The organism is Clostridium sp. YIM B02506 (genome assembly GCF_022324845.1).
Taxonomy (GTDB): domain Bacteria; phylum Bacillota; class Clostridia; order Clostridiales; family Clostridiaceae; genus Clostridium_T; species Clostridium_T intestinale.
The window spans coordinates 1-57671 of sequence record NZ_JAKGTG010000018.1 but is presented as its reverse complement, the minus strand read 5'-3'; the positions used below and the strand labels follow the sequence as shown (position 1 = coordinate 57671).

General features: G+C 30.4%; 49 protein-coding genes, 1 riboswitch and 1 other annotated feature (1 of these 51 running past the window's edge). Of the genes, 43 read left to right on the top strand and 6 right to left on the bottom strand.

Annotated features, from left to right (window positions below):
• The 26 genes from L1S49_RS14105 to L1S49_RS13980 all read left to right on the top strand — a co-directional run.
• Nucleotides 1–1242, top strand: the 3' portion of a protein-coding gene (locus tag L1S49_RS14105) for a PAS domain-containing sensor histidine kinase (protein WP_238905583.1). It extends 399 nt beyond the left edge of the window; 1242 of the gene's 1641 nt are visible here — the last part of the coding sequence; its start codon lies off the left edge, out of view; it ends in the stop codon at nt 1240–1242.
• Nucleotides 1243–1320: 78 nt separating this feature from the next.
• Nucleotides 1321–2223 carry a D-alanine--D-alanine ligase gene (locus L1S49_RS14100; RefSeq protein ID WP_238905575.1) on the top strand — a complete coding sequence of 301 codons (903 nt, stop codon included), beginning with the start codon at nt 1321–1323 and terminating at the stop codon, nt 2221–2223.
• A gap of 140 nt (nt 2224–2363) precedes the next feature.
• Entirely contained in the window at nt 2364–3083 is a 720-nt protein-coding gene (locus tag L1S49_RS14095) for a response regulator transcription factor (RefSeq protein WP_073020818.1), read from the top strand.
• Nucleotides 3073–4557, top strand: a complete 1485-nt coding sequence (locus L1S49_RS14090) for a HAMP domain-containing sensor histidine kinase (RefSeq protein WP_238905572.1) — start codon at nt 3073–3075, stop codon at nt 4555–4557. The genes L1S49_RS14095 and L1S49_RS14090 overlap by 11 nt, the downstream gene beginning before the upstream one ends.
• A 63-nt stretch (nt 4558–4620) precedes the next feature.
• Complete coding sequence (locus tag L1S49_RS14085; RefSeq protein ID WP_238905570.1) at nt 4621–5628, top strand: glycoside hydrolase family 25 protein; 1008 nt, start codon at nt 4621–4623, stop codon at nt 5626–5628.
• Nucleotides 5629–5765: 137 nt separating this feature from the next.
• Nucleotides 5766–7235, top strand: coding sequence for a VanW family protein (locus L1S49_RS14080; protein WP_238905566.1), 1470 nt, complete (start codon nt 5766–5768; stop codon nt 7233–7235).
• 227 nt (nt 7236–7462) lie between these two features.
• The gene (locus tag L1S49_RS14075; RefSeq protein ID WP_238905564.1) at nt 7463–8299 is read left to right on the top strand and encodes a Cof-type HAD-IIB family hydrolase; all 837 of its coding nucleotides are present in this window, start codon (nt 7463–7465) and stop codon (nt 8297–8299) included.
• 37 nt (nt 8300–8336) lie between these two features.
• A complete protein-coding gene (splB, locus tag L1S49_RS14070) occupies nt 8337–9341 on the top strand; it encodes a spore photoproduct lyase (RefSeq protein WP_238905563.1) in 1005 nt (334 codons plus the stop codon).
• 112 nt (nt 9342–9453) lie between these two features.
• On the top strand, nt 9454–9915 hold the full coding sequence (locus L1S49_RS14065) for a tRNA (cytidine(34)-2'-O)-methyltransferase (protein ID WP_238905554.1): 462 nt from the start codon (nt 9454–9456) through the stop codon (nt 9913–9915).
• A 70-nt stretch (nt 9916–9985) separates the two neighbouring features.
• Entirely contained in the window at nt 9986–10834 is an 849-nt protein-coding gene (locus L1S49_RS14060) for a DegV family protein (protein ID WP_238905552.1), read from the top strand.
• Nucleotides 10835–10944: 110 nt separating this feature from the next.
• On the top strand, nt 10945–11991 hold the full coding sequence (locus tag L1S49_RS14055) for a BMP family ABC transporter substrate-binding protein (protein ID WP_238905550.1): 1047 nt from the start codon (nt 10945–10947) through the stop codon (nt 11989–11991).
• A 137-nt stretch (nt 11992–12128) separates the two neighbouring features.
• Nucleotides 12129–13496 carry an RNA polymerase factor sigma-54 gene (rpoN, locus tag L1S49_RS14050; protein WP_238905632.1) on the top strand — a complete coding sequence of 456 codons (1368 nt, stop codon included), beginning with the start codon at nt 12129–12131 and terminating at the stop codon, nt 13494–13496.
• Between the two features lie 181 nt (nt 13497–13677).
• On the top strand, nt 13678–14712 hold the full coding sequence (locus L1S49_RS14045; RefSeq protein ID WP_238905548.1) for a sugar-binding domain-containing protein: 1035 nt from the start codon (nt 13678–13680) through the stop codon (nt 14710–14712).
• Between the two features lie 89 nt (nt 14713–14801).
• Nucleotides 14802–15818, top strand: coding sequence for a type I glyceraldehyde-3-phosphate dehydrogenase (gap, locus tag L1S49_RS14040; RefSeq protein ID WP_238905546.1), 1017 nt, complete (start codon nt 14802–14804; stop codon nt 15816–15818).
• Nucleotides 15819–15927: 109 nt separating this feature from the next.
• The gene (locus tag L1S49_RS14035) at nt 15928–17109 is read left to right on the top strand and encodes a phosphoglycerate kinase (RefSeq protein WP_238905543.1); all 1182 of its coding nucleotides are present in this window, start codon (nt 15928–15930) and stop codon (nt 17107–17109) included.
• Between the two features lie 23 nt (nt 17110–17132).
• Nucleotides 17133–17879: a triose-phosphate isomerase gene (gene tpiA, locus L1S49_RS14030; protein WP_073020844.1), complete on the top strand. Its 747-nt coding sequence runs from the start codon at nt 17133–17135 to the stop codon at nt 17877–17879.
• 153 nt (nt 17880–18032) lie between these two features.
• Nucleotides 18033–19568, top strand: a complete 1536-nt coding sequence (gpmI, locus tag L1S49_RS14025; RefSeq protein WP_238905541.1) for a 2,3-bisphosphoglycerate-independent phosphoglycerate mutase — start codon at nt 18033–18035, stop codon at nt 19566–19568.
• Nucleotides 19569–20596: 1028 nt separating this feature from the next.
• Entirely contained in the window at nt 20597–20806 is a 210-nt protein-coding gene (locus L1S49_RS14020) for a FeoA family protein (RefSeq protein ID WP_021803039.1), read from the top strand.
• Nucleotides 20807–20842: 36 nt separating this feature from the next.
• Nucleotides 20843–21064 carry a FeoA family protein gene (locus L1S49_RS14015; RefSeq protein WP_021803038.1) on the top strand — a complete coding sequence of 74 codons (222 nt, stop codon included), beginning with the start codon at nt 20843–20845 and terminating at the stop codon, nt 21062–21064.
• A gap of 59 nt (nt 21065–21123) precedes the next feature.
• Nucleotides 21124–23274, top strand: coding sequence for a ferrous iron transport protein B (feoB, locus tag L1S49_RS14010; RefSeq protein WP_238905540.1), 2151 nt, complete (start codon nt 21124–21126; stop codon nt 23272–23274).
• Nucleotide 23275: 1 nt separating this feature from the next.
• A complete protein-coding gene (locus L1S49_RS14005; RefSeq protein WP_021803036.1) occupies nt 23276–23413 on the top strand; it encodes a FeoB-associated Cys-rich membrane protein in 138 nt (45 codons plus the stop codon).
• 97 nt (nt 23414–23510) lie between these two features.
• Nucleotides 23511–23996, top strand: coding sequence for a GNAT family N-acetyltransferase (locus L1S49_RS14000; protein ID WP_238905538.1), 486 nt, complete (start codon nt 23511–23513; stop codon nt 23994–23996).
• A 30-nt stretch (nt 23997–24026) separates the two neighbouring features.
• Nucleotides 24027–24632, top strand: coding sequence for a protein kinase (locus L1S49_RS13995; protein WP_238905534.1), 606 nt, complete (start codon nt 24027–24029; stop codon nt 24630–24632).
• 298 nt (nt 24633–24930) lie between these two features.
• Nucleotides 24931–26223, top strand: coding sequence for a phosphopyruvate hydratase (gene eno / locus L1S49_RS13990; protein WP_073020852.1), 1293 nt, complete (start codon nt 24931–24933; stop codon nt 26221–26223).
• A 135-nt stretch (nt 26224–26358) separates the two neighbouring features.
• Nucleotides 26359–26589: a preprotein translocase subunit SecG gene (gene secG / locus L1S49_RS13985; protein ID WP_238905532.1), complete on the top strand. Its 231-nt coding sequence runs from the start codon at nt 26359–26361 to the stop codon at nt 26587–26589.
• A gap of 80 nt (nt 26590–26669) precedes the next feature.
• Complete coding sequence (locus tag L1S49_RS13980) at nt 26670–28376, top strand: methyl-accepting chemotaxis protein (protein ID WP_238905530.1); 1707 nt, start codon at nt 26670–26672, stop codon at nt 28374–28376.
• Nucleotides 28377–28424: 48 nt separating this feature from the next.
• On the opposite strand, the gene metA is transcribed toward L1S49_RS13980, so the two are convergent.
• The 4 genes from metA to uvsE form a co-directional block, all read right to left on the bottom strand.
• Entirely contained in the window at nt 28425–29342 is a 918-nt protein-coding gene (gene metA / locus L1S49_RS13975; protein ID WP_073020858.1) for a homoserine O-succinyltransferase, read from the bottom strand.
• 94 nt (nt 29343–29436) lie between these two features.
• Nucleotides 29437–30792, bottom strand: a complete 1356-nt coding sequence (locus tag L1S49_RS13970) for a PFL family protein (RefSeq protein ID WP_238905528.1) — start codon at nt 30790–30792, stop codon at nt 29437–29439.
• 14 nt (nt 30793–30806) lie between these two features.
• Entirely contained in the window at nt 30807–31076 is a 270-nt protein-coding gene (locus tag L1S49_RS13965) for an ACT domain-containing protein (RefSeq protein WP_073020863.1), read from the bottom strand.
• A 49-nt stretch (nt 31077–31125) separates the two neighbouring features.
• Nucleotides 31126–31287: a binding site (T-box leader), on the bottom strand.
• A 124-nt stretch (nt 31288–31411) separates the two neighbouring features.
• Nucleotides 31412–32659: a UV DNA damage repair endonuclease UvsE gene (gene uvsE, locus L1S49_RS13960; RefSeq protein WP_238905526.1), complete on the bottom strand. Its 1248-nt coding sequence runs from the start codon at nt 32657–32659 to the stop codon at nt 31412–31414.
• A gap of 123 nt (nt 32660–32782) precedes the next feature.
• On the opposite strand from uvsE, the gene msrA reads away from it, so the two are divergent.
• The 9 genes from msrA to recJ all read left to right on the top strand — a co-directional run bounded on the left by msrA (nt 32783) and on the right by recJ (nt 45469).
• A complete protein-coding gene (gene msrA, locus L1S49_RS13955; protein ID WP_238905521.1) occupies nt 32783–33259 on the top strand; it encodes a peptide-methionine (S)-S-oxide reductase MsrA in 477 nt (158 codons plus the stop codon).
• Between the two features lie 63 nt (nt 33260–33322).
• A complete protein-coding gene (gdhA, locus tag L1S49_RS13950) occupies nt 33323–34669 on the top strand; it encodes an NADP-specific glutamate dehydrogenase (protein ID WP_238905520.1) in 1347 nt (448 codons plus the stop codon).
• Between the two features lie 150 nt (nt 34670–34819).
• Complete coding sequence (locus tag L1S49_RS13945; protein WP_275299605.1) at nt 34820–35086, top strand: DUF1294 domain-containing protein; 267 nt, start codon at nt 34820–34822, stop codon at nt 35084–35086.
• 268 nt (nt 35087–35354) lie between these two features.
• Entirely contained in the window at nt 35355–36746 is a 1392-nt protein-coding gene (locus L1S49_RS13940) for a glycosyltransferase family 2 protein (protein WP_238905518.1), read from the top strand.
• A gap of 225 nt (nt 36747–36971) precedes the next feature.
• The gene (locus L1S49_RS13935) at nt 36972–38924 is read left to right on the top strand and encodes a DNA topoisomerase IV subunit B (RefSeq protein ID WP_238905512.1); all 1953 of its coding nucleotides are present in this window, start codon (nt 36972–36974) and stop codon (nt 38922–38924) included.
• Nucleotides 38925–38939: 15 nt separating this feature from the next.
• Nucleotides 38940–41843 carry a DNA topoisomerase IV subunit A gene (locus L1S49_RS13930; RefSeq protein ID WP_238905511.1) on the top strand — a complete coding sequence of 968 codons (2904 nt, stop codon included), beginning with the start codon at nt 38940–38942 and terminating at the stop codon, nt 41841–41843.
• Nucleotides 41844–41855: 12 nt separating this feature from the next.
• Nucleotides 41856–42419: a DJ-1 family glyoxalase III gene (locus L1S49_RS13925; protein WP_238905509.1), complete on the top strand. Its 564-nt coding sequence runs from the start codon at nt 41856–41858 to the stop codon at nt 42417–42419.
• 58 nt (nt 42420–42477) lie between these two features.
• Nucleotides 42478–43686 carry a pitrilysin family protein gene (locus L1S49_RS13920; protein WP_238905507.1) on the top strand — a complete coding sequence of 403 codons (1209 nt, stop codon included), beginning with the start codon at nt 42478–42480 and terminating at the stop codon, nt 43684–43686.
• A gap of 10 nt (nt 43687–43696) precedes the next feature.
• On the top strand, nt 43697–45469 hold the full coding sequence (recJ, locus tag L1S49_RS13915; protein WP_238905505.1) for a single-stranded-DNA-specific exonuclease RecJ: 1773 nt from the start codon (nt 43697–43699) through the stop codon (nt 45467–45469).
• A gap of 530 nt (nt 45470–45999) precedes the next feature.
• On the opposite strand, the gene L1S49_RS13910 is transcribed toward recJ, so the two are convergent.
• Nucleotides 46000–46188 carry an alpha/beta-type small acid-soluble spore protein gene (locus L1S49_RS13910; protein ID WP_238905503.1) on the bottom strand — a complete coding sequence of 63 codons (189 nt, stop codon included), beginning with the start codon at nt 46186–46188 and terminating at the stop codon, nt 46000–46002.
• Nucleotides 46189–46361: 173 nt separating this feature from the next.
• On the opposite strand from L1S49_RS13910, the gene L1S49_RS13905 reads away from it, so the two are divergent.
• The 5 genes from L1S49_RS13905 to L1S49_RS13885 all read left to right on the top strand — a co-directional run bounded on the left by L1S49_RS13905 (nt 46362) and on the right by L1S49_RS13885 (nt 53729).
• Nucleotides 46362–47435: an undecaprenyldiphospho-muramoylpentapeptide beta-N-acetylglucosaminyltransferase gene (locus L1S49_RS13905; protein WP_238905630.1), complete on the top strand. Its 1074-nt coding sequence runs from the start codon at nt 46362–46364 to the stop codon at nt 47433–47435.
• A gap of 354 nt (nt 47436–47789) precedes the next feature.
• Entirely contained in the window at nt 47790–48218 is a 429-nt protein-coding gene (locus L1S49_RS13900; RefSeq protein WP_238905502.1) for a flavodoxin, read from the top strand.
• An 86-nt stretch (nt 48219–48304) separates the two neighbouring features.
• A complete protein-coding gene (nifJ, locus tag L1S49_RS13895; RefSeq protein ID WP_238905500.1) occupies nt 48305–51814 on the top strand; it encodes a pyruvate:ferredoxin (flavodoxin) oxidoreductase in 3510 nt (1169 codons plus the stop codon).
• Between the two features lie 300 nt (nt 51815–52114).
• On the top strand, nt 52115–52738 hold the full coding sequence (locus L1S49_RS13890) for a DUF47 family protein (protein ID WP_181602719.1): 624 nt from the start codon (nt 52115–52117) through the stop codon (nt 52736–52738).
• Nucleotides 52731–53729 (top strand): inorganic phosphate transporter, encoded by a 999-nt coding sequence (locus L1S49_RS13885; RefSeq protein WP_238905498.1) that lies wholly within the window; start codon nt 52731–52733, stop codon nt 53727–53729. The genes L1S49_RS13890 and L1S49_RS13885 overlap by 8 nt, the downstream gene beginning before the upstream one ends.
• 51 nt (nt 53730–53780) lie before the next feature.
• Here the strand turns inward: L1S49_RS13885 and L1S49_RS13880 are convergent, their stop codons facing one another.
• Nucleotides 53781–54269, bottom strand: a complete 489-nt coding sequence (locus tag L1S49_RS13880) for a hypothetical protein (protein WP_238905497.1) — start codon at nt 54267–54269, stop codon at nt 53781–53783.
• Between the two features lie 140 nt (nt 54270–54409).
• Between L1S49_RS13880 and L1S49_RS13875 the strand changes: the two genes are divergently transcribed.
• The 3 genes from L1S49_RS13875 to L1S49_RS13865 all read left to right on the top strand — a co-directional run bounded on the left by L1S49_RS13875 (nt 54410) and on the right by L1S49_RS13865 (nt 57069).
• Entirely contained in the window at nt 54410–55006 is a 597-nt protein-coding gene (locus L1S49_RS13875) for a DJ-1/PfpI family protein (RefSeq protein WP_343073981.1), read from the top strand.
• Between the two features lie 110 nt (nt 55007–55116).
• Entirely contained in the window at nt 55117–56280 is a 1164-nt protein-coding gene (gene fabV, locus L1S49_RS13870) for an enoyl-ACP reductase FabV (protein ID WP_238905493.1), read from the top strand.
• Nucleotides 56281–56327: 47 nt separating this feature from the next.
• A riboswitch (purine riboswitch) is annotated at nt 56328–56429 on the top strand.
• A gap of 67 nt (nt 56430–56496) precedes the next feature.
• Nucleotides 56497–57069, top strand: coding sequence for a xanthine phosphoribosyltransferase (locus tag L1S49_RS13865; RefSeq protein ID WP_021803010.1), 573 nt, complete (start codon nt 56497–56499; stop codon nt 57067–57069).
• The last annotated feature ends 602 nt before the right edge of the window (nt 57070–57671 follow it).

Sequence of the window (57671 nt, the reverse complement as noted above, 5' to 3'; positions counted from 1 at the left end):
AGTTTTCATAAGGAAGATCAGGATTGTTTTATAAATGAAGCTAGATATTCTAAAATCTTTAATTTATGTACGGATTTAATATATATGGTTAAAGTTGAAGGACTAGAGATTGTAGATGCAAACTTAGCAACTTGTAGGTTTTTAGAGGCTGAAAAGAAAGATGTACTAGGTAATACCCTAAGTGACGTGTTTGATAAAGAATTTATGATTAATGAGAACTTAATGGAAAGTATAAAGAAAAATAGATCTCCTCAAAGACAAGCTATATGTACAATAAAAGATGGAGAAAAAGTGTACTTTGAAATTAACTACTCTCCAATTTGTGAAGATGATGGGAATATCTCCGGAATTTTATGTTTAGCTAGAGATATAACGGAAAGAAATAAGATAGTAAAATTAGAAATGGAGAAAGAAAAAAGCAAGAGATTGTTAGATGAAATAAAACAATATGATAAAATTAAGACTGAATTTTTTGCCAATATATCTCATGAGCTAAGAACCCCAATTAATGTGATTTTTTCTGCAATTCAGGTCATGGGCATATATAAAAATAATCTTGATTATTCCAAAACTCAATTTATTAAGTATAGTAAAATGATGAAACAAAATTGCTATAGATTACTAAGAGTAGTAAATAATTTAATAGATATTACAAAAATTGATTCTGGTTACTTCAATGTTAATATAGGAAATTATGAAATAATAAAAATATTAGAAGATATTACATTAGCAGTTGTAGAACATGCTTCATATAAAGGAATAAGTATAACATTTGATACGTTCACGGAAGAAAAAATGATTGCTTGTGATCCAGATAAAATAGAGAGGATAATGTTGAATCTTTTATCCAATGCCATTAAGTTCACAGATTTTGGTGGGAATATATATATTAATATTAAAGAAAAAAAGGATGGATATATTTATATACATGTAAGAGACAATGGTAGAGGGATACCTAAGGAAAAAGTTGATGTTATTTTTGAGAGATTTCTTCAAGTAGACAAATCACTAGCAAGAGACCATGAGGGGACTGGTATAGGGCTATATTTAGTTAAGCTTTTGGTCGAGTTACAAGGTGGAAAAATAGATGTTAAATCTGAACTGAATAAAGGAAGCGAGTTTATAGTTAGATTACCAGATAGAAGAGTTAAAGATGTAAAAGAAAATTTTCATAAAAAAAATATTGAAGAAAAGTATGAAAAAATAAATATGGAGTTTTCGGACATATATGATATAAATTGATTTTAATAAACTTCAAATTGCATAATTAAAGTGATATAATAAACAAAGATTTCAGTTATTATGCGGAGGGAAAATTATATGAAAGTTGGAGTTATAATGGGGGGAGTATCTTCAGAAAGAGATATTTCTTTAAAGAGTGGTAATTCGGTAGTTGAAAATTTAGATAGAAGTAAGTATGAAGTTGTTCCAATTGTCTTAGACAGTAAGGAAGATGTTATAGATAAGGTTAAAGGAATTGATTTTGCTTTACTTGCACTTCATGGAAAATTTGGCGAAGATGGAACAATACAAGGTGTTCTTGATACCCTTGGAATTCCTTATTCAGGATGTGGACTTTTAAGCTCATCTGTTTGCATGGATAAGGATATGACTAAGAAGGTACTTAAAGCATGTGATATAAGAACTGCAAGATGGTACACTGTAATGTCAATTGATGAGATAGATTATAAGTTAATAGAAGAGTACACTTATCCTGTAGTTGTAAAACCTAATAGTGGAGGATCATCTGTAGCAACTTTTGTAGTTAATTCAAAAGATGAGATTGAAAATTGTGTAAGTGAAGCTCTTAAATGGGACAAAGAGGTAATGATAGAAGAGTACATTAATGGAGATGAAATAACTTGTCCGGTTATTGATGGAAAACTTCTACCAATAATAGCTATTAAACCTAAGTCAGCATTTTTTGATTATACATCTAAGTACACAGATGGTGGAGCAGATGAGTTTGTAATAGAGCTAGAGAAAGAACTGCATAAAGAAGTAGAGAAAATGGCGCTTGAAACTTATAAGGCTCTAAAATGCTCTGTTTACTCTAGAGTAGATATGATAATAAAAAATGGAATACCATATATTTTAGAGGTAAATACATTACCTGGAATGACTAAAAATTCATTAATTCCCAAAAGTGCAGCAGGGGTTAATATAAACTTCAGCGAGTTACTAGATATCATAATAGAAAAGTCTATTAAATTAAGAGGATAAGTTAAATTCTAAGGATAACAGAGTAAAATCTATTATCCTTTTCCTATTCTTTAGGAAAACTTAAGAATTTATTGTATATTTATAAAGATTTCAGAAGTAAAATATACACATAAGGTATATAAGGAGAGGATTTGAGATTTATGGATAAAGAAGTTGTACTTATCGTAGATGATGAAAAAGAAATACGAGATTTAGTTGAGATATATTTAAAAGGTGAAGGATATATAACTATAAAAGCAGGAGATGGGGAAGAGGCTTTAGAGATTTTAGAAAAAAACAAGGTGGATTTAATAATTTTAGACATAATGATGCCAAAATTAGATGGAATAGAAATGTGTTTGAAAGTTAGAGAAACAAGAAACATTCCTATAATTATGCTGTCAGCAAAAACACAAGATATGGATAAGATATTAGGATTAAATACAGGTGCAGATGATTATGTGTCAAAACCATTTAATCCTTTAGAGTTAATTGCTAGAGTGAAGTCTCAATTAAGGAGATTTAAAAGATTAAACCAATCAAGTAATAATTCCAATCAGTCAATCGAAGCTGACAAAACTAATATATTAGAAGTTGATGAAGTTGTTATAAACCTAGAAAGTCATCAAGTTTTTTTAGCTAATGAGGAAATAAAATTTACTCCAATAGAATTTGATATTCTTGCATTACTTTCTAAGAACAAAGGAAAAGTATTTTCTATAGAAAATATTTATGAAAGTGTTTGGAATGAGCAATTCATACAATCGGATAATACTGTAATGGTTCATATAAGAAAAATACGAGAGAAACTTGAAGAAAATCCAAGAAAACCAAAGTATATAAAAACTGTTTGGGGAGTAGGTTATAAAATTGATAAATAAGATTAAGAGATTATTTAATTGGATATTAAATCTTAAAATAATGAAACCAATAAAGATAGCTTATACAATCTTTAACAGCAAAATGGAGAAAAGCATAAGGTTTGAGTTGGTTGTTGTATTCGGAATATGTTTTTTGATAGCATTTTTTTCTTATGGTATATTAAATAAAAAACTTTCTAGAAATGTATCTTATCAGACAATAAAATATAACTATAGATATGATGAAGATTATTATAAGCGAATAGTTTCAGATCTAAAAAAGGATAATATTAATGTTGAAAATAAGGAAAAAGTTGATGATTTTCTTGATAATTATACTATGAGCAATGCAAGCTTGATCATATGTAACATAGACGGGAAGATTTATTACAAAACTAAGGATATAGTGTATGAGAGCATAAATTTAGAAAGTATATTTACGAATTCTATAGATAGCGTTAGTAGTGAAAAAGAGAAAACTTATATTTATCCGACCAAGACAAATAATGAAAATTTATTTATTATATTTCAAATTAAGGCTGAAATTGCGCAATCACCAATAAGCTATGAAGAGACTAATCCGTTTTTAGCTTTAATAGGATCAGTAATAATATTTGTGTTTGTATTTATGAGAATTACAAATAATAAAATGAAATACATAGAAGAAATATCAAAGGGATTAAAAGTTATAGCATCTGGTGATTTGAATTATAGAATAAATGAAAAGGGAAAAGATGAGCTTAAAAATTTAGCTTTAAATATTAACCATATGGCAGACGAGATAAATAGTAAAATAGAGAAAGAAAGACTAGTAGAAAAAACAAAAAATGAGCTTATTACTAATGTTTCTCATGACCTAAGAACACCACTAACTTCGATTATGGGATATTTAGGATTAGTTAAGGAAGAGAAATATAATAGTGAAGAGCAAAAAAAAGAGTACTTGAATATAGCATTTTCAAAGGCAGAAAGACTAAAGATGCTAATAGAAGATTTATTTGAATTCACTAAACTTACTAACCAAGAAATTAAACTTAATCTAACGGAAGTAAATATTGTTGAGTTTATATCACAATTAACTGATGAAATGTTACCCCTATTTGAAGAGAAAGAATTGAAAGTTATCCAATCATATCCTCAAGAAAAAGCAATGGTTCTTTTAGATAGCGATAAGATGTTAAGAGTGTTTGAAAACTTATTAACTAATGCCATAAAATATTCATACAAAGACAGTGAAGTAAAAATTTCTTTATGGATGGTTAATAAAGAGGTGTTTATTTCTGTTAAAAATAGGGGAGACCATATGGACAGAAATAAATTAAAAAATGTATTTGATAGATTCTATAGGACTGACGAGTCAAGAAACTCTAATACTGGCGGAAGCGGTTTAGGATTAGCTATAGCTAAGAATATAGTTACCATGCATAGTGGAAAAATATGGGCAGAATCATTAGGTAATAATATAACTTTTGTGGTGAAATTAAATGTGAAATAGCTGTAACTATTTTACAATGCAGATTATATTATAGTAATAAAGTAATAAATGTGGAGGCAAAAGATGCAGGATAGAAATCCTCGTAGTCTTTTTGGACTTGATATTAATGAGTATACACAAGGTGTAAACTTTCAAGTTCTGGCTAGTACAGTTGATTTTTTGTACTTAAGGTCGTCGGGATCAGCGACAGGTAGATTTAGAGTAGATTTAAAGTTTTTACAGTTTGCAAAGGGTGCAAGGGAGTTTGGAATACCAGTAGGGGCTTATCATTACGGAGTGCCATCTTATGATTTGACAACTGCTGATAATCAATGTGATGACTTTATAAATACTCTTCAACAAGGATTTGGAAATAAGGATTATGGTGATTTATTTCCAGTTTTAGATGTAGAAACGCCACAAGATGATTCAATGACCACTGCAGCAATAGTAAATTGGATAGACAGATTTAGAAAGAGATTTGAAAGTAAAACTAATCGAAGACTTATGTTTTACACAGGGTTATTTTTTATAAATATTCATGATGACTTTAAAGTTAATGGAAGATATCCATTGAGTGATATGCCGCTATGGATAGCTATGTATAAAGAAATCCCTGGAAATCCTCCTTATCCAACAGACGCTGGTGGATGGAAGAGATGGAGAATATGGCAGTGGACAGAAACCGGAACTGTAAGAGGGGCTAATCCTCCTAATGACTTAAACTGGGGACCTGATAATATAGCATACTTAATGCAACCAGCTGTGGTACAAGGATTGTTTGCAAGCATGGATAGAAATAATATATATGTTACTTGGACTAAAAACAGGGAACCTGATTTAGCAGGATATAATATTTTTATTAATGGAGAATACTATACTACAGTGGATAAAAATACTACAAGATTGGTTATTCCAAGAAGAAATTTAAAAATATCTCAAAGTGAGCCTATAGAAATATCAATACATGCTTTCGATACAGATAGAGAAATATCTAAGAGAAGGGCAAGATTTACAATAAACCCTAATCAAAGAAAAGATCTTTTGGAGGAAGACAGAATTTATTTTAATGATTCAGATTTATTTTTTTAAGAAACAAGGTTTGCCATTAGGTAAACCTTGTTTTGTTATTATTGGAATAATAAATTAAGATTTTTGTAAAACTATTTTAGTTTAATGAAAAATAAATTTGTAGTATAATGTATTGACAGGGAGAAAGGAGAGATTAAATGGAGGAAAAGAAGAAAAAGAAAAGTTCTAAAAGTAAGGCAAGAAGAAATATACTTTTTACAGTAGCCACTGTAGTTATGTTAGGAGTTTTTGCTACCTCAGCATATGCTATAGCATCTAATAATAGGGTTAAACAGTGGGAAGATAAAATCTATCCTAATATTAAAGTTAATGGAGTTGATCTTTCAGGAAAAACTAAAGAAGAAGCAGTAGAAATGCTTAAAAATAGTTTTGAAGAAAAAATAAACTCCAAGAAAATAAATGTTAAAGTAAATGATAAGATTTTTACTTTAGGATACTCAGATATTAGTCCTGAATTTAATATAGAAGAAACAATAGATAAAGCTATTTCTATAGGTAAAGGTTCTAATTTTTTCAGTAAAAAATCTTGGATTGACGGCAAACACAATGAGGACTTATCATTAGAATTTAATTATGATGAAACCAAGTTAGAACCATTTAAAACTTCAATAAAAGATAGTGTTAAAACAGGATCAAAAAATGCATCAATATCTATAAGTAATGGGAAAATATCAATTACTCCAGAAGTTGATGGTACAAAAGTAAATGAAGATGAACTTAATAATAAGTTAAAAGATGTTATAGATGGAAGTATAGATAAAGATATAGAAATAGTAGTTGCTACAGAGATAGATAAACCTGCTATTACTAAAGATGAGCTATCGAAAATAAATTCTAAGATTTCAACTGCACAGACAAATTTTTCTAGTTCAACTTCAGAAAGAGCTTCTAATGTTGAACTAGCAACAAAGTTTTGTAATGGCAAGCTTTTAATGCCAGGAGAAGTATTTAGTTACAATGAGGTTGTAGGAGAAAGAAGTGCTGCTAGAGGATTTAAAAATGCAGCTGTTTTTGTAGGAGATAGAGTTGAACAAGATGTAGGTGGTGGGATATGTCAAGTATCTACGACCTTATATAGAGCTGCTATGGAGGCAAATTTAAAATCCACAGAGAGATATAATCACTCTATGCTTCCAGGTTATTCACTTCCAGGTCTTGATGCAACTGTAGCTTGGGGACTTTTAGATTATAAATTTAAAAATTCATATGATTTTCCTGTATATATTGAATCATATACATCTAACAGAAATGTAATATTTAATATATATGGAAGTAAAGAAGGTATGGCTGGAAAGACATATAAATTAATTGCCGAGACTACAGAAACTTTACAACCTACTGTCACAACAAAAGAGGATGCAACTTTAAACGAAGGAACAACTCAATGGGAGAAGAGTCCAGTAGTAGGTTATAGAGCAAAAAGTTACTTAATAACTTATGAAAATGGAAAAGAAATAAATAGAGAAACTGTTTCAACTGACAAATATACTAAGGTTGATGGAGTAGTTATAAAAGGTACTAAAAAGGCAGTACAAAATAAAGTACCTTCAACTGAAACTCCAGCAACTCAAAATACAAGTGAACAAAATCCTAATACACAACAATAAGAATAATAAACAATAAGAATAATAAACAAAAATAATAATAAACAAAAAAATCATCGGTTTAGAGCTGATGATTTTTTTGTTTTCTAAATGAGTATAATAAATTTGCACATTAAAAATATAAAAAATATTAATTTTATAATAAATTAAGTGGATAACATATGAATTAATTATTATAATTTTAATAATGATGTAAAAAAATATGGAGTTAATTAAGGGAGGATTAAATATTGGATTATAAACTTGTATGTATAGATATGGATGGAACGCTGTTAAATAGTAATAAAAAGGTGACAGAAGAAACTAAAAAGGTATTGCTAGAAGCAAGAGATAAAGGTGTGAAAATAGCTATTTCTACAGGAAGAATATATAATAATGCAGCTTTTTATTCTAAATACATTGGATTGAATTCTCCTGTAATAGCAGCTAATGGAGCTATTATAAAAGATGTCAATGATAAAGAGATTTATAAAGGTGTAATAGGGTATGAAACTTGTAAGAAAGTCTTAGAGGTTCTAAAAAAGTATAAAATGAAACCTAATTTCCACACTCATAATTCTATTTTTTGTGGTGGAATTTTAGAAAAATTATTTATATATTTATTTATAACAAGAGGAATACCATCAGATTATAAAGTTAAATTATATTCTGTAAAAGATAATGAATGGGATAAAGTATTGCTTGATAATCAGTCTGAAATTTTAAAGTGTATAAGTATACATACTAGCAAAGAGGTTGTTAAAAAGGTAAGAGAAGAGTTAAAGCAAATTAAAGGTATAGAAGTATCAAGTTCTAATATGCTTAATATAGAAATAAATGCTGAAGGTGTTTGTAAAGGAAAAGGTGTAGAAATTTTAGGCGAGAAGTTAGGTATAAAAAAAGAAGAGATAATAGCGATTGGCGATAATGAAAATGATTTAACAATGATAGAATATGCTGGATTAGGTGTAGCAATGGGAAATGCACCTCAATTTATAAAAGATAAGGCCGATTATATAACTTCTACTAACAACCAAGAAGGTGTATCAAAAGTTATAAGAAAATTTATATTAAAAGAAAATATATAATTCAATAGTAATACATACTACTACTGAGGTGATAAAAATGTTTATTCCAAGTAGAGTAATAATAGAAGAAAAGGCTCTAGAATATAAGCTAGGCGAGGAACTACTAAATAGATTTCGTAAAGAAGAGAAAGAAATAATAATATCAAAAGGACGAGTAAGTGGAATTCCCGGTAATACTCCTAGAGAAATGTATGTAGAAGGTAAAAGCACACTGGTAGTAGGAGTAAGGAAAATATTAGATTTTCAAAGTTGTAAGCCTTCCGCTCATTATCAATTACCATTAGTAAGTGGGTGTATGGGAATGTGTGAGTATTGTTATTTAAATACTCAATTAGGTAAAAGACCATATACAAAAATTCATGTAAATTTAGATGAGATCTTTGGAAAAGCATTAAAGTATGTTGAAGACAGGAAACCAGAGGTAACAATATTTGAAGGAGCAGCAACATCTGATCCAATACCTGTAGAACAATATACTGGAGCTTTAGAGAAGGCTATAGAGTTATTTGGAAGTAACGAATACACTAAGTTTAGATTTGTAACTAAATATGGAGATGTTGACTCTTTGCTTAACCTAAAACATAATGGGAGAACTACTATAAGATTCTCAATAAATACAGATAACATTATTATAAAGTTTGAACATAAAACAAATGGAATAAATGAAAGAATAGAAGGAGCCTATAAAATTGCAAAGGCAAACTATCCGTTAGGATTTATTATAGCGCCTGTGTTTCTTTATGATAATTGGCAAGATGATTATAAAGAACTTATAAACAGAATTGGGGAATTATTTAAAGGCTATCAAGTGAATTTTGAAATAATATCTCATAGATTCACAAAAAGAGCAAAAGAAAATATTTTAAGCGTTTACCCAAAAAGCTTGCTTCCTATGGATGAAGAAATAAGAAAATTTAAATATGGACAATTTGGATATGGTAAATATGTTTATTCTAATGAAGAAATAAATAATATGAAAAGTTTCTTTTATGAAAATATTACGAAATATTTTGATGAGAAAAATATAAATTATATAATTTAGTGTTTTGACTAATATATTTCTATAGTGTAATATAAATTTAAGATGGATTAGCTTTACCATCTTATTTTCTTGAATAATAAAATTTTATTATTCAAAATGGAGGGACAAAAGAGTGAATCTTAACATAGTTTTGTATCAACCTGAAATACCGCAAAATACAGGAAATATAGCTAGAACTTGCGTACTTACTAATTCTAAATTACACTTAATAAAACCTATGGGCTTTTCTATAGATGAGAAAAGTGTAAGGCGGGCAGGATTAGACTATTGGAAAGATCTTGATTTAGAAGTGCATGAAGGTTTTGAAGACTTTATGGCTAAGTATGGACATAATACTATATATTTATCATCTACACATGCAGATAAGTATTATAATGAAATAAAGTTTCAAGCTGGAGATTTTATTATGTTTGGAAGGGAATCATCAGGGGTTCCTAAGGAGGTTCATGAAAGAGTACAAGGTATGAGAGTGCCTATGATAAATACTAGCACTAGAAGTCTTAATTTATCTAATACAGTTTGCGTAATAGCATATGAAGCATTAAAACAGTTGGACTTTCCTCAGATGAAGTAAATTTCTTTTTGGAATTATAGATATTTATTTTGTAGAGTAATATATTAAGATGAGTGAGGGAGAGTAAATTATGAATAAAATAAAAATAGTTACTGATTCGACGGCGGATTTGCCTAATAATATTATTTTAGAGAAGAGTATTGAGTCATTGCCATTATTAATAAATTTTGGGGAAGAAAGTTATTTAGATGGAACTGAAATTACTAGAAATGTTTTATTCCAAAAAATAAGAGAAGGGAATGTATTTCCTACTACAGCTCAAGTTACACCTCAAAGATTTTATGAAACATATAAGAAGTTATTAGAAGATGGTTATAAAATTATATCTATTCATTTATCTTCAGATATGAGTGGGACTTATCAATCAGCATGTATTGCAAAAGAAATGCTAGATAGTAAAGATATAGTTGTAATAGACTCTAGGAATGTTACGGCAGGACTAGGATTATTAGTTTTAAAAGCTGCAGAATTAGTTGAACAAGGATTAGAAATACAAGATATAAAAAATGAAATTGAAAGAAGAATACCTCACGTAAGAAGTTCTTTAGCTTTTGAATCTTTAGAATATCTAGTTAAAGGTGGACGTTTATCTAAAACAGCAGGGACTATAGGAAGTGTTTTAGGTATTAAACTTATATTAGAAGTTAAAGACGGTAAAATGGCTGTTAAGGATAAGGTTAGAGGAAGTAAAAAGGCAGTTAAAATAATTCTTGAAGAGTTAGAAGAATACGGATATGAGTCTGGGGAACCAGTTATGATTTTAGATGCGGAAAATAAAGAGATTTACGGAGCGCTTAAAGAGAAGCTAATAGAGAAAAATATTAATTTTGTAGAAGCTGAGGTAGGATGTACAGTTGGTATACATTCTGGACCAGGAGCTGCAGGAATATTTTTCATTCCAAGAGGAAGTATTAATTAAAGAAAAGACTACTTAGATTAAATTGACTCTAAGTAGTCTTTTCCTTAACTATGATTTAAAAATAATTTAATATTTTTCGGATAAACTAACTCTAAAGGAGGTTTGGTTTAATGAAAAATAGGCGGTTAAGTTATTTTATAATTATAATTTTGATTTCTAGTAATTTATGTTCTTGCAATATAATTGAAAATACTTTTCTTCGAAAAACTACTAAAGTAGGCTTCTTATCAGATAAGGGAGTATTTAAAGAAAATAATTTTAATGAACAATCCTATAAAGGTGTATTAGAAGCGGTTCAGGATTTTAATATAAAAAGTGTATCAGTAGAAAATGATAGTAAAGAAACCATAGAAAAAAACTTAAGAAAACTTGCTAATAAGACTGATTTAATTATAGTAACAGGAGAAGACATGAACGTGGCATTAAATAAAATCTCAAAAGACTTCTCTGACAAGATTTTTGCAATAATTGATGGGAAAAGTGACAACGAAAATGTTAAAAGTGTAAAATTTAAAGAGCAAGAAGGTGCCTTTCTTGTAGGTGTATTAGCTGGAAGACTTACAAAAAGTAATAAGGTTGGTTTTATAGGTGGAGATATGGATGATGTTTTAGAAAGGTTTTATACAGGATATGCAGCTGGAGTAAATAACGTAAATAAAATTGCCTCAGAATCTTTATTAAATGGAGAAACCGCAAGATATACAATGGATTTTAAGGATAAAGATAAAGCCTATAATATAGCTAAAGAACTTTATGAAGATGGATGCGATATAATTTTTCAAGCAGTAGGAGAAGCAGGTGAAGGCGTTTTTAAAGCTGCAATGGAAGAAAATAAATATGTTATAGGAGTAGATCAGGATCAAGCAGAAATATATAAGGAATATAGTTCAGTAATAATGTCATCTATGATAAAAAGAGTAGATAAGGCTACCTATGAAGTGTGCAAGGAAGTAGCAACTGGGACTTTTAAAAGTGGTAAAAACTACATCACAACTTTAGGGCTAAAAGATGGATATATAGATATTGCACCTTCAACAGAACAAAAGATTTCAAAAAACTTAATGAATGAAATAAATGATTATAAAAATAAGATAATAGAAGAAAAATTTATAGTACCTGAGAAGACGATACAAATTAAAGAATATTTAATAAAATAATAAAAATGAGCAAATAAATTCCATTTACTGCAAACCTTTTATTAAAATTAATAATATTGTTGTCGTAGGTTGATTTTTTATAGTAATAACAGTTAAAATAGTTAATATATAAAGGAATTAAGGGTGATGGAATGAATATGAATTTTAATATGACTCTAACACAAGAGCAAAAGCTTATTATGACACAGCAGATGCAACTTTCAATTAAGCTCTTACAGATGTCATCAAATGAATTATTAGAGTATATAAATAAAGAATTTGCAGAAAACCCAGTTATTGAAACCAATTATGAAAAGGATTTAGACGAAGTAAAAATACAGGATAGATATGATTATAAAGAAATGATAAAATACTTTGAGTCAGATAACTACGGATCCCAAAGTTATGGTAGCTATGATGAAGACGAGGTGTCACCTTTTACATTCATATCAGCTCAAAAGTCATTAAAGGACTTTTTAATTGAGCAGATTATAGACTTAAACATAGATGAATTTCATAAGAGTCTATGTATTTATATAGCAGAGAGTTTAGATAATAAAGGGTATTTAGATATTTCTACACAAGACATAAGTAAGGAATTAAAAGTTCCATTAGATACTGTTGAAAAGGCTTTAAAAACTCTACAATCTTTAGAACCAGATGGAATAGGAGCTAGAGATTTAAAAGAATGTTTAACAATACAATTAGAGAAGCAATATTTTGATGATGAAAATCTTTTTGAAATAATAGAAAATCATTTAGAAGACATTGCAGATAATAGATATAATCAAATAGCTAAAGCTTTGAATATTACGCCTAAAGAAGCTCAAGAATATGGGGACATTATAAAAGAATTAGAACCTAAACCATCAAGAGGATTTTATACAGGGGATGATGTAAAGTTTATAATTCCTGATGCTACAATAAGAAAGATTGATGGAGAATATTTTATACTTATGAATGATGACGTTTTACCTAAGTTATCAATAAATTCTATGTATAAAGAAATATTAAACAATTCTAAGGATGCATTTGCAACAGACTACGTAAAACAAAAAATAAATGGTGCAATGTTTTTGATAAAAAGTATAGAGCAAAGAAAAAGCACATTATATAGAGTTTTAGAGAAAATTTTAGAGAAGCAAATGGATTACTTTGAAAAGGGAGAAAGTTACCTAAAACCAATGACATTAAAGGAAATAGCTGAGGAATTAGGTATTCATGAATCAACAGTTAGTAGAGCTATAAAAGAAAAATTTATTTTAACATACAGAGGAACAGTTAAAATAAAAAACCTATTTACTACAGGGCTAACAGTAACAGATGGTGGAGAAGACACAAACATATTAAACATTAAAAATGAAATAAAAAGTCTTGTAGATAAAGAAAATAAAGAAAAACCTATATCTGATCAAGTTATTTGTAATGAACTTAATAACAAAGGGTATAATATATCTAGAAGAACCGTTGCAAAATACAGAGAAGAAATGGGAATTAAATCATCAAGTAAAAGAAAAAGATTTTAAAATAAATAGCAATAAAATACTATAGAGATATAATATTTTATTGCTATTTGAGTAATAATAATAATTTTTTAGAAAAATTTTCACAAAATCTCTTTCAAATTTAATTATAGTGTTTTATAATAATAGATGTGGGACATAAAAGTTTCAAGTGGGACATAGGCGTACCAAAGGAGTGTTGGAATTGCAAAACATTTTAAAGTTACTTAAAAGTATTGTCCCTGAATTAGTTGAAGTTCTAGAAAAAAGGTACAATATATTAAGAACTATATATTACTATCAGCCTATAGGGCGTAGAATTTTAGCCAACAAGCTAAATTTAAGTGAAAGAATAGTTAGGACAGAAGTGAATTTTTTAAAGGCACAAAATCTTATCCAGATAAACACTCCCGGAATGAGCGTTACAGTTGAGGGAGAAACAGTAGTGGAAGAGCTAAAAGATTTTCTCCATGAAATTAAAGGCTTAGCTGAACTAGAGGATGAGATATGTAAGATTCTTAAGCTTAAAAAAGTCATCATTGTCCCAGGTGATATAGAAGCAGATGCTTCTATAATTAAAGAATTAGGTAAAGCAGCAGCTAACTACGCAAGAGAAATAATAACAAATAAAGACGTAGTAGCCATAACTGGAGGAAGTACAATAAAGGAAGTTGTACATAACTTCCCAAAAGTAAACAATCTAAGTGATGTCTTAGTAGTTCCAGCAAGAGGTGGAATGGGTAAAAAAGTTGAAACTCAAGCTAATACCTTAGCAGCGGAACTAGCACACAAACTAAACGGAAGCTATAAAATGCTTCATATTCCAGAGAATATTAGTGGAAATGCTTTAGATACTTTACTTAAAGAAAAAGAAATAAAAGACATTATTCAAAACATTCATAAAGCTGACGTTCTTATATATGGAATAGGAATAGCAGATGAAATGGCTGAAAAAAGAGGTTTATCAGAAAAGGATAAACAAAAATTAAAATCATTAGAAGCAGTAGGCGAAGCTTTTGGATGTTACTTTAATAAAGAAGGTGAAGTAGTTTTTGTATCTAATTCTATAGGTATAAATTACGATGTTGCCAAAAAGATAAAAACTCATATTTCAGTAGCTGGTGGAAATAATAAAGTTGAAGCAATACTTGCTACAGAGAATTGTAATGAATATGGGGTATTAGTAACAGATGAAGGTGCAGCGTTAGGACTGCTTGAATATTTTAGAGCTAATGAATAATACTCACTTAGCTTAAGCAAACTTAAATGGTATAAAATATTTTTTATAAATATTTTAAATAAATCTATATCTTTTAGGAGGAAATTTCAATGGCAAATGTTAAAGTAGCAATTAATGGATTTGGTCGTATTGGACGTCTTGCGTTCAGACAAATGTTCGGAGCAGAGGGATATGATGTTGTTGCAATCAACGACTTAACTGATCCTAAAATGTTAGCACACTTATTAAAATATGACTCATCTCAAGGTAGATACGAAGGAACAGTAGAAGCTAAAGAATCTTCTATCGTTGTAAATGGAAAAGAAATCGAAATATATGCAAAAGCTGATGCTTCTACACTTCCATGGGGAGAATTAGGAGTAGACGTAGTTCTTGAATGTACTGGATTCTATGTATCTAAAGCAAAATCTCAAGCACACTTAACTGCAGGTGCTAAGAAAGTTGTTATTTCAGCTCCAGCTGGTAATGACCTTCCAACAGTTGTATACAATGTAAACCATGATATATTAACTGCAGAAGATAACATAATTTCTGCTGCTTCATGTACAACTAACTGCTTAGCTCCAATGGCTAAAGCACTTAACGAATATGCAGAAATCCAAAGTGGTATAATGTCAACAATCCACGCTTACACTGGAGACCAAATGTTATTAGATGGTCCACACAGAGGCGGAGATTTCAGACGTGCTAGAGCTGGAGCTGTAAATATAGTTCCTAACTCAACTGGTGCTGCAAAAGCAATCGGATTAGTTATTCCAGAATTAAACGGAAAATTAATCGGTTCAGCACAAAGAGTTCCAGTTCCAACTGGTTCTACAACAATCTTAATATCAGTTGTTAAAGGAAAAGATGTTACAGTTGAAGGAATTAACGCTGCTATGAAAGCTGCTACAACTGAATCTTTCGGATACACTGAAGATCAATTAGTATCTTCTGATATAATCGGAATCAAATTTGGATCATTATTTGATGCAACTCAAACAATGGTTTCAAAAATTGGAGAAGATTTATATCAAGTTCAAACAGTTGCTTGGTATGACAACGAAAATTCATACACTAGCCAAATGGTTAGAACTATAAAACATTTCGCTAACTTCTTAAAATAATTTAAGTATTTAGTTTTAAGTTTTTAAAGTTAAAAATAAGTCTGGTTTTGTAGTATAAGGCTATAAACCAGACTGTTTTAAAATAAAGAATTATTATGAGGTGAAAAGAATGAGTTTTAATAAGAAAACTATTGAAGATATCCAAGTTAAAGGTAAAAGAGTATTAGTAAGATGCGATTTTAACGTTCCACTAAAAGATGGCGTTATAACTGATGAAAATAGATTAGTTGGAGCACTACCAACAATAAAATATTTAATAGAAAATGGTGCAAAAGTTATTCTTTGCTCACATTTAGGAAAAGACGCTTCTAAATCATTAGCACCAGTTGCTGTAAGATTAAGCGAAATGTTAGGAAAAGAAGTAGTATTTGCAAGAGATGAAGAAGTAGTAGGAGAAAATGCTAAAGCTGCTGTTGCAAAAATGAATGAAGGAGACGTTGTTCTTCTTGAAAACACAAGATGCAGAAAAGAAGAAACTAAAAACGTTGAAACTTTCTCAAAAGAATTAGCTTCATTAGCTGACGTATTTGTAAATGATGCATTCGGAACTGCACATAGAGCTCACTGTTCAACTGTTGGAGTTACTGAATTTGTACCAGTTTCAGCTTGTGGATACTTAATTCAAAAAGAATTAAAATTCTTAGGAGAAACTGTAAACTCTCCAGTTAGACCTTTTGTTGCTATATTAGGTGGAGCTAAAGTTTCAGATAAGATAGCTGTTATTAACAATCTTTTAGATAAAGTTAATACATTAATAATCGGTGGAGGAATGGCATATACATTCTTAAAAGCTCAAGGATATGAAATCGGAACATCTTTAGTAGAAGTTGATAGAGTTGAATATGCTAAAGAAATGATAGATAAAGCTGCTGCTAAGGGAGTTAATCTATTATTACCAGTAGACAACGTAGTTGCAGATAAATTCTCAGCAGATGCTACACCAGTAGTAACTGAAAATCAAAATATTCCAGAAGGACATATGGGATTAGATATCGGACCTAAGACTGCAGCAATATATGCTGATGCTGTTAGAGAAGCTAAAACAGTTATCTGGAATGGACCAATGGGAGTTTTTGAATTTGAAAACTTTGCAAAAGGTACAGTTGAAGTAGCTAAAGCTATGGCTGAATCAGATGCTACAACAGTTATAGGTGGAGGAGACTCAGCTGCTGCTGTAAATATATTAGGATTCGGAGATAAGATGACTCACATATCTACAGGTGGTGGAGCTTCATTAGAATTCTTAGAAGGTAAAGAATTACCAGGAATAGTTGCTTTAAACGATAAATAATTAAATATTTAGAGGTGAATAGAATGAGAAAAGCTATAATAGCAGGAAACTGGAAAATGCACTACACTCCAGCTGAGGCTGTAAAAGTTGTAGAAGAATTAAAACCATTAGTAAAGGATGCTACTTGTGATGTAGTAATCTGCCCAACTTTTGTTTGCTTAGATGCTGTATTAAAAGCAGTAGAAGGTTCAAACATCAAAGTTGCTGCACAAAATATGCACTTTGAAGAAAAAGGAGCATTCACAGGAGAAATAGCTCCAGGAATGCTAGAAGCTATGGGAGTTAGCTATGTTGTTTTAGGACACAGCGAAAGAAGAGAATACTTCAATGAAACTGATGAAGCTTTAAACAAAAAAGTTAAAGCTGCATTTGCTCACAACTTAACTCCAATTCTTTGTTGTGGAGAAACTTTAGAACAAAGAGAAAATGGAACAACTAATGCAGTAGTTGGAGCTCAAATAAAAGCTGACTTAGAAGGTTTATCAGCTGATTTAGCAGAAAAAGTTGTTATAGCTTACGAGCCAATCTGGGCTATAGGAACTGGTAAAACTGCTACAGATGAACAAGCAAACGAAACAATAAGTGCTGTAAGAGGCGTTGTTGCTGAAATGTTTGGAAAAGAAATTGCTGATAAAGTTAGAATACAATACGGTGGATCCGTTAAACCAAATACAATAAAAGCTCAAATGGCTCAATCAGATATAGATGGTGCTTTAGTAGGTGGAGCTAGTTTAGTAGCTACAGATTTTGCAGCAATAGTAAACTACTAATCTGCAAATGAAAATAACAATGGCGACAATCAATCTTATAAGAGTGGTTGTTGCTATTGTTTTTTTAATATCAGTAGAATATAATTAATTTAGAAAAAATAAAGAGAATATTTGTTTCTTTTTATAATAATAAGTACTATTTTGGAGGTAGTTATGGCAAAGAAACCTGTTTTATTAATGATATTAGATGGTTTTGGAATCGCACCAAAGTCAGATGGAAATGCTGTTGAGATTGCTAATAAACCAAATTATGATAGATTGTTTAGCAAATATCCACATACTACTATACAAGCATCAGGATTAGATGTTGGGCTTCCTAGTGGACAAATGGGAAATTCAGAAGTTGGACATTTAAATATTGGTGCTGGAAGAATAATTTATCAAGAATTAACAAGAATAACAAAAGAAATAGAAGAAGGTAACTTATTCAAAAATGAAGCTTTATTAAAAGCAGTAGAAAATGCTAAGAAAAATGATTCTGCATTACATCTTTTAGGATTATTATCTGATGGTGGAGTTCATTCACATATAGATCATTTAAAAGGTCTTTTAAAATTAGCTAAAGATAATGGATTAACAAAAGTTTACCTACATGGATTTATGGATGGTAGAGATGTACCTCCATCATCAGGAAAAGGCTTTGTTGAAGAAATAGAAAGCTACATGAAAGAAAACTCTATTGGTAAAATAGCTACAATAAGCGGTAGATATTATGCTATGGATAGAGATAACAGATGGGAAAGAGTTCAATTAGCTTATGATGCTATGGTTAACGGTAAAGGTGAAACTGCAAAATCAGCAGTAGAAGCTATGGAAAACTCATATCATGATAACAAAACTGATGAATTTGTTTTACCAACTGTTGTATTAGAAGATGGACACCCAACAGCTACTATAAAAAATGGAGACTCAGTTATATTCTTTAACTTTAGACCAGATAGAGCTAGAGAAATAACTAGAGCTATAAATGATAAACAATTTGATGGATTCCAAAGAGAAACATTAGACCTAACATTTGTAACTATGACTCAATATGATAAAACTCTTGAAGGTGTAGATGTTGCATATAGAGCTGATGGAATTAATAACACATTAGGTGAATATGTAAGCAATAAAGGATTAAATCAATTAAGAATTGCAGAGACTGAAAAGTATGCACACGTAACATTCTTCTTTAATGGTGGAGTAGAAAAGCCATATGAAGGTGAAGATAGAGCTCTTATTGCATCACCTAAAGTTGCAACTTATGATTTAAAACCAGAAATGAGTGCTTATGAAGTAACAGATGAATTACTTAATAGATTAGATACTGATAAATATGATATGGTAATTCTAAACTTTGCTAATCCAGATATGGTAGGTCATACAGGGGTAATAGCAGCTGCTGAAAAAGCTGTTGAAACTGTAGATACATGCCTAGGTAAAATTGTTGATAAAGTTTTATCTAAAGATGGAACTGTATTTATAACTGCTGACCATGGAAACTCAGAAAAGATGATAGACTTTTCAACAGGAACACCATATACAGCACACACAACAAATCCAGTACCATACCTTTGGGTAAGCAATGAGTCAGAAGGAAAAGAGCTTAGAGAAGGCGGAAGACTTTCAGATATAGCTCCAACTATCCTTCAAGCAATGGGATTAGAAAAACCTTCAGAAATGACTGGAACAAGTTTAATAAAATAATATACAAAAAAGCCATTACGATTTAAAGTGATGGCTTTTTTTATTTTTAATCTCCCATCTAATCTCACTAACCTAATTTAATAAAAGCAGCACCATATATAATATTTAAATACTAGGAATATTGCTACCATACTAATGAAAAAAATAAAAATTTAAGTTGAAAATGAATAAAGAGTAGGCAGAAAAAGTAGACTACCTATTGAATGTCTGAATGTCTGAATGTCTGAATGTCTGAATGTCTGAATGTCTGAATGTCTGAATGTCTGAATGTCTGAATGTCGCAATATCCTAATGTCACAATAGCATAATATCTTAATATCGCAATATCATAATGTCATAATATCTTAATGTCGTAATAGCGCAATATCGTAATTTATTATGTTGAAGTTAAAAGGGATTTAACGAGACTTGCACCGCTATTTGGTAGAAGCGCTCCACAGCTTCAGTCTACTCCTTAGACTAAATAAAAATGAATCTAATGAAGCTCTTGAAAAGAAGAGCTTCTACAGGGCAGAGGGGCGTAATGTCGCAATAGCATAATATCGCAATGTCCTAATGTCACAATATCATAATGTCGCTATGTCTTAATATCGTAATAGCACTATATACTAATATCATAATAGCACAATGTATTATGCTGAAGTTAAAAGGAATCTAATGAAGTTCTTGAAAGGAAGAGCTTCTACGGGATATATGTTAAAGGAATTTAATGAGGCTTGGGAAGAAGCCTCTACAGGATATATGTGCACTCCTAATCGGTAGGCGTGATCCTCAGCGCCAGTCTAATCCTTAGACTAAATAAAAATGAATCTAATGGAGCTTGAGAAGAAGCTCCTACAGGATATATGTGTGTAAATGTATACTTAAGAAAAAGTAGGATATTAATAATAAAAATGTTAAAAAATATACTAAAAGATATTGAAAATTATTATCTATAGGTGTATTATTTAATCATTGAAAAGAATTTTCATTTGCATATAGATAAAAGGCTATGGATATTTATTTTAAATGAAAAGGGAGTGAACGGTATGCCAATTACAATGATAAAAGTAGGCGAAACAAATATTATAAAGAGAATCACAGGTAATGATGAGACTAGACGTCATCTAGAACATCTTGGTTTTGTTATAGGGGGAAATGTAACAGTGGTTAACGAGATGGCTGGAGATTTAATTGTTAATGTAAAAGATGCTCGTATAGCATTAAGTAAGTCTATGGCAAACAGAATAATGGTGTAATAAGTAGAATGTTTATATAGAAAGGGGATATATAATATGAAGACATTAAAAGATGTTAAGTGTGGTGAATCTGTTAAGGTTGTTAAACTACATGGACAAGGCGCTATTAAGAGACGATTTATGGACATGGGTATTACTAAAGGAACTGAGGTTTATATAAGAAAAGTAGCTCCGCTTGGAGATCCTGTAGAAATTAATGTAAGAGGATATGAGCTTAGTTTAAGAAAAGAAGATGCATTAATGATTGAAGTAGATTAAGGACGCTAATTTTTAGTAATATATAAACTTTAAAGAATATACCAATAGGAGGGATATAAATGTCAATTAAAATTGCTCTTGCCGGAAATCCTAACAGTGGTAAAACCACAATGTTTAATAGTTTAACCGGTAGTTCACAACACGTAGGTAACTGGCCTGGGGTAACTGTAGAAAAAAAAGAAGGTAAACTTAAAGGATATAAAGATATAATTATACAAGATTTACCTGGAATATATTCGCTTTCACCTTATACTTTAGAGGAAGTTGTTTCGAGAGAATATTTAGTTAATGAAAAACCAGACGCTATTATAAATATTATTGATGGTACTAATATAGAAAGAAATTTATACTTAACTACACAACTTAAAGAAATAGGTTTACCTATGGTTGTGGCAGTAAATATGATTGATGTCGTTAGAAAAAATGGCGACACTATAGACATAAAAAAATTAAGCCAAGCTCTTGGCTGTGAAGTTATTGAAGCATCAGCTTTAAAAGGTATAGGATCAAAAGAAGTAGCAGAGAAAGCTATAGAACTTGCTAAAGCTAAAAAAACTACTCAAGTTGTTCATAAATTCTCAAAAGATGTTGAAAGTTCAATAGAACAAATAGCTGAAATTATAAAAGTCCCATTAAATAATGAAAATGTTCATTGGACTGCTATAAAATTATTTGAGAGAGATGAAAAAGTTAAAGAAAAAGTAGTACTTTCAAGTGAAGTTAAAAATAAAATCGAAGAGATTATAACAGCTTGTGAAGCTAAACTTGATGATGATAGTGAAAGTATTATAACTAGTGAGAGATATGATTATATAACTGAGGTTATAAAACAATCAGTTAATAAGAAAAATAAAACTAATCAAACAACTTCGGATAAAATTGATAAAATTGTAACAAATAGATGGCTTGCTTTACCTATATTTGCATTAGTAATGTTTGGAGTTTATTACGTATCTATATCTACGGTGGGAACATTAGCTACTGATTGGGTTAATGATGTATTGTTTGGAGATATTATACCAACAGCAGTAGGAAACTTCTTAACTTCAATTGGAACAGCGGAGTGGCTTAACTCATTAATATTAGATGGTATAATAGGTGGAGTTGGAGCTGTATTAGGTTTCGTACCTCAAATGATGGTACTATTTTTATGCCTAGCTATAGTAGAAGATTGTGGATATATGGCACGTATAGCTTTTATAATGGATCGTATATTTAAGAAGTTTGGACTATCAGGTAAATCATTTATTCCAATACTTATTGGTACAGGTTGTGGTGTTCCAGGGATTATGGCATCACGTACAATTGAAAATGAAAAAGATAGAAGAATGACAATAATGACAACTACATTTATTCCATGTAGTGCTAAATTACCTATAATAGCTCTTATAGCAGGAGCTTTATTCCCAGAATCAACTTGGGTTGGACCATCTGCTTATTTCTTAGGAATAGGAGCAATAATCACATCAGGTATTATGCTTAAGAAAACAAAACTTTTTGTTGGAGATCCAGCACCATTTGTTATGGAACTTCCTGCATATCATGTACCTGGAATTAAGAATCTTCTTCTTCATACATGGGACAGATCAAAGGCATTTATTAAGAAGGCAACTACTGTAATACTTCTTGCAACTGTTGGTGTATGGTTCTTAAGCTCATTTAGCTGGAGCATGGAAATGGTTGATACTACTGATTCTATACTTGCTAGTATAGGACGTGTTATAGCACCTATATTTGCACCACTTGGATGGGGTGAATGGCAAGCAGCTGTAGCAACATTTACTGGATTAATAGCAAAAGAAAATGTAGTAGGAACATTTGGTATTCTTTATGGATTTGCTGAAGTTGCTGAAGATGGTGCAGAGGTTTGGGGTAATCTTCAAGCTGCATTTACACCACTTGCTGCATACTCATTCCTTGTATTTAACTTAATTTGTGCTCCATGTTTTGCAGCTATAGGTGCCTTACGTGGTGAAATGAAATCAGGAAAGTGGACAGCATTTGCTCTTAGCTATCAAACAATATTTGCATATGTACTTGCATTAATTGTATTCCAAGTAGGATCATTTATTTCAGGTGGAAGCTTTGGAATAGGAACTGCTGTAGGATTTGTATTAATTGCAGGAATAATATATTTATTATTTAGAAAACCAAGTAAAGTTTCTTCAAAAATTATTGAAGGATCAATAGAAAAAAAGGCGGCGATGTAATATGGCTACATTTATAGTTGGAGCTATTGTATTTGGCATCATAGGTTTTGCAGGATATAGAACTTATAAGTCCTCTAAAAGTGGAGGAAGTTGTAGTGGATGCTCTGGTTGTAGTAAGGCATCTAGTTGTAAACACTAAAATATATTTTTTAAAAGGTGCAGGCTATATAAAAATAGTCTGTACCTTTTATTATTTAAACACTATAATTAGAATATTAAAAATTGTAGGAGAAGATATGGGAGAATTTATTAAACCACAAGAAAAATATTTTGAAAGCTTTATAAGTGCAATTAATGATAGCAAAAATAATAAAGAAGATAATGAACTAAATTATAGCGTTAGTAACTTTGAAACATTTATGGAAGAAGTTTTAAAGGTTTGGGAAAGTGAAGAATACTATTGGATAGTAGATGGAGAAAGATTTTTAGGTGATGTAGTTTTAAGAAAAAAACCATCAGTAGAGCAGCTAGTGATTGGAGGGAATATAAGTTATTTTGTTTCTATATCTGAAAGAAACAAAGGGTATGGGAAGATGTTATTAGAATATGGAATAAAAAGAGCTAAAGAATTAGAGTTAGATAAAATAATAATAACTTGCTATGAAGATAATAAATACTCAAAGAGGCTTATAGAAGGGGCTGGAGGAGTTTTAGTAAATAGCTTTTTCTTAAAAAGTATGGATAAATTCCTTTTAAGATATTTATTGCAATTGTCAAAATAAGGGAGTGTTGCATATTATAAATATAAAGCAATGTATTTGGGTATAAGTATGGATAAAAAATATGATGTCAGCTTAGATTTTGATGAAGAAGTTGAAAAGCTCTTTAGACAAGGTGAATATTTGGACAGAGGACATAATGGAGTTGTATATCTACTGCCTGGTAAAAAAATCATAAAGATATTTTATGATAAAAAAATCTGTTTAAAGGAAGCCTATACCTTAAAAAAGGCTAAAGGATCTAAATATTTTCCTAAAATGACGAAGTATGGAGATTACTATATAATAAGAGAAATGGTAGATGGAATCAGATTAGATAAATACATCAAAAAGGTAGGCTTAACTAAAGATATATCTAGGCAGTTATATGATTTGATTAAGGAGTTTAAAAGGCTAAAATTCACCAAACTGGACATAAGATGTAGAGATATATACGTTGATGATAAAGGGAACATAAGAGTAATTGATCCAAAAGATAATTACGTAAGAAGAAGAGAATATCCTAGGCATTTAATGAAGGGGTTAGAAGGAGTAGATGCATTAGAAAGCTTTCTTGAAAATATAAAAGAGTTTGATAGAAATGTGGCCAAAATGTGGAAGAGTAAAATTGATAAATACTTTAAACTTAATATTAAATGATTAGTTAAAAAAGAAGCTGTTAAAAATCTGAGATAGCTTCTTTTTTATTTTTTTGTACTAATATAGAAAGTAGATAATATAATTTTTAGAAAGGATTAATAGAAAATTAAATGATAATTGATTTCAATTGGTTGAATTTATGTAAAATAAAAGGTATAATATAACTGTAAAGAGGAAAAATACTATTATTATAGTAATAATTAGTACTAAAAATGTTTTAAAATTAACATAGCTGTATTATTATTATTACAAAATGAAATAATAAAATGAGTATTTAAATTTAAGGAGGTAATTTCTTATGAAACAATACGTTGAGATTGTAGACGTAGTAGCTAGACAAATATTAGATTCAAGATGTTTTCCAACTGTAGAGGTTGAGGTAGTACTAGAAGATGGAACAGTAGGTAGAGCAGCAGTTCCTTCAGGAGCTTCAACTGGTATATATGAAGCAGTTGAGTTAAGAGATGGAGATAACAGCCAATACTTAGGTAAAGGTGTTTTAAAAGCAGTAGAAAATGTTAATGAAGAAATCGCTACAGAATTAATAGGAATGAATGTTTTTGATCAACCTTTAATAGATAAGGTATTAATAGATTTAGATGGTACAGACAATAAAGGTAAATTAGGAGCAAACGCTATATTAGGTGTTTCTTTAGCTGTAGCTAAAGCTGCTGCTAACTATCTTGGATTACCTTTATATCAATATATAGGTGGAGTAAATGCAAAAGTTCTTCCAGTTCCTATGATGAACATTATAAACGGTGGTAAACATGCTGATAACTCAGTTGATTTACAAGAATTTATGATAATGCCAGTTGGAGCTGCAAGCTTTAGCGACGCATTAAGAATATCTGCTGAAGTGTACCATGCATTAAAGAAAATCTTAAATGACAAATCTTATGCTACTGGTGTGGGCGATGAAGGTGGATTTGCACCTAACCTAAAGAGCAACGAAGAAGCTTTAGAAGTTATTATAGAAGCTATACAAAAAGCTGGTTATGAACCAGGAAAAGATGTATTTATAGCTATAGATGCTGCATCTTCAGAATTCTATAAAGATGGTATGTATGTATTAGAAAACGAAGGAAAAACTTTAACAGCAGCAGAAATGGTTGATTTCTATGCAAAATGGGTAGAAAAATATCCAATAATATCTTTAGAAGATGGAATGGCAGAAGAAGATTGGGAAGGTTGGAAGTTACTAACTGATAGATTAGGAAGCAAGATCCAATTAGTTGGAGACGATTTATTTGTAACTAATACTAAGAGATTAGAAGATGGTATAAATAAAGGAGTTGCAAACTCAATCTTAATTAAACTTAACCAAATAGGAACTTTAACTGAAACATTAAACTCAATAGAAATGGCTAACAGAGCTGGCTACACAGCCGTAGTATCACACAGAAGTGGTGAAACAGAAGATGTTACAATAGCTGATTTAGTTGTAGCTGTTAACGCAGGACAAATAAAAACAGGAGCTCCAGCAAGATCTGAAAGAGTTGCTAAATACAATCAATTATTAAGAATTGAAGAAGAATTAGGAGAAGTTGCAGAATACAGAGGTAGAAAAGCATTCTTCAACGTAAAATAGTTTTTCTTAAAGGTAATGGGGTTAATCTCATTACCTTTTTTAAAGTTCAGGATTAACATTAATAATTATTGTAATAATGGAAGCATTATGTTATTATATACTAAGGTATTTTAAACGGAAAGTAGGAGGTGCCCAATGGAGACACTATTGATAGTAATAGAATCGCTATTAGGATTGGCAATAATTATAACCATATTACTTCAACCTAGTAAATCAGATGGACTAAGTGGATTGATTCAAGGTAGAAGCGAAACATTTTTTTCAAAGAATAAAGGTAGAACAAGAGAGGCAATGTTAGCCAGAATAACGATTATTTCAATGGTATTATTTGCGGTTAATACTATACTATTAAACTTAATAAAGTAATTAACTCAGCCATATTGGCTGAGTTTTGTTCTAAATATACATAAAATATAACAAAAGATTACAAGAAAGGTGGGAGTAATATGGATAATCTAAAAATTAGTAAAAAAATAAGAATACTTTCTATTGGTTCAATTATAATAACGCTTCTATTTGGTGGAATATCTACTGTTTTTTTGAAAGTTGCAGATAACAAAATAGATGACCTGTATAATAACAATGTAGTATTCTTGCAAAAGTTAGTACAAATAAACAATAGTTCTAGAGACTTAAGGGTAGCACTTTCATCGGCGGGACAAAATTATAAAGATAAAAATGTTTTAACATCCTTGCAAGAAGACTATAAGAGAAAACTTAAACAACTAAATGATGAGATTCAAGATGTTACGGATAATAATTATGGCATAAAGGAAAGTTATATCGGATTATTGCAAACACGTTCGCAAACATTAAATAACATAAACATTGATTTAAAAGATTATGTTACAAATGAGGACAAGGTTAAAAAAGATATAATAACGGCTACGGAATCCTTAGGTGCTATAGATGGTACTTTAGATATAATATCCAAAAGTAAAACCGAAGAAGTAGCAACCCTTAAAGCTAATAATAAAAAAGAAATGGGATTAATAATAAAAGTAATAATTGGATTAGTTTTATTATTTGCAGCTTTAAATGTAGCGATTACGAGAGCGGTTACTCAAGGGATAGTTAAATCTATAAAAGAATTTGTAGAGTACATAAAAACTATATCCTCAGGAGATTATAGAAAAGAAATTCCAGAAAAATTAAAAACTAGAAAAGATGAAATTGGTACTATGTATTTAGCACTAGACGAGATGCAGAGAAATACTAAAGCAGTTCTTTCTAAGGTTAAAGAAAGTTCAGATGTAACAGTGGAAACATCTAGTTCAGTAAATAATCTAGTAAATAACCTTCATAATAAAGTTAAGGATATGAGTGAAACTACAGAGCACATAGCAGCAGGTATGGAAGAAACAGGTGCATCTACGGAAGAAATGAGTGCATCATCTCAGGAACTTGAAAAGGCCCTTGAAGGTATATCTGATAAGGCTAACCATTCACTTAACATAGTTCATGATATAACAAAGAGAGCAAATTCATTAAAAGAAAAATCCTTGCTTTCAAAGGAAACAGCATCAGAGATAGGTAGAAAACATCAAAATGACTTAGCTTCTGCTATAGAAGATGCTAAATCAGTTGAGAAAGTTAAGATACTAACAGAGTCTATATTAGAAATAACATCACAAACTAATCTTTTAGCCTTAAATGCAGCTATAGAAGCAGCTAGAGTAGGGGAAGCAGGAAAAGGATTTGCAGTAGTTGCAGATGAAATAAGAAAACTTGCGGAAGATTCTCAAGAAGCTGTAGGAAAGATACAAAGTGTTACATCTGGAGTAACTGGTACAGTTAATAGATTAGTTGAAAGTTCAAAGGCTCTAATAGATTTCATAAACAACATAGTTATAAAAGATTATGAAACTTCTGTTGTAACTGGTGAAGATTATGCTAAAGATGCTGATTTTATGCAAGAGATAATAACAGATTTCTCTAGTACATCGGAAGAAATATTAGCTTCTATTAGAAACTTAAATGAAGTTATCACAAATATAGCTGAAGCTTCAAATCAAGGAACCATAGGAATAACTAATATTACAGAAACAACATCTTATTTACTGCAAGATGCTAATGAGATATTAGAGATGGATGAAAAATCACAAAGTGCTAACGATAAACTAGTAAAAGAATTAGAAATGTTTAAGATATAAATAAAAAACCATTATAGCTAAAAGTTATACAAGCTATAATGGTTTTTTCTATTTTAAATCTTCTAAATTAAACGGAGTCTTTTGATATACACAATAATTCAGCCAGTTAGAAAAAATTATATTAGCTGATGCTCTCCAAGTAACGTAAGGAAGTTTTGAAGGATCATTATTAGGAAAATAATTATCAGGAATATCTATATCTAAACCTTTGTTTACGTCACGTAAATATTCATCTCTTAGAGTAGATCTTTCATATTCTAGGTGACCAGTTATAAATATCTTTCTCCCAGACTTTTCAGAAACTATAAATACACCAGATTCTTCAGATTCAGAAAGAATTTCTAACTCAGGAATTTTTGCTATATCTTCTCTTAATACTTCTGTATGCCTTGAATGTGGAGCATAGAAAATATCATCTAATCCTCTTAAAAGTTCATGATTATTTTTATATACTACATGAGGGTAAACCCCAAATACTTTATTGCTTAGTTTATATTTTGGAACCCCATAGTGATAATATAATCCAGCTTGCGCTCCCCAACAAATATGCAGAGTTGAAAATACATTATGACTGCTCCAGTCTAAAATTTCTTCAAGCTCATTCCAATAGTTTACTTCTTCAAATACCAAATGTTCAACTGGAGCTCCAGTTATAATTAATCCATCAAACTTTTGGTCTTTTACATCTTCAAAATAATTATAGAATTTATCTAAATGTTGAGAAGCCGTATGGGAAGAAGTATGAGTACGAGTTTGAAGTAATGTTATATCTACTTGCAATGGTGAATTAGCTAAATGCCTAAGCAGTTGAGTTTCTGTTGAAATCTTTGTAGGCATTAGATTTAAAATAGCTATTTTAAGAGGTCTTATATCTTGAGATTCAGCCCTTGAATCACTCATTACAAATATATTTTCCTCTTTTAATATATTAAAAGCAGGTAAATCACTAGGAATTTTTAAAGGCATTTCTTTGCACCCCCATTTTTATTATTAAGCTGACAACTCAAGTACTCAGGTAGTCATGTACTTAAGTACTCAAGTAGTCAGGTTTTAATTATTATTAGTTTTTAAATGAATGTATAGGAGCTGGTATTCTTCCACCTCTTTGAATGAAATCAAAAGAAGAGAATTTATTTGTAGGCATTACAGGCGCGTAACCAAGTAATCCACCAAAATGAACTATATCTCCAACTTTAGTACCAGGAGCAGGGATGAGTCTAACGGCAGTTGTTTTATTATTTATAACACCTATTGCAGATTCATCAGCAATCATTGCAGCTATAGTTGAAGCAGAAGTATCACCAGGAATTGCTATCATATCTAATCCAACTGAACAAATAGCAGTCATAGCTTCAAGTTTTTCAAGATTTAAAGAGCCCTTCATAACTGCATCAATCATTCCAGCATCTTCAGAAACAGGAATAAATGCGCCACTTAATCCACCAACGTGGCCACAAGCCATAACTCCACCTTTTTTTACTGCATCATTTAGAAGTGCAAGAGCAGCTGTAGTTCCATGAGTTCCAACAACTTCTAAGCCCATCTCTTCTAATATATGAGCAACAGAATCTCCGATAGCAGGTGTTGGAGCTAAAGATAAATCTACTATTCCAAATGGAACACCTAATCTATTTGAAGCTTCAAGAGCAACTAATTGGCCCATTCTTGTAATCTTAAAAGCAGTCTTTTTGATTGTTTCAGCAACCACATCAAAGGATTCACCTTTTACTTTTTCTAAAGCAATTTTAACAACACCAGGACCACTTACACCTACATTAATTACTTTATCGGCTTCTCCAACTCCGTGGAAAGCTCCAGCCATAAATGGATTATCCTCTACAGCATTAGCAAATACAACAAGTTTAGCACATCCTAAACCTTGAGTATCTTTAGTAAGTTCAGCAGTTTGTTTAATTATTTCTCCCATTTGTTTAACAGCATCCATGTTAATTCCACATTTACTTGAACCAACATTTACAGAGGAGCACACTTTTTTAGTTTTTGCTAAAGCTTCAGGTATTGATTTGATAAGTATTTCGTCTCCTTTGGTGTAACCTTTATGTACAAGAGCAGAGAAGCCACCTATAAAATCTACGCCTAAAGTTTCAGCAGCTCTATCTAAGGTTTCAGCAAACTTAAGATAGTTATCTGCATCAGTTGCGCCACCTATAATTGAGATAGGAGTAACTGATACTCTTTTATTTACTATAGGAATACCAAACTCTGTTTCAATTTCATTACCTACTTTAACCAAATCTTTGGCAGAGTTAGTTATCTTATCATATATTTTAGAGCATGCTTTATCTATATCTGGATCTATGCAATCAAGTAAAGATATACCCATAGTTATGGTTCTTATATCTAACTTTTCTTCTTCAATCATTTTTATGGTTTCTAAAATATTATTAACGTTCATTAGTTACCCCCCAATTATAGTGTGTGCATGGAATTAAAAATTTCTTCTCTTTGGATTTTTACATTAACTCCAAGAGATTCACCTTTTAAAACTAAAGAATTTTTTATGTCTTCGAAAGATTTTTCGCTTTTTTCTAGGTCTAACATCATTATCATAGTAAAATATCCTTGCATTATTGTTTGGTTAACATCAAGAATATTTATATTTAATTCTTGAAGCTCATGACTTATTCCAGCTATAATTCCTACTTTATCTTGTCCTAGTACTGTTAAAATTGCTTTCATTGATATCTACTCCTATCTAAAATTTAATAAACAAAAAGGACCTTACCAATAAAGGGACGAAATAATCCGCGGTTCCACCCTTCTTAGCAAATGCCCAACTTAAAAGATAAATACTCCAAAGTTCCCTTCATAATATTAACCTAGTTGTTTCCACCAAACACAACTTCTCTGTAAGGATTATATTATTACTTTTCTTTTTCATCGCATAAATATTTAATTATATTGATTATTTTATATTGTATATGTAAAATTGTCAATTTGTAAAGAAATAAATTAATAATAAATATATTATTTAATAATTCAAAGAAATTTATTAGAAATAGTTAATTGTTATTTTAGGTTATTTCATGAAAAAAATAAGCTTTTTTTAAGTACTCAACATCGTATTTATTAGTAAGTTTAAATAGATAATCTTTAGCATTAGAAAACTTTTTTTCACTCATCATTTTTGTGAAATGATTTTTTTCTTGAGTTTTTGAGATGTCTTTAAAGTATCCCCATACATGATGTAAAGTATTTATATAGTTTCCTTCATCCAAAGGATTTTTTAAGGTTTCATCTATAAATTTATATAAAGACAATATATCTCCATTATCCTTAATTATTTTCCTACATGTTTTATAAGCTTCATAATTATATGCCATAACAACATATTTATATTTAGCCCATTCTTCTGTTATTGTGGATTTAGTATTAATTCCTTTAAGAGAATTTAGGGAATTTATAACCTTTATAGATGATATGTCTTTATCTTTTACCTCAAGCATTATATCAGGATCAAAGTCTTTTGCTTCTTTAAAATATTCTAAAAAGTCCTCAATATTAATTGTTGTAGAGTGAGAGCCTATTTTTTTATTTTCGGTTTGCTGAGAATAATGAACTTTCATGTTTCCATCTTCTTTTTTCCAAGTTTTATGTACTAATTCATAAATGTCTTTGACACTTAAGTCATTGCTACCATAACAAGTATTATGAAGATTATCATATACCACAGGAATATCTATTTTTTCACTTATTTCTAAAACGTCTTCTAAAGAATAATTTTTTTCATCATTTTCTATAATCATTCTTTTTTGTGCAGAAGAGGAGAGTCTTTTGAAATTTTCTATAAAGCGTTTTTTAGCAAGAGGCTTATCACCATAAACTCCACCTATATGTAAAATTAATTTATGAGTGTAGTCAAGCTCTAAAGAATCTAAAAAATCTGTGTGATATTCAAAGTCTCGTATGGATTTATTTACTATATCTTCACTTGGAGAATTTATAATGGTATATTGACCAGGATGCATGGATACTCTAAAAGAATTTTCTTTTATGTAATTTCCTATAGAGGTTAGCTCAGATTTAAATATGGTTTTCCAAGGTAAATCATTAATTTCATGGCTTCCTAGAGGAATTATATCTGAAGATATTCTAAAAAGATTAATATCTCTTTTTTTATTATATTCTAGTATTTTATGCAAATCTGAAAGATTACTTTCTATAATTTCTGAAGCTTTTTCATATGTAAAGTCTTTAAGTAATAGTCTTCTATTGGTTCTAAAGGGGATAGTTAAAGGGATACATGCATAGCCTATTTTCATAAAAAGTTTCTCCTTAATTTTATAAAGTAAATTTAGTATATATTTTAAACATAAAAGTATTCCTTATATTTTTTTTTAATAATATAATAATATAATATAACATTTTTTAAAGAGGTGATTTTTATGAAAAAAATAGTTTTAGCTGGAGGATGCTTCTGGGGAGTTGAAGAGTATTTTTCTAGAATTGAGGGCGTTAAAAAGACTAAAGTAGGTTATGCTAATGGACATAAAGAAAATCCAACCTATGAAGAGGTGTGTACAGGATTGACTGGTCATGCTGAGGCAATATACATAGAATACGAACAAGAAGAAGTAAGTCTAAATAAAATTTTAGATAAATACTTTGGGATAATAGACCCTACAGTTTTAAATAGACAAGGACCTGATATAGGTCATCAATATAGAACTGGAATATATTATATTGATGAAGAAGATTTAGAAGTTATAAATGAATATAAAGAAAAAGAACAATTAAAATATGATAAACCAATAGTTACAGAGATAGAACCATTAAAATGTTTTTATGATGGAGAAGAATATCATCAAAGTTATTTAAAAAAGAATCCAGGTGGATATTGTCATATTAATTTAGACGCTTAAGATATGTAACATATAGCCTTTCTAAATTTTTAAGGCATAACAATTTTTTGCTAGGAGGAAGATATGAAAGGTATTGAATATGTAGAATCGGTATTAGATATAGTTAAGAAAAGAAATCCAGGAGAGATAGAATTTTTTGATGCAGTAAGAGAGGTATTAACTTCTTTAGCACCTGTATTTGATAAAAATCCTAACTTTATTGAAGCTGCTTTATTAGAAAGGATAACTGAACCAGAAAGATTAATATACTTTAGAGTTCCTTGGGTAGATGATACAGGAAAAATTCATGTAAACAGAGGATATAGAGTTCAGTTTAATTCAGCCATAGGACCTTATAAAGGTGGTATCAGATTTCATCCTACAGTAAACCAAAGTATTATAAAGTTTTTAGGGTTTGAACAGATTTTTAAAAACTCACTAACAGGCTTAGCTATAGGTGGAGGAAAAGGTGGAGCAGACTTTGATCCTAAGGGAAAATCAGATAATGAAATAATGAGGTTTTGCCAAGCTTTTATGGGAGAATTGTATAAATATATAGGCTCAGACATGGATATACCAGCAGGAGATATAGGTGTTGGTGCTAGAGAAATAGGGTATATGTATGGATATTATAAAAAAATAAAAAGCATGAGTGATCAAGGGGTACTAACTGGAAAAGGTCTTACCTTTGGAGGTAGTCTAGTTAGAACTCAAGCTACGGGATATGGGCTTGTATATTTTACAGAAGAAATGCTAAAGAATAAAGGACTCAGTTTTAAAGGGAAAAAAGTGATCGTTTCAGGATCTGGAAATGTAGCAATTTATGCTATGGAAAAAGCTATAGAATTAGGTGCTAAAATAGTAGCTTGTTCAGATTCTAGTGGATATATATATGATGAAAATGGCATTGATTTAAAAGTTCTTAAGGACATAAAAGAAATAAAAAGAGCAAGAATTAAGGAGTATATAAAAGATAAGCCAACAGCTAGGTTTGTAGATAATTATAAGGGGATTTGGAGTAATAAATGTGATATAGCTCTTCCTTGTGCAACTCAAGGTGAGATAGATGAACATGGAGCAGGTGAACTTATAAAAAATGGTGTTATAGCTGTATCAGAAGGTGCTAATATGCCATCTACACTAGAAGCTATAGATTTATTTTTAGATAATAATATATTATTTGGTCCATCGAAAGCTGCAAATGCTGGTGGAGTAGCTTGTTCAGCACTAGAGATGTCTCAAAATAGTATGAGATATGCTTGGAGCTTTGAAGAAGTTGATGAAAGATTAAAAGAAATAATGAGCAATATATTTAGTAATATAAAAAATACTGCAAAAGAGTATGGTGAAGAAGATAATTTAATTATTGGAGCCAATATAGCAGGTTTTATAAAAGTGGCTAACGCTATGTTAGCACAAGGGGTAGTATAAATTTTATGCTGTATCTTTAAGTTTAAAGATACAGCATTTTTTCATTTGATAAAAAATCTTAAGAAATTTGTAGTGGAATTTAATAAAATTTTAGCCTATTCTTAATAGAGAAGGAATAATAAATTATTTCGTTTATAGAGAGGTATTGTTTTGAATAAATATATTTATATATATTTTTTTATATTAAATTTAATAGGATTAATCATAATGTGGAAAGATAAAAGAGCAGCTATAAAAAAGAATTGGAGAACTAAAGAAAGTACTCTATTTTTAATAGCTATGTTTGGAGGAAGCTTAGGAATAATAGGTGGAATGAATTTCTTTAGACATAAAACTAAACATAAAAAGTTTACATATGGAATACCCTGTATTCTTATTGTTCAAATACTAATATATATGTATTATATTAATTTTTAACTTATCAAAAATATAAAGTGGATTTTATTATTTTTGATTTAATATATATAAAATTTAGAGGAATTATCATATTTTAAGTAAATTGCAATAGTTTTTTAAGAAAAATATAAGAAAAATAATACATACTTGAGAGTAAGAGAGCACTTGATTTTTTTTATACTATGCAATATATTAGTAGGGGTACATAAACGGGATAGACAATTAATTTTTTAAATGAAAATAAAATTGGATGTACATGAATTTAAATATAATTTTAGGAGTGAGTAGGATGGAATACTACATTTCAGTCATTACTGGCATATTTCAAATATTTGTATTTTGTATCACTGGATACTATTTGATAATAGCGGTATTTGGTCTTTTTAGAAAAAATAAGGAGAAGGATTATACAGCAAATAAGAAATATGCGTTAATAGTTGCAGCTCACAATGAAGAAGTTGTTATTAGTAATTTGCTGGACAGCATGGGAAAGCTTAATTATCCAAAAGAGCTTTATGATGTATTTGTAATTGCAGATAACTGTACAGATAAAACAGCTGAAATTTCTAGAGCACATGGTGTTAAAGTTTTTGAAAGAAATGACAAAGAAAAAAGAGGTAAAGGTTACGCTCTTGAATGGATGTTTGATAAAATATTCAAAATGAAAGAGAACTATGATGCAGTTGCTATATTTGATGCGGATAATTTAGTTTCAACAGAGTTCTTAAGAGAAATAAATGCTAAGATGAATGAAGGATTTAAAGTTGTCCAAGGCTATCTTGATTCTAAAAACCCAGAAGATTCATGGATTGCAAGCTCTTATTCTATAGCATTTTGGTCTCAAAATAGAATGTTCCAATTATCAAGAGAAAACTTAGGTTTATCTAACCAAATTGGTGGAACAGGTTTCGCAATAGACATAAATATTCTTAAGAAGCTTGGATGGGGTGCAACTTGTCTAACAGAGGATTTGGAATTTAGCTGTAAGCTTATTTTAAATAACGAAAGAGTTGGTTGGGCTCATGATGCAATAATATATGATGAAAAACCACTTACTTTAAAACAATCTTGGAGTCAAAGAAAAAGATGGATGCAAGGATTTGCAGACGTTGCAACAAGATTTTTCACAAGACTTGTTAAAAAAGCAATAAAAGATAGAGACTTTAGAGCTTTTGATTGTGCTTTATATGTTGCACAACCTTTTGTAGTTCTACTTTTAGGAATATCATTAGGATTGTCATTCTTGCAAGCCAATGTAGAAAGTGGATTGAATATATTTGAAATAAAGAGTCTATTTAGTAATACTGTATGGGGAATTTTCTTGATGGTACAATTTTTATTTACCCCTTTTGTATTATTTAAGGATAAAAAGGTTTCAGGAAAATTACTTGCGGTTTTTGCAGCATATTCACTTAATGCGTTTATTTTTCCAGTATTATTAGATGGTGTTAAAAATATGTATATTATTACTGGAGTTCATGCACTATATACAATAGGATTTTTTATTATTTCTTTTGTATTATTAGGCAAAAAGGGTTTCTTAGCTTTCTTTAGATACTTATTGTATGGAATTTACAGCTTGACTTGGATACCTATAACTATTCAAGGTATCTTAAACAAGAACAATAAAGAGTGGAGTCATACAAAACACGTAAGACAGATAGGCATTTATGATGTTTAATTGATTGTTAACCCAATGTAGATCATTGGGTTTTATTTTGCAAATAAATAAAATAACATAATTTTACAGAACATCCGTTTGACAAAGGGAAGAAAATTAGGTATATTTTTTACTATCTAGTGAACATATTATAAATAAACCAATAAAAAATTCGAATATCTTAAAGTGTAGATAATAATTTAAAATATAAATTTATGACTTAATGAGGAAGTACGGAGGGGAAGAATGAGTAAAGAAAGTAGTATGCATAAGTATGATGTGACCTCTTTAACATCTTTAGAGAAATTGGAACCGGTTAGAGTAAGACCAGGAATGTATATAGGTTCTACAGGAAGCAAAGGCTTGCACCATTGTGTATGGGAGATACTAGATAATGCTATTGATGAAATATCAAATGGATATGGTGATAAAGCTACTGTAGTTTTAAATAAAGATAAAAGCGTTACAATAATAGATAATGGGAGAGGTGTTCCTACTGGAATACATCCTATAAAAAAGAAATCAGGTGTGGAGATGGTGTATACAGAGCTTCACACAGGAGGAAAGTTTGATAATGAAAACTATAAAACATCAGGAGGACTTCATGGAGTTGGTGCAGCTGTAGTAAATGCACTATCAAAATGGCTAGAAGTTGAAGTTAGTCAAAAGGGTAAAAAGTATCTTCAAAGATTTGAATACACCTTTGACAAAGAATTAAAAAAGGATATGCCTGGGACTCCGGTTCATCCATTAAAGGAAGTTGGAAAAAGCAATGTAACTGGAACTAAGGTAACTTTTTTACCAGATACAGAGGTTTTTACATCTACAGATTTTAAATTTGATGTAATAGATGAAAGATTAAAAGAATTAGCCTTCCAAAATAAAGGAATTAGATTAGAGTTTAGAGATGAAAGAAAAGATGAAGCTGTAGTAAAAGAATATTACTCTGAAAGAGGACTATTAGATTTTATAGAATACTTAAATGAGAGTAAAACACCACTTCATCCATTACCAATAATATTCGATGGAGAAAGAAGTGCTCAAAGCATTAATATGTATGGAGAGATATGTATTCAGTTTACAGACTCTACAACAGAATATATAGCTAGCTATGTTAATAATATACCTACAACAGAAGCTGGTACTCATGAGACTGGATTTAAGACAGGAATGACTAGGGCCTTTAAGGAATGGGCTAAAAAACTTAATTTAGTTAAAGAAAAGGATAAGGATTTTGAAGGTGATGACCTAAGAGAAGGTATGACTGCAATTGTAAGAATAAAAATAACAAATCCTATATTCGAAGGACAAACAAAAACTAAGTTAGGTAATAATGAAGCTTATACCATGATGAATGATTTAGCTTATACTAAGCTTTGTGAATGGATAGAGGATAATAAAGAGATCGCAACATCTATTATTAATAACGCTTTAGATGCGGCAGCTAGAAGAGAGAAAATAAAAAAGATTAATGAAGCTGAAAGAAAGAAAATAGGAAAAGGTACTGCTCCATTAGCAGGAAAAATAGCTGTATGTACAATGAGAGATAAAACTGTTAATGAGTTTATTGTAGTTGAGGGAGATTCAGCTGGTGGCTCTGCTAAGCAAGCAAGAGATAGAAGATTCCAGACTATTATGCCATCTAAAGGTAAAATAATGAATACCGAAAAGCAGAAACTAGAGAATGTTTTAGCTTCAGAAGAGCTTAAAATATTTAATACAGCAATAGGAACAGGGACTTTAGATAATTATAAAGAAGAAGATATGAAGTATGATAAAATCATAATCATGAGCGATGCTGATGTAGATGGATATCATATTAGAACCTTGTGGATGACATACATTTATAGATATATGAGACCACTTATAGCAAACGGGCATTTATATTTAGCACAACCGCCATTATATAAAGTATATAAAAATACTAGAAGTGGAGAAGTTCATAAATATGCCTACTCAGATGAAGAACTAGAAAAAGCAAAAAAGGAAATAGGTAAAGGAGCTCTTATACAAAGATATAAAGGATTGGGTGAGATGAATCCAGAGCAATTATGGCAAACAACCTTAAATCCTGAATCTAGAACCCTTTTACAAGTTACTATAGATGATGCAGCAAAAGCTGAAAAAATGGTTTCATTGCTTATGGGTGATGTAGTTGAACCAAGAAAGAAATATATGTATAAGTACGGAGAGTTTTAAGAAAGGGTGACGGGAATGGCTAAAAAGAAGACAGAAATACCTCAAGATAATAATATAGTTAGAGTACCTTTAGAAGAAGCAATGCCAGATAATTACCTGCCATATGCTATAGAAGTAGCCAAAGACAGAGCTTTACCAGATGTTAGAGATGGTTTAAAGCCTGTACATAGAAGAATATTATATGGAGCATATTTATTAAAAGCATATCCAGACAGACCTTACTACAAATCAGCTAGAATAGTTGGGGATATATTAGGTAAATTCCATCCGCATGGAGATTCATCTGTATATGATGCAATGGTAATACTTGCTCAGAACTTTACTACTAGAGAGCCATTGATTGATGGACAAGGAAACTGGGGTTCTATAGATGGTGACGGGGCAGCTGCAATGCGTTATACAGAAGCTAGGCTAGCACCAATTGCTATGGAAATGTTAAGAGACATTGATAAAGATGTTGTGGAAATGGTTCCTAACTATTCAGATAGTGAAATGGAACCAAGGGTATTACCGGCAAAATATCCAAATCTTTTAGTAAATGGAACATTTGGTATAGCTGTAGGACTTGCAACCAATATACCACCACATAACTTAAAAGAAGTAATTGATGGAACTTTAGCCTATATCGATAATAATGAAATAACAACAAAGGAACTTATGAATTACATTAAAGGACCAGATCTTCCAACTGGAGGAGTTATCATAGGGAGAGAATCTATACAAACTGCCTATGAAACTGGAGAAGGAAAGGTAGTTCTAAGAGCTAAAACTTCTATTGAGAAGCTAGAGAATGGAAGAGTAGGAATTGTAATAACAGAATTCCCATTTAGAAGAAATAAGGCAAAATTACTTCAAACAATATCTGAAATGACTGGTGATAAGAGACATGCTAAAGCCTTAGAGGCTATAACAGATATTAGAGATGAATCAGATAGAACGGGTATTAGAGCTGTTATAGAATTAAGAAAGGCTTCAGATGAAGATGCAGCTGATAAAATATTAAAATATTTATTTAAGAAAACCGATCTTCAATGCAATATAAGCTTTAACATGGTTGCATTAGCAGATGGAAAACCAGAAACACTAGGAGTTAAATCTATAATTACTCATTATGTGAACCATCAAAAAGAAGTAATTACTAGAAGAACTACAAAGGATTTAGAAAATGCAGAAAAGAGATTCCACATAGTTGAAGGGTTTATAAAAGCAATTAATGTTTTAGATGAGGTTATCGCAACAATAAGAGCTTCCAAGTCTAAAAAAGATGCAGGAATAAATCTTATAAATAAATTTGGATTTACAGAACCTCAAGCTGAAGCTATATTGGAATTGATGTTATATAGATTAACAGGATTAGAAATAAATATATTTGAAAAAGAATATAAAGAGCTTGAAAAAACAATAAAGAAATTAAAAAAGATTCTTGCAGAAGAAAAAGAATTATTAAAAGTAATTAAAGCAGAGCTTTTAGAAGTATCAGAAAAGTTTGCAAATCCAAGAAGAACTCAAATCATCCATGATGAAAATGAAGGTAAAATAGATATAGAAGAGTTAATTGTGGTAGAGGATGTAGTTATAACACTTTCTAAGGATGGATTTATTAAAAGGATTCCTTTAAAAACCTATGCTAGAATTAATGCTGATCCAGAGGATATAGAGTATAGGGAAGGCGACTTCTTAACATATACTTTAAATGGTAATACCAGAGATTCATTAGGTGTATTTACGGACACTGGATATATGTATCAAATAAAAATAAATGCAATTCCAGATATGAAGTGGAAAGATAAAGGCGTTAGAATAGATGAAATCATAAAAACCATCAATTTAGATAAAGAAAACATAGTAGGAGCTTTTTCAATAGACAACTTCACACCTAATAATTTATTTAAGTTCATAACCACTAATGGTGGAATAAAAAAGAGCACTTTAGATAAATTTATAAGTGGATATACAAAACTTCAAGCTCTTAAATTAAAAGATGGTGATAAGCTTTTAAACGTAACCCTTATAGAAGAAAATAAACAAGAAGAGTTTTTAAAAATTGAAACTAAAAACGGATTAGTTTTCACAGTTGAAGAACCTAAGCTTGAAGCCGCTGATAGAAATATTGTTCCTCAAGCACTGTGTTTATTACCAGGAAAAGATGAGATAGTTAAAACTGAATATGTAAGTGAATATAATATTTTGGACTTTATCGTTGGAATAGATAAAAAAGGTAATATAAAAATAAATAAAGATGGTAAACTTCAAGCATCACTAATGAAAGCTCGTACTAATACAAATGAGGAGATATTAATTTTCTCAAGCCTTGGTAAAGTCTTTAAACTAAAAGCAGCACAGATTCAAGAGATAAATGAAATACATCTTGATAAATTAGTAGATTCCTTTGACAAAGGGGAGGAAATAATTAATATAGTATCTGTAAGTGAATATTATGAACAAGAATATGTATACTTCTTCTCTAAAAATGGATTAATTAAGAAAACTTCTTTAAAAGAATTTAAAGGAGATTATAATAATGTGCAAGGATATAAATTAAAAACTACTAAAGATAGTATTGTATCAACCTCAATAGATGGGGAAAATCCTAATATACTTATAGTAACGAAAAAAGCTATGGGAATATTGTTTGAAGGTAATACAGTAAATGCCATGGGAAAACTAGCATCAGGAGTTACAGGGATATCCTTAAAAGATGAAGATGAGGTAGTATCAGGAAAATGTTTATCAACCCTAATTGTAAATGGCGAAAAATGTGGGTATAATTATATTAAAAAGCTGATTATTACTTCAAAAAATAAGGAAAAGAAGGAAGTAGCCTTAGAAGAGTTAAAACTTCAAAACAGAGCAGGAAGAGGAAATAGCTTAATGCTCATAGTACTAGAAGATAGCGTAAAAGAGGTTGTTTTCAAATAAGAGGAGGTTTTTATGAAAAAACTTATAATTATGTTAGCTGATGGATTCGAAGAAATTGAGGCATTAACAGTTGTGGATGTTTTAAGAAGAGCAGATTTCGAATGTCACATGGTAGCATTAGGGGAATTAGAAGTTAGAGGATCTCACGACATTGTAGTAAAAGCAGACAAAAGTATAACAGAAGGTAATTTCTTTGATTATGATGGAATTATCTTACCAGGAGGAATGCCTGGTGCTAAAAACTTAAGGGAAGATATTAAAGTTATAGAATTAGTTAAAGAGTTTTATGCCTCTGGTAAACTAGTTGCAGCTATCTGCGCTGCACCAATAGTTTTAGAAAAGGCTGGCATAGTTAGTGGTAGAAGTGTAACTTCATATCCAAGCTTTAAAGACGAATTAGAACATAGCTTATATAAAGAGGACTTAGTTGTTAGAGATGAAAACATCTTAACTAGTAGAGGTCCTGCAACAACATTAGCTTTTGCATATGAGATATTAAATTACTTCGGTGCAGAAGATAAGGCAGAAAACTTAAAAGAAGGCATGGTTTATAACTTGCTTAAAGAAAAAATATAGTCATAAAAGAAACTTTGCTAAAGCAAGGTTTCTTTTATTTAATAACAGGAGATATGTTATGGAAAGATTTAAATTAGATAATGGTGTCAGGGTAATATATAATCAAATACAAGGAGATATGACTTCATTTTGTATAGGCTTTGAAGCTGGTGCAAATAATGAGATTGGTTATAATTATGGTGTAGCTCATGCATTAGAACATATGTTGTTTAAAGGAACTAAAAACAGAACTGAAGCACAAATAAACATAGGTTTAGATAAGATATTTGCTTTTAATAATGCTATGACCAATTATCCTTATGCAATTTACTATGGAAGCTGTTCCTCATATGATTTTCAAGAAGGATTTAATATTTTTAGAGATATAATCATTGAGCCAAGCTTTAAAAAAGAAGGCTTCAAGGAAGAAATGGATGTAATACTTCAGGAGTGGAAAGAGTGGAAGGAAGATTTCGAGCAATATTGCGAAGATGAACTATTTTATAATTCCTATAATCAAAAAAGAATTAAAGAAATGATTATAGGAAAAGAAGAATCTATAAAAAATATTACCTTACAAGAACTTAAAAACTTTTATGAAGAATATTACCTAGGAGATAATTGTGTAATAACCATAATATCTTCACTACCAATTGATGATATAAAAGCTATACTAAAAAACTTCACTATTAAAAATAGTAAATATAATAAGCCAAAGTTTCCACAAGAAAGTAATAAGTCAGGAACCTATTATAAAGAGGTTCAAGGTTTTAATGGAGCTAAAATACAATATATTTTTAACATAAATGACTTAACTTACAAAGAGTTAGAAGCATTAAGCCTATATTCACTATTTATAGGGGAAGGAATGAGTTCTTTACTTTTTGAAGAAGTTAGAACTAAAAATGGATATGCTTATGATATATCTTCATCTGTTAAAAGAGAAAAAGGCATAGAAGTTTTTTCAATAAATACTTCTACTTCAAAAGAAAATATTAATAAAACTATTTCCTCAATAAATGAGACCTTAAATAAATCTGTTGAAAACTTAGAAAAGCTGTCTCTAAAAGATATTGAGGTTTTGAAAAAAAGATTAATATTAAAAAGAGAGTTTTGGCTAGAACGTTCAGTTGAACTAGCAAAGTATATAACCACAAATGAGGTTATGTTTAATAATGGAGTAGAAAGTCTAAACTTTAAATACAATCTAAACAATATAAATCAAGTAGATATTGTTAATGTAGTAAAAAAGGTTCTTAATAATCCATCTATTGAGATTTTATACTAAAGGAGAAAAAATGAAAGAAAAATGGATAATGAGAGAGGAAAAAAAGATAGAAGATTCTACTTATAAGGAATTAGGATTAAATCCTATTATGGGGAAAATTTTATCTAATAGAGGTATAACAACAAGTAAAGAGATTGATTTATTTATAAATGGATCTGTAGATGATCTTCAAGATGGGTTTATGATGAAAGATATGCACCTTGCCATTGATATAATAAAGGAGTATGTTCTTGAAAAGAAACCTATACTTATTTACGGAGATTATGATTGTGATGGAGTAAGTTCCACATACATATTATTAAAAGGACTAAAAGAGTGTGGAGCTAAGGTCTCATACCATATACCTCATAGAGAAAATGAAGGTTATGGTATGAATGAAAAAAGAATAGGTGAGCTATATAAAGAAGGTTATGAGATAATTTTAACCTGTGATAATGGTATATCAGCTTTTAATGAAATAGAATACGCAAAAAGTCTGGGGATGAAGGTTGTAGTTACGGATCATCATGATATACCTTTTGTGGAGTTAGAAGATGGAAGAAGTGAAGAAAAAATACCTCCAGCAGATGCTATAGTAAATCCTAAACAAAAAGATTGCTCCTATCCTTTTAAAAATCTTTGTGGAGCAGGAATAGCATATAAATTTATATTGTGTTTGTGTAAGGAATTGGAAATGCCAACTTCTAGAGTTGAAGATTTAGTTGAAATTGCAGCAATAGCTACAGTTTGTGATGTTGTTGATTTAGTTAATGAAAATAGAATAATAGTAAAAGAAGGTTTAAAAAGATTAAATAACACTAAAAATTTAGGCCTTAAATCATTAATTAAAGCAAATAATCTACAGGATAAAATTTTAAATGAATATCATCTAGGTTTTGTTATAGGTCCTTGTATAAATGCCACAGGAAGATTGGAAACAGCAGATTTGGCATTGGAATTATTAATGTCAGACAATGAAAAAGCAAGTAATGAATTAGCACAGAGATTATTGACTCTTAATAGAGAAAGACAAGAGATGACCAATGTAAGTTTAGAAAAAGTTATAGATATTATTAGAGAAAATGGTTATGAAAAAGATAAGGTGCTTTTTGTATATGAGCCTAGTATACATGAAAGCTTAGCTGGAATTGTAGCTGGAAGAATAAGAGAGCGGTATAATGCTCCAGCTATAGTAATGACTTCAGGAAAAGAAATGCCTAAAGGTTCAGGTAGAAGCATTGAAAAATATAATATGCACAAAGAATTAACAAAGTGTAGCGACCTTATCGAAAAATTTGGTGGACATCCTATGGCAGCAGGGTTATCAGTAAGAGAGGAAAATCTGCCTAAGCTTAGAGATGCTTTACTTAATAACTGTGAGTTAACAGAAGAGGATATGCTACCAGAAATAAGAATAGATATGCATCTTCCTTTTAGAAATCTAAATTATGGGCTTATAGAAGAAATTGAAGCTTTAGCTCCTTTTGGGAAAGGAAATCCTAAACCCTTATTTGGAGAAAAAGATGTCTATTTAAAAAGAATATGGTTTATAGGAAATGAACGTAATTCAATAAGAGTTTCCTTCTCTTTTGACAATACAACTATAAATGGGATAGCGTTTAATGTTGGAGATGAATTTAGAAAACTTTTAAATAAACACTTTGGAGAAGTTAAAGCATTAGAAATTGAAACTAGTAGTTATTGCAATATAAAGTGTGCTTTAGTTTATTATCCATCAATTAATGAATATAACGGAAACAAAACCATTCAAGCTAAAATTGAATCACTAAGATTTATAAAGTGAAACTTTTCAGGTGGAGTTTTATGCTCCAGCTGAATTTAGTTGAACTAATACCCACAGGGGGCACAATGTCCAGGAGCTAGCTATCGGATTAAGTAAAAAATAATTGAGACTTTATGCTAAACATTTGGTATAAAAGTCTCTTTTTATTTAGGTTAAGTTTTAAAAAATCATAGGAACAGCGCTATTTGGGAACAGTGAAACAGCGGAATTGAGGAAAATAGGAGCATCGTTACACAAAAGCATAAAAACACAAGAGCAGTGAAAAAGCGGTAAATAAAAACAGCGCAAAAGTGGTGAATAGGAGCAGTGGAGCATAGGTAAGATTTTAAATAATGATATAGCAATAAAGGAAGAGGAGCTGTTAAAGCTCCTCTAAAACTAATGTATGGTAGATTTTAAGTGTATAATTATATTAAAAAAATAATATAATTTTATAGCACTTATTATAAGCTTTGTTTGAAGAATTGATTAAATTTCTTCGAAATTTTTTATAAACCTTGTTTAAGGAACTGAATAATTTTCTGCGAAAATTATAAGCTTTGTTCGTACTTTTCTACCATTCTTTTAACCATTTCACCACCAATAGATCCTGCTTCTTTAGAAGTTAAGTCTCCATTGTAGTCTTTTAGTTGAACACCAAGTTCACCTGCTACTTCGTGTTTGAATTTTGATAATCCATTTCTTGCTTCTGGTATTAAAGTTTTATTGTTTCTTGCCATAATTGACACCTCCTAATAAATTTGATTGTGATTATATGTTGTCCTTATTGGTGAGAATTATAATATAAAAATAAAGGGTAAAGTGGAAAAGCTTTCAAAAGCTTGTATTTAATATTGACTTTTTATTAAAAAAAGTTGAAAATTCATAGAGTGAAGTTAAAAAAAAGGGGATGATTTATTTGTATAAAATAATAATGACAGGTGGAGGAACTGCAGGTCATGTAACTCCAAATTTAGCGTTAATACCTAAGCTTAAAGATAAAGGCTTTCAAATAAAATATATAGGAAGTAAAGATGGAATAGAAAAAGAGATAATTACAAAAGAAAATATAGAATATTATTCTATAAGCTCAGGGAAGCTTAGAAGATATTTTGATTTAAAAAATTTCTCTGATCCATTTAAAGTGGTTAAAGGCTTATTTCAGGCGTTTATAATAATTACAAAAGAAAAACCAGATGTAGTTTTTTCAAAAGGTGGATTTGTTGCTGTACCTGTAGTTATGGCAGCAACCATGAAAGGAATACCAGTAATAGCCCATGAATCTGATATAACACCTGGTCTTGCAAACAAATTAAGTGCACCTTTTTGCAATAAGCTTTGTGTAACGTTTCCAGAAAGTATTAAGTATATAAAAAAAGACAAGGGAATATTAACTGGAGCTCCTATTAGAGAAGAAATTCTAGAAGGAAACAAAGAAAAAGGTAAAAAAATAGCAGGGTTTACAGATGATAAAGAAATTATATTAATTATGGGTGGAAGTTTAGGCTCTCAAATAATTAATAATGCTGTAAGAGGAAATCTATCCAAACTTCTTAATGAATTTAATATAATTCACATATGTGGCAAGGGAAATATAGATAAATCTCTAGAAAATTATAGGGGATATAGTCAGTTTGAGTATGTTTCTGATGAACTTCCACACCTTATGAAAGCTTGTGATTATGTAATATCAAGAGCAGGCTCGAACTCTATCTTTGAATTTTTAGCTTTAAGAAAACCAATGCTACTAATCCCTCTATCTAAAAAAGCAAGTAGAGGGGATCAAATACTTAATGCCAATTCATTTAAAAAGTCTGGATTCTGTTTAACCTTAGAAGAAGAGGAATTAAATGAAACAACTCTTATTAACTCAATAAATGATTTAAAAAATAATAAGACTAAGCTAATATCCACTATAAAAAATAGTTCTATGGAAAGTGGAGTTAATAATGTAATTAAGGTCATATTAAGTAGTATTAAAAAATAATATAGTGGTTTATGTAGATAAGAAATTAGATTTTATTTCCTGGGAAAAGTTTGTGAATTTAGTATAATAGGAATAATTAAAATATTAAGAAAATTAGAATAATCTAGAGATATACAATAAATTTTAGCTATAAAGACAAATTATCGAGCAATATAGAGTATATTGGAGAAATATCCGTAAATATAAGGCTAATACCCAAATACTTTTAATTATGAACTAATTTTTAACTTAACTGATAATATGAAACTTGCAAAATAAATCCTTTGTTATATAATATTTATGTAAGCTTTAAGAAGGCATAAATTAGCAAAATACAATCTTGTTAACATTTTAACAAACCAAGAGGTGATTAAGATGAAAAAAATTAGCATTATTTATTGGAGTAATGGTGGAAATGTTGAGGTTTTAGCTAATGCTATAAAAGAAGGTGCAGAGAAGCTAGGAGCAATAGTAAATATAAAACTAGTTTCAGAAGCTAACATATCAGATGTTATTGAAGCAGATGCAGTAGCTTTAGGAAGTCCTTCTATGGATAGTAATAGAATAGAACAAAAGGAAATGGAACCGTTTGTTAAAGAACTTAAACTAATACCTAATGATAATAAAAAAGTTGCTTTATTTGGATCATATGGTTGGGATGATGGAGAATTCATAAATGAATGGAATTTAAGAATGAAAGATTATGGATTCAATGTTATAGGAACACTAGCTGTAAAAGAATCGCCAGAAGATAATGAGCTAAAAATTGCAATGGAATTAGGAAAAAAGCTTGCAGAAAACTAGTCTGTTTATATATATTTCAGAATTAATATGTGTTTTGAGGTATATTAAATAAATATCTAAGTTGAATAGAAAGAGGGGTCAACACGATGAGAAAAATGAAAACTATGGATGGTAATGCAGCAGCAGCTCATATAGCTTATGCATTTACCGAAGTTGCAGCGATTTACCCAATAACTCCTTCATCACCTATGGCAGAAAATGTTGATGAGTGGGTTGCCCAAGGAAGAAAGAATCTCTTTGGACAAACAGTTAAAGTTATGGAAATGCAATCAGAAGCAGGAGCTGCTGGAGCAGTTCACGGTTCACTACAAGCTGGTGCATTAACTACTACTTTCACTGCTTCTCAAGGTCTATTATTAATGATTCCTAATATGTATAAAATTGCAGGAGAATTACTTCCAGGAGTACTTCACGTATCAGCTAGAGCATTAGCTACATCAGCTCTTAACATATTTGGTGATCACCAAGACGTTATGGCAGCTAGACAAACTGGTTTTGCTATGCTTGCAGAAGGTTCAGTTCAAGAAGTTATGGATTTAGCAGCTGTTGCCCATTTAACAGCTATTAAAACAAGAGTACCATTCTTAAACTTCTTTGATGGATTCAGAACATCTCATGAAATTCAAAAAATCGAAGTTCTTGAATATGATGAATTATCTAAGTTAGTAGATTGGGAATGTGTAGACAGTTTTAAAAGAAGAGCTTTAAACCCTGATCATCCTGTAACAAGAGGAACAGCTCAAAATGCTGATATCTATTTCCAAGAAAGAGAAGTAGTTAACAACTACTACAACAACTTACCAGATACAGTTGAAAGCTACATGGCTGAAATAACTAAATTAACTGGTAGAGAATATCACTGTTTCGATTACTATGGCGCACCAGATGCTGATAGAGTTATTATAGCTATGGGTTCTGCAACAGATGTATGTGAAGAAACTATAGATTATTTAACAGCAAAAGGAGAAAAAGTTGGTTTAGTTAAAGTAAGACTATTCAGACCTTTCTCAAATGAAAGATTATTAGCTGCTATTCCTAAAACTGTTAAGAAAATAGCTGTTTTAGATAGAACTAAAGAACCAGGATCAGCAGGAGAACCATTATACCTAGATGTTAGAAATGCATTCTTTGGTAAAGATAATGCTCCGTTAGTTGTTGGTGGTAGATTTGGTTTAGGATCTAAAGATCCAAATCCAGCACATATTGCTGCAGTTTATGCTAACTTAGCAAAAGCTGAACCTAAAAATGGATTCACAATAGGAATTATTGATGACGTTACTAACTTATCACTAGATGTAACTGAAGATATCGATGCTACACCAGTAGGAACTACAGCTTGTAAGTTCTGGGGATTAGGATCAGATGGTACAGTTGGTGCTAATAAAAGTGCTATTAAAATCATCGGGGATCACACAGAAATGTATGCACAAGCATATTTCTTCTATGATTCTAAAAAATCAGGTGGTATAACTGTATCTCACTTAAGATTTGGTAAAAAAGCAATTAAGTCACCATACTTAATAAACAAAGCTGACTTCGTTTCTTGTTCTAACCAATCATATGTTAATAAGTACAATGTACTTGATGGATTAAAACCAGGTGCAACTTTCTTATTAAACACTATATGGTCTCCAGAAGAATTAGAAACAAAATTACCAGCTTCATATAAGAAATTTATAGCTGAAAACAACATTAAGTTCTACACTATAAATGCTGTTAAAATAGCTCAAGAAATCGGTCTTGGTGGAAGATTCAACATGATAATGCAATCAGCTTTCTTTAAGCTTGCTAGCATAATACCAGTTGAAGATGCTGTTAAGTACTTAAAAGATGCTGTTGTTAAGTCATACGGCAAAAAAGGTGAAAAAGTTGTTAACATGAATTATGCTGCTATTGATAGAGGAATCGAATCAATTGTTGCTATAGATGTACCTGAAAGCTGGAAATCAGCTGTAGAAGCAGAAGCTGCTGTAACTGCTGTACCAGAATTCATAAAGAAAATAGTTGAACCAATGAACAGACAAGAAGGAGATAAACTTCCTGTATCTGCATTCTTAGGAATGGAAGATGGTACATTTGAAAATGGTACTGCTGCTTACGAAAAGAGAGGAATAGCTATAAACGTTCCTGAATGGCAAGCAGATAAATGTATTCAATGTAACCAATGTTCATATGTTTGTCCTCATGCTGTAATCAGACCATTCTTATTAAACGAAGAAGAAAAGAATGCAGTACCAGAAGGATTAAAATTAGTTCCAGCTAAGGCATTAAAGACAGAAACTCCATTATCATACACTATGGCTGTAAGTCCACTAGATTGTACTGGTTGCGGAAACTGTGCTCAAGTATGTCCAGCACCTGGAAAAGCATTATTAATGAAACCACAAGAATCTCAACATGTTGAGATTGAAAGATGGGATTTTGTAACTAAGAAAGTAGCTGCGAAACCAAACCCAATGAATAAATTAACATTAAAAGGAAGCCAATTTGAGCAACCATTACTTGAGTTCTCTGGTGCTTGTGCTGGTTGTGGAGAAACTCCATACGCTAAGCTTGTAACTCAATTATTTGGTGATAGAATGATGGTAGCTAATGCTACTGGATGTTCATCAATTTGGGGAGGATCTGCTCCTTCAACTCCATACACTAAGAATCATCAAGGATATGGTCCAGCTTGGTCTAACTCATTATTTGAAGATAATGCTGAGTTTGGATTAGGTATGTTCTTAGGAGTTAAAGCTCAAAGAGAAAGATTAGAAGAACAAGCTAAGAAAGCAATAGAAGCTGGTGTATCTGAAGAAGCTAAAGCTGCTTTAGAAGACTGGTTAGCTAATGTTAACAGTGGTGAAGGAACTAGAACAAGATCAGAAAGAGTTGTTGCAGCTCTACAAGGTGAAACTAACGAATTCGCTAAAGAATTATTAAAGAATAAAGACTACTTAACTAAGAGATCTCAATGGATCTTTGGTGGAGACGGTTGGGCTTACGATATAGGATTTGGTGGATTAGACCATGTTATTGCATCAGGAGAAGATGTAAACATACTTGTATTTGATACAGAAGTTTACTCAAACACTGGTGGTCAATCATCTAAGTCAACTCCAACAGCTGCTATAGCTAAGTTTGCTGCATCTGGTAAGAGAACTAAGAAGAAAGATCTTGGAATGATAGCTATGAGCTATGGTTATGTATATGTTGCTCAAATTTCTATGGGAGCAGACAAGAACCAAACTCTTAAAGCTATAGCTGAAGCTGAAGCTTATCCAGGTCCATCATTAATCATAGCTTATGCTCCATGTATAAACCATGGATTAAAAGCTGGTATGGGTAATTCTCAATTAGAAGCTAAAAAAGCTGTTGATTGTGGATATTGGGGTATGTACAGATTTAACCCAACATTAAAAGATGCTGGTAAAAATCCATTTACCTTAGATTCTAAAGAACCTAAAGAAGACTTTAAAGAATTCTTAATGGGTGAAGTTAGATACTCATCTCTTGCTAAGGCATTCCCAGAAGCAGCTGATGCTTTATTTGAGAAGACTTACCAAGATGCTATGGAAAGATTAGAATCTTACAAGAAGTTAGCTAATCAATAATTAATAATAAATAACAAATAAAAGGGATCTAGAGTTTTCTAGATCTCTTTTTTTAGGTTTTAAATGTTAAAAATATGTTAAGGAAGTAAATGTTATTTAACTTAAGAAGATAAAAAAACATGCACAAATACTAAAAAGAAGCATTTATATAGGTAGAAAAATAACAAATAGATAAATGTAAATGTTTTTTAACACAAGAATAACAAACTTATGCCAGCCTTAATATTCTTAATATAGATTTAACAATGGAGGATTATTATAAGGTAGTATTACTATATACATAAGGAGAGGACAGATATCATGTTTAATTTTTCACCTAAAAATGATAAGTTTTATGATTTATTTATCGAGTTTACTAGTATTATAGAAGAGGCTTCTAATGAACTTACGTTGTTGTCAAGAAATGTTGAGGATGCAGAAGGTATAAGCTTAAGACTAAAGGATATAGAACATAAAGGTGATGACTTAGTTCATAAGATTTTACAAGAACTAAATAATAGTTTCATAACTCCACTTGATAGAGAGGATATATTATTAATAGTTAAAAGACTAGATGATGTTGTTGATAATATAGAGGACATATCTGGAAGATATCTTATGTACGATATAAAAACTAGTAGAGAAAAAAGTTATACTATAGTGGACCTTATAAATGAATCTTGCCAAAAGATGAAGGATTTATTTATAAAGTTACAAAATTTCAAAACTGATGACAGTATTTATAAGGTAATATCTGAATTAAATCTTTTAGAAACAAAAGGCGATTATGCATACAGAGATGGTATGAGAGAACTTTTTACAACAGAAGTAAATAATATTGAAATCATAGTTTGGAAAGATTTATATGAAAAGCTAGAAAAAACATTAGACTCCTGTGAAACCTTAGCTAATGTTGTTGAAGGAGTTGTAATGAAGCATGCTTAATTCTACTCAACTAATAACTATAATAATAGTTATATTAGCTTTAGCATTCGATTTTATAAATGGATTTCATGATACAGCTAATGCAATAGCTAGTTCAGTAACTACAAGAGCACTTTCTCCACAGAAGGCAATTTTAATGTCAGCAGGGTTAAACTTTATAGGAGCACTTGTTAGCACAAAGGTTGCAACAACTATTGGATCAGGTATAATACACGATGGTGGAGCCCCTATAAAAGTAGTTTTAGCCGCTATCATTGCAGCTATTATATGGAATTTAGTTACTTGGTATGTGGGTATTCCAAGTAGTTCTTCTCATGCTCTTATAGGAGGACTGATAGGAGCATCTATAGCATTTTCAGGAAGTATACATACAGTAAATTGGGCGACCTTTTTTATTAAAGTAGTTTTGTGGTTATTTTTATCGCCTGTTATAGGATTTATATTTGGATACATAGTCATGACCACAATAAACTGGATTTTTAGAAAAACTAAGCCTGCAAAAGCTACAAAAGGATTTTTAAAAGCTCAGGTTTTATCAGCAGCTTTCCTTGCATTTAATCATGGAAGTAATGATGCTCAGAAATCAATGGGAATAATATCTTTAGCACTGTTTAGTGGTGGTGTGATAGGAAGTTTCCATGTGCCCCTGTGGGTTAAATTAGCCTGTGCAACTGCAATGGCCCTAGGAACCTCTGTAGGTGGATGGAGAATTATTAAGACCATGGGAAGTGGCATGGCAAAATTAACTCCGGCTTCAGGGTTTTCAGCTGATTTAACAAGCTCAGCGGTAATATTTACTGCTACTATGATGGATGCACCAGTAAGTACTACACATATAGTATCTACCTCTATTATGGGGGTATCAGCAGCTAAAAGACTTTCAGCTGTAAGATGGGGTGTAGCAAAAAATATTGTTACAACTTGGGTGGTAACAATACCATCTTGTGCACTAGTTGGCGCTATAGTTTCATTAATTGTAAATCACATATAAGATTATTTAACTCGGTAGAAATGCCGAGTTTTATTATATAAATAAAAAAACTCAGCCTAAGCTGAGTTTTTCATTTATAAGGAAGCTTTCTAAATTACCCATATAATTTAGAGCTTTAACATCTCTTCTATTTATAATGATTTTGAAGTTTGGATTTATGTTTAAAATTTCTTCAATCAATGAAAAAGTTTTTTCACCGCCATTTCCACCTTGAGTACAAAAAAGGCTAATTGAATTAATATCTTCTTTGTATTTATTAATAAAAGTTCTAACAGCTGGTGGTATGTGTGAAGCCCATACTGGAAATCCTAATATTATATGATTAAAGTGTTTTGGATTATTTGAAATAGGAGCAATTTTTGTTTCTTTTCCAGTTATAGCTTCATAACTATTAGTTAAAAAACTAAAAATTCCTTTTCTTTTTTTCCAATCTATAATTTCTTCCATGGGACAGTTTAATAAGTCCGATAGGTCTTGGGCTACTGATGCAGTATTTTTTGTCCTTGAGTAATAATAAATGATACTACTGGCACTTTCCATTTCTTTCCCCCTAAAATATTAACTTAAATACTATTATAACAGAGATTTTTAAGAAGTAAATGATATAATTAACTACTTAAGTTTTATATCCATGGAAAATTTAGTATAATTTAATAAAAGAAATTTAGGTGGTGGTTGAGATTTATAGAATAAATGTTGTATTGTTTAATGACTTTGAAACTTTAGATGTATTTGGACCAGTAGAGATTTTTGGATGTGTTAAGGAAGAGTTCAAAATGAATTTTATATCTATGGATTCTGGTATAATAACAAGTTCTCAGGGGGTAAAAATCCAAACAGATAAGTATGAATATTCTCCAAAATATAAAGAGATATTGTTTATTCCAGGGGGAGCTGGAACTAGAAACGGTGTAGAGGACTATAAACTATTAAAATATATTAAAGATATATCACTTAACTCAAAATATATATTAACTGTTTGCACAGGTTCTGCATTATTAGCTAAGTCAGGCTTACTTGATGGAAGAGAAGCAACTTCTAATAAGAGAGCTTTTAATTGGGTTAAGGAGCAAAGTGATAAAGTATTGTGGATAAAAGAGGCCAGATGGGTAAAGGATGGTAATATATATACATCTTCAGGAGTTTCAGCAGGTATAGATATGAGTTTAGGATTTATAAGTGATATCTTAGGAAGAGATGTAGCTTTAAATATATGTAATAGAATTGAATATATATGGAATGAAGATACTAAAAAAGATTTATTTAAAGTTGAATAATAGATAAAAAATTAATGACTTAATTATAAATGTATGCTATATTATTTTATATGTAAAATATTTTGATTATCAAAGTTTATTAAAAGAAAAGTAAGTTGGAGGATTAAAATATGAGGATTGAACCTAAGTTTAGAGGTTTTATATGTACAGCTGCCCACCCATTAGGATGCGAAGAGAATGTTAGAGAACAAATAGAGTATGTGAAATCAAAAGGTGAAATTGAAGGAGCTAAAAACGTACTAATAATAGGAGCTTCTACTGGATATGGATTAGCTTCAAGAATAGTTGCAACTTTTTCAACAGGTGCTAATACCTTAGGAATAAGTTTCGAAAAAGAAGCTAGTGAAAAAAGAACAGCAACACCTGGCTGGTATAACAATAAAGCTTTTGAGAAATTTGCAAAAGAACAAGGTGGATTTCACAAAAGTATAAATGGAGATGCTTTTTCAAATGAAATAAAAGCAGAAGCTATTGATGAAATAAAAAATAATATGGGTAAAATAGATTTAGTTATATATTCTTTAGCATCACCTAGAAGAAAAGATCCTGTGTCTGGAGAAGTTTATTCTTCAGTATTAAAGACTATAGGAGAAGACTTTAAAAGTAAGACTTTAGACTTCCATAGTTTTAAGATAAGCGACGTAGAAGTGGAAAGAGCAACAGAAGAAGAAATTCAAGGAACTATTAAAGTTATGGGCGGAGAAGATTGGAAGCTATGGATGGAAGCTTTAAAAGAAGCTAACGTATTAGAAGAAGGTGTAAGAACTTTAGCTTACTCTTATATAGGTTCTGAATTGACTTATCCAATGTATAATAACGGAACTATTGGAATGGCTAAAAAGGATTTAGATGAAAAAAGCAAAGAAATAAACCTTATGCTAAAAGATCTAAAGGGTGAAGCCTATGTGTCTGTAAACAAAGGCTTAGTAACTCAAGCATCTTCAGCTATACCTGTAGTTTCACTTTATATATCTATAATGTTTAAGGTTATGAAGGAAAAAGGAATACATGAAGGTTGTATAGAGCAATGTTATAGATTATTCTCTGAAAGATTATATGGAGGAGAATTAGCTCTAGATGAAGCAGGTAGAATTAGAATAGATGACCTAGAAATGAGAGAAGATGTTCAACAGGAAATCAAAGATATATGGGATAAAGTTAATAGTGAGAATGTAAAAGAGTACTCAGATGCAGAAGGCTTTAGAGAAGATTTTCTTAAACTGTTTGGATTTGGGTTTGAAAATATAGATTACACTAAAGACGTTGAGATATAAAATAAAAAAAGTTGATTTGTTCTTAAAAATAATATAACATAAAGTTAAAAGAGAATATAACTTCAGTTCGTATATGCATGGAAATATGGTCCAAGTGTCTCTACCGGGAGCCTTTAAACTACCCGACTACGAACGTTATTTTGGTGTTTTTAACTTATGCCTATGAACTGAAGTCCTTTTAGTTCATAGGTCTTTTTTATTTTAGGAGGAAAAGTAATGGAATTATTAAAAAACAAAATAAGAGAAGAAGGAAAAGTTTTACCAGGAAATATACTAAAGGTTGATTCCTTTTTAAATCATCAAATGGATGTGAAACTTTTTAATGAGATGGGAAAAGAGTTTAAAAAAAGAATGGAAGGAAAGAAGATAGATAAGATACTTACTATAGAGGCTTCGGGAATCGGTATAGCTACTATATTATCGCAACACTTTGACTATGTTCCTGTAGTATTTGCTAAAAAGATAGCATCAGCTAATATGGATAAAGAAGTATACCATTCTAGAGTTCAATCTTTCACTAAAAATAAAATTTATGATGTAGTTGTTAATAAAAGATTTATAAATAAAAAAGAAAGAATACTTATTATAGATGACTTCTTAGCTAATGGATGTGCTGCTTGTGGATTAATTGATGTTGTTAGACAAGCTGAGGCTGAACCAGTAGCAGTAGGTATAGTTATAGAAAAAGGCTTCCAACCTGGAAGATCGGAAATAGAAAAGCAAGGAGTTCCAGTGGAATCTTTAGCAATAATAGATAAATTAGAAGAGGGACAAGTTTACTTTAAATAAAAAGGAGACTTGTTCTCTTTTTTTTAGTTATTAGGTTAACAAAATTTGTTTATTTATATAAATGTGTACGTGCAGTTATTAAAAAAAATATGAATAATGTAGGGGATTTTATAACATAATAAATATAATTACTAGTAAATAAGAATTATTTTCGATTGAATTAGTAATGCTAAATAAATATATATCAGCATTATTCCTTAGAATATGTGGATATATCTAAAAACAATTAAAATAGTGCTATTAATAATATGTTATCTCGTTAAATATTTATTTAACAAATTAATATAAAACACTAATGCTAAATAATTAATTAATAAAATATAGTTGATTTTATTAATGATATAGCATATAATTATATTAAGAAGTAACAGATGAATAATAATATTTAAAAGGAGTTGAGAGTATGAACGTAATAAAGTATATGATCTCTAGGGAGTTTAGAAACGGATACTCCAAAGACTTGAGAGATAAGGTTAACAGCGAATTAGATTCTAACGAAAAGATATATAAAAAGAGATAGCCTAAATTGGCAATGTCATTAAGTTAAGATGATACACTCAAAGAGTAGAGTATGTAGAAATACATGCCCTGCTTTTTTTTAT

What these genes read in the sequence shown, in the direction of transcription:
- L1S49_RS13900 (WP_238905502.1), top strand. Translation starts at nt 47,790, where the DNA reads ATGAAAAAAATTAGCATTATTTATTGGAGTAATGGTGGAAATGTTGAG.
- L1S49_RS14055 (WP_238905550.1), top strand. Translation starts at nt 10,945, where the DNA reads ATGAAAAATAGGCGGTTAAGTTATTTTATAATTATAATTTTGATTTCT.
- gpmI (WP_238905541.1), top strand. Translation starts at nt 18,033, where the DNA reads ATGGCAAAGAAACCTGTTTTATTAATGATATTAGATGGTTTTGGAATC.
- L1S49_RS13940 (WP_238905518.1), top strand. Translation starts at nt 35,355, where the DNA reads ATGGAATACTACATTTCAGTCATTACTGGCATATTTCAAATATTTGTA.
- eno (WP_073020852.1), top strand. Translation starts at nt 24,931, where the DNA reads ATGAAACAATACGTTGAGATTGTAGACGTAGTAGCTAGACAAATATTA.
- L1S49_RS13920 (WP_238905507.1), top strand. Translation starts at nt 42,478, where the DNA reads ATGGAAAGATTTAAATTAGATAATGGTGTCAGGGTAATATATAATCAA.
- L1S49_RS13995 (WP_238905534.1), top strand. Translation starts at nt 24,027, where the DNA reads ATGTATTTGGGTATAAGTATGGATAAAAAATATGATGTCAGCTTAGAT.
- uvsE (WP_238905526.1), bottom strand. Translation starts at nt 32,659, where the DNA reads ATGAAAATAGGCTATGCATGTATCCCTTTAACTATCCCCTTTAGAACC.
- L1S49_RS14035 (WP_238905543.1), top strand. Translation starts at nt 15,928, where the DNA reads ATGAGTTTTAATAAGAAAACTATTGAAGATATCCAAGTTAAAGGTAAA.
- L1S49_RS13890 (WP_181602719.1), top strand. Translation starts at nt 52,115, where the DNA reads ATGTTTAATTTTTCACCTAAAAATGATAAGTTTTATGATTTATTTATC.
- fabV (WP_238905493.1), top strand. Translation starts at nt 55,117, where the DNA reads ATGAGGATTGAACCTAAGTTTAGAGGTTTTATATGTACAGCTGCCCAC.
- L1S49_RS14005 (WP_021803036.1), top strand. Translation starts at nt 23,276, where the DNA reads ATGGCTACATTTATAGTTGGAGCTATTGTATTTGGCATCATAGGTTTT.
- L1S49_RS14100 (WP_238905575.1), top strand. Translation starts at nt 1,321, where the DNA reads ATGAAAGTTGGAGTTATAATGGGGGGAGTATCTTCAGAAAGAGATATT.
- rpoN (WP_238905632.1), top strand. Translation starts at nt 12,129, where the DNA reads ATGAATTTTAATATGACTCTAACACAAGAGCAAAAGCTTATTATGACA.
- L1S49_RS13865 (WP_021803010.1), top strand. Translation starts at nt 56,497, where the DNA reads ATGGAATTATTAAAAAACAAAATAAGAGAAGAAGGAAAAGTTTTACCA.
- L1S49_RS14060 (WP_238905552.1), top strand. Translation starts at nt 9,986, where the DNA reads ATGAATAAAATAAAAATAGTTACTGATTCGACGGCGGATTTGCCTAAT.
- metA (WP_073020858.1), bottom strand. Translation starts at nt 29,342, where the DNA reads ATGCCTTTAAAAATTCCTAGTGATTTACCTGCTTTTAATATATTAAAA.
- nifJ (WP_238905500.1), top strand. Translation starts at nt 48,305, where the DNA reads ATGAGAAAAATGAAAACTATGGATGGTAATGCAGCAGCAGCTCATATA.
- L1S49_RS13910 (WP_238905503.1), bottom strand. Translation starts at nt 46,188, where the DNA reads ATGGCAAGAAACAATAAAACTTTAATACCAGAAGCAAGAAATGGATTA.
- secG (WP_238905532.1), top strand. Translation starts at nt 26,359, where the DNA reads ATGGAGACACTATTGATAGTAATAGAATCGCTATTAGGATTGGCAATA.
- L1S49_RS14095 (WP_073020818.1), top strand. Translation starts at nt 2,364, where the DNA reads ATGGATAAAGAAGTTGTACTTATCGTAGATGATGAAAAAGAAATACGA.
- L1S49_RS14015 (WP_021803038.1), top strand. Translation starts at nt 20,843, where the DNA reads ATGAAGACATTAAAAGATGTTAAGTGTGGTGAATCTGTTAAGGTTGTT.
- gap (WP_238905546.1), top strand. Translation starts at nt 14,802, where the DNA reads ATGGCAAATGTTAAAGTAGCAATTAATGGATTTGGTCGTATTGGACGT.
- feoB (WP_238905540.1), top strand. Translation starts at nt 21,124, where the DNA reads ATGTCAATTAAAATTGCTCTTGCCGGAAATCCTAACAGTGGTAAAACC.
- L1S49_RS13885 (WP_238905498.1), top strand. Translation starts at nt 52,731, where the DNA reads ATGCTTAATTCTACTCAACTAATAACTATAATAATAGTTATATTAGCT.
- L1S49_RS13880 (WP_238905497.1), bottom strand. Translation starts at nt 54,269, where the DNA reads ATGGAAAGTGCCAGTAGTATCATTTATTATTACTCAAGGACAAAAAAT.
- L1S49_RS14080 (WP_238905566.1), top strand. Translation starts at nt 5,766, where the DNA reads ATGGAGGAAAAGAAGAAAAAGAAAAGTTCTAAAAGTAAGGCAAGAAGA.
- L1S49_RS13980 (WP_238905530.1), top strand. Translation starts at nt 26,670, where the DNA reads ATGGATAATCTAAAAATTAGTAAAAAAATAAGAATACTTTCTATTGGT.
- L1S49_RS13925 (WP_238905509.1), top strand. Translation starts at nt 41,856, where the DNA reads ATGAAAAAACTTATAATTATGTTAGCTGATGGATTCGAAGAAATTGAG.
- tpiA (WP_073020844.1), top strand. Translation starts at nt 17,133, where the DNA reads ATGAGAAAAGCTATAATAGCAGGAAACTGGAAAATGCACTACACTCCA.
- L1S49_RS13935 (WP_238905512.1), top strand. Translation starts at nt 36,972, where the DNA reads ATGAGTAAAGAAAGTAGTATGCATAAGTATGATGTGACCTCTTTAACA.
- L1S49_RS14000 (WP_238905538.1), top strand. Translation starts at nt 23,511, where the DNA reads ATGGGAGAATTTATTAAACCACAAGAAAAATATTTTGAAAGCTTTATA.
- L1S49_RS14020 (WP_021803039.1), top strand. Translation starts at nt 20,597, where the DNA reads ATGCCAATTACAATGATAAAAGTAGGCGAAACAAATATTATAAAGAGA.
- gdhA (WP_238905520.1), top strand. Translation starts at nt 33,323, where the DNA reads ATGAAAGGTATTGAATATGTAGAATCGGTATTAGATATAGTTAAGAAA.
- splB (WP_238905563.1), top strand. Translation starts at nt 8,337, where the DNA reads ATGTTTATTCCAAGTAGAGTAATAATAGAAGAAAAGGCTCTAGAATAT.
- L1S49_RS13970 (WP_238905528.1), bottom strand. Translation starts at nt 30,792, where the DNA reads ATGAACGTTAATAATATTTTAGAAACCATAAAAATGATTGAAGAAGAA.
- L1S49_RS13930 (WP_238905511.1), top strand. Translation starts at nt 38,940, where the DNA reads ATGGCTAAAAAGAAGACAGAAATACCTCAAGATAATAATATAGTTAGA.
- recJ (WP_238905505.1), top strand. Translation starts at nt 43,697, where the DNA reads ATGAAAGAAAAATGGATAATGAGAGAGGAAAAAAAGATAGAAGATTCT.
- L1S49_RS14085 (WP_238905570.1), top strand. Translation starts at nt 4,621, where the DNA reads ATGCAGGATAGAAATCCTCGTAGTCTTTTTGGACTTGATATTAATGAG.
- msrA (WP_238905521.1), top strand. Translation starts at nt 32,783, where the DNA reads ATGAAAAAAATAGTTTTAGCTGGAGGATGCTTCTGGGGAGTTGAAGAG.
- L1S49_RS13965 (WP_073020863.1), bottom strand. Translation starts at nt 31,076, where the DNA reads ATGAAAGCAATTTTAACAGTACTAGGACAAGATAAAGTAGGAATTATA.